This window comes from Rhodopirellula sp. MGV, from assembly GCF_002251265.1.
Lineage (GTDB): Bacteria > Planctomycetota > Planctomycetia > Pirellulales > Pirellulaceae > Stieleria > Stieleria baltica_A.
On record NZ_NPDI01000063.1, the window covers coordinates 57,672 to 115,342 of the forward strand.

The 57,671-nt window shown below is 54.3% G+C and carries 43 protein-coding genes and 1 pseudogene (2 of these 44 cut by a window edge); 23 read left to right on the forward strand and 21 right to left on the reverse strand.

Annotated elements, in window-relative coordinates:
• A protein-coding gene (locus CGZ80_RS21920) for a bis(5'-nucleosyl)-tetraphosphatase (protein ID WP_094417868.1) crosses the window boundary here: on the forward strand, positions 1-300 show its 3' portion. The gene continues 156 nt to the left of window position 1, outside the view; the window shows 300 of its 456 coding nt (coding positions 157-456); its start codon lies off the left edge, out of view; it ends in the stop codon at positions 298-300.
• 29 nt (positions 301-329) lie between these two features.
• Here CGZ80_RS21920 and CGZ80_RS21925 read toward each other — a convergent pair whose 3' ends face one another.
• Positions 330-2,027: a transglutaminase domain-containing protein gene (locus tag CGZ80_RS21925; RefSeq protein WP_158222807.1), complete on the reverse strand. Its 1,698-nt coding sequence runs from the start codon at positions 2,025-2,027 to the stop codon at positions 330-332.
• A gap of 351 nt (positions 2,028-2,378) precedes the next feature.
• On the opposite strand from CGZ80_RS21925, the gene CGZ80_RS21930 reads away from it, so the two are divergent.
• Both CGZ80_RS21930 and CGZ80_RS21935 read left to right on the forward strand, forming a co-directional pair.
• Positions 2,379-3,083 carry a hypothetical protein gene (locus tag CGZ80_RS21930; protein ID WP_094417822.1) on the forward strand — a complete coding sequence of 235 codons (705 nt, stop codon included), beginning with the start codon at positions 2,379-2,381 and terminating at the stop codon, positions 3,081-3,083.
• A 276-nt stretch (positions 3,084-3,359) separates the two neighbouring features.
• Positions 3,360-3,878, forward strand: coding sequence for an NADPH-dependent FMN reductase (locus CGZ80_RS21935; protein ID WP_094417823.1), 519 nt, complete (start codon positions 3,360-3,362; stop codon positions 3,876-3,878).
• Here CGZ80_RS21935 and nadD read toward each other — a convergent pair.
• On the reverse strand, positions 3,875-4,495 hold the full coding sequence (gene nadD, locus CGZ80_RS21940; RefSeq protein ID WP_094417824.1) for a nicotinate-nucleotide adenylyltransferase: 621 nt from the start codon (positions 4,493-4,495) through the stop codon (positions 3,875-3,877). The genes CGZ80_RS21935 and nadD overlap by 4 nt on opposite strands.
• A 147-nt stretch (positions 4,496-4,642) precedes the next feature.
• On the opposite strand from nadD, the gene priA reads away from it, so the two are divergent.
• From priA to CGZ80_RS28820, 3 genes and pseudogenes are all read left to right on the forward strand, one after another.
• Complete coding sequence (gene priA, locus CGZ80_RS21945; protein WP_233148585.1) at positions 4,643-7,225, forward strand: primosomal protein N'; 2,583 nt, start codon at positions 4,643-4,645, stop codon at positions 7,223-7,225.
• A gap of 483 nt (positions 7,226-7,708) precedes the next feature.
• Positions 7,709-7,786: pseudogene (locus tag CGZ80_RS29290) on the forward strand (pentapeptide repeat-containing protein); the annotation flags it as partial.
• A 94-nt stretch (positions 7,787-7,880) separates the two neighbouring features.
• Complete coding sequence (locus CGZ80_RS28820; RefSeq protein WP_233148586.1) at positions 7,881-9,164, forward strand: hypothetical protein; 1,284 nt, start codon at positions 7,881-7,883, stop codon at positions 9,162-9,164.
• Positions 9,165-9,241: 77 nt separating this feature from the next.
• Here CGZ80_RS28820 and CGZ80_RS21955 read toward each other — a convergent pair whose 3' ends face one another.
• Positions 9,242-10,249, reverse strand: coding sequence for a DUF4339 domain-containing protein (locus CGZ80_RS21955; protein WP_094417825.1), 1,008 nt, complete (start codon positions 10,247-10,249; stop codon positions 9,242-9,244).
• 164 nt (positions 10,250-10,413) lie between these two features.
• A complete protein-coding gene (locus tag CGZ80_RS21960; RefSeq protein WP_094417826.1) occupies positions 10,414-10,923 on the reverse strand; it encodes an SET domain-containing protein in 510 nt (169 codons plus the stop codon).
• A gap of 375 nt (positions 10,924-11,298) precedes the next feature.
• On the opposite strand from CGZ80_RS21960, the gene CGZ80_RS21965 reads away from it, so the two are divergent.
• From CGZ80_RS21965 to CGZ80_RS21980, 4 genes are all read left to right on the forward strand, one after another.
• Positions 11,299-12,264, forward strand: a complete 966-nt coding sequence (locus CGZ80_RS21965) for a PP2C family protein-serine/threonine phosphatase (protein ID WP_094417827.1) — start codon at positions 11,299-11,301, stop codon at positions 12,262-12,264.
• An 87-nt stretch (positions 12,265-12,351) separates the two neighbouring features.
• Positions 12,352-13,323, forward strand: coding sequence for a DMT family transporter (locus tag CGZ80_RS21970; RefSeq protein WP_094417828.1), 972 nt, complete (start codon positions 12,352-12,354; stop codon positions 13,321-13,323).
• A 237-nt stretch (positions 13,324-13,560) separates the two neighbouring features.
• Positions 13,561-14,088, forward strand: coding sequence for a hypothetical protein (locus tag CGZ80_RS21975; RefSeq protein ID WP_094417829.1), 528 nt, complete (start codon positions 13,561-13,563; stop codon positions 14,086-14,088).
• Positions 14,089-14,338: 250 nt separating this feature from the next.
• Complete coding sequence (locus CGZ80_RS21980) at positions 14,339-15,133, forward strand: hypothetical protein (RefSeq protein WP_103296633.1); 795 nt, start codon at positions 14,339-14,341, stop codon at positions 15,131-15,133.
• A 4-nt stretch (positions 15,134-15,137) separates the two neighbouring features.
• Here the strand turns inward: CGZ80_RS21980 and CGZ80_RS21985 are convergent, their stop codons facing one another.
• The 3 genes from CGZ80_RS21985 to CGZ80_RS21995 form a co-directional block, all read right to left on the reverse strand.
• A complete protein-coding gene (locus CGZ80_RS21985; RefSeq protein ID WP_094417831.1) occupies positions 15,138-16,340 on the reverse strand; it encodes a tetratricopeptide repeat protein in 1,203 nt (400 codons plus the stop codon).
• A 91-nt stretch (positions 16,341-16,431) separates the two neighbouring features.
• Positions 16,432-17,859 (reverse strand): serine/threonine-protein kinase, encoded by a 1,428-nt coding sequence (locus tag CGZ80_RS21990; RefSeq protein WP_094417832.1) that lies wholly within the window; start codon positions 17,857-17,859, stop codon positions 16,432-16,434.
• Positions 17,856-18,428 (reverse strand): sigma-70 family RNA polymerase sigma factor, encoded by a 573-nt coding sequence (locus CGZ80_RS21995; protein ID WP_158222808.1) that lies wholly within the window; start codon positions 18,426-18,428, stop codon positions 17,856-17,858. The genes CGZ80_RS21990 and CGZ80_RS21995 overlap by 4 nt, the downstream gene beginning before the upstream one ends.
• A gap of 535 nt (positions 18,429-18,963) precedes the next feature.
• Here CGZ80_RS21995 and CGZ80_RS22000 point away from each other — a divergent pair.
• Positions 18,964-20,250 (forward strand): vWA domain-containing protein, encoded by a 1,287-nt coding sequence (locus CGZ80_RS22000; RefSeq protein ID WP_158222809.1) that lies wholly within the window; start codon positions 18,964-18,966, stop codon positions 20,248-20,250.
• A gap of 10 nt (positions 20,251-20,260) precedes the next feature.
• On the opposite strand, the gene CGZ80_RS22005 is transcribed toward CGZ80_RS22000, so the two are convergent.
• The gene (locus tag CGZ80_RS22005) at positions 20,261-21,073 is read right to left on the reverse strand and encodes a TlpA disulfide reductase family protein (protein ID WP_094417835.1); all 813 of its coding nucleotides are present in this window, start codon (positions 21,071-21,073) and stop codon (positions 20,261-20,263) included.
• Positions 21,074-21,231: 158 nt separating this feature from the next.
• On the opposite strand from CGZ80_RS22005, the gene CGZ80_RS22010 reads away from it, so the two are divergent.
• The 4 genes from CGZ80_RS22010 to CGZ80_RS22025 all read left to right on the forward strand — a co-directional run bounded on the left by CGZ80_RS22010 (position 21,232) and on the right by CGZ80_RS22025 (position 28,491).
• Positions 21,232-21,870 (forward strand): sigma-70 family RNA polymerase sigma factor, encoded by a 639-nt coding sequence (locus CGZ80_RS22010; RefSeq protein ID WP_094417836.1) that lies wholly within the window; start codon positions 21,232-21,234, stop codon positions 21,868-21,870.
• 155 nt (positions 21,871-22,025) lie between these two features.
• Entirely contained in the window at positions 22,026-24,212 is a 2,187-nt protein-coding gene (locus CGZ80_RS22015) for a serine/threonine-protein kinase (protein ID WP_094417837.1), read from the forward strand.
• A 252-nt stretch (positions 24,213-24,464) separates the two neighbouring features.
• The gene (locus tag CGZ80_RS22020; protein WP_094417838.1) at positions 24,465-26,468 is read left to right on the forward strand and encodes an ATP-binding protein; all 2,004 of its coding nucleotides are present in this window, start codon (positions 24,465-24,467) and stop codon (positions 26,466-26,468) included.
• Positions 26,461-28,491, forward strand: coding sequence for an EAL domain-containing protein (locus tag CGZ80_RS22025; protein ID WP_094417839.1), 2,031 nt, complete (start codon positions 26,461-26,463; stop codon positions 28,489-28,491). The genes CGZ80_RS22020 and CGZ80_RS22025 overlap by 8 nt, the downstream gene beginning before the upstream one ends.
• Positions 28,492-28,508: 17 nt before the next feature.
• On the opposite strand, the gene CGZ80_RS22030 is transcribed toward CGZ80_RS22025, so the two are convergent.
• The 5 genes from CGZ80_RS22030 to CGZ80_RS27750 form a co-directional block, all read right to left on the reverse strand.
• A complete protein-coding gene (locus CGZ80_RS22030; protein ID WP_233148587.1) occupies positions 28,509-29,027 on the reverse strand; it encodes a hypothetical protein in 519 nt (172 codons plus the stop codon).
• A gap of 97 nt (positions 29,028-29,124) precedes the next feature.
• The gene (locus CGZ80_RS22035; protein WP_233148588.1) at positions 29,125-29,487 is read right to left on the reverse strand and encodes a hypothetical protein; all 363 of its coding nucleotides are present in this window, start codon (positions 29,485-29,487) and stop codon (positions 29,125-29,127) included.
• 46 nt (positions 29,488-29,533) lie between these two features.
• A complete protein-coding gene (locus CGZ80_RS22040; RefSeq protein ID WP_094417840.1) occupies positions 29,534-32,908 on the reverse strand; it encodes an efflux RND transporter permease subunit in 3,375 nt (1,124 codons plus the stop codon).
• Positions 32,909-33,049: 141 nt separating this feature from the next.
• Positions 33,050-34,642: an efflux RND transporter periplasmic adaptor subunit gene (locus CGZ80_RS22045; protein WP_094417841.1), complete on the reverse strand. Its 1,593-nt coding sequence runs from the start codon at positions 34,640-34,642 to the stop codon at positions 33,050-33,052.
• Between the two features lie 161 nt (positions 34,643-34,803).
• On the reverse strand, positions 34,804-35,328 hold the full coding sequence (locus CGZ80_RS27750) for a hypothetical protein (protein WP_143544090.1): 525 nt from the start codon (positions 35,326-35,328) through the stop codon (positions 34,804-34,806).
• Between the two features lie 225 nt (positions 35,329-35,553).
• On the opposite strand from CGZ80_RS27750, the gene CGZ80_RS22055 reads away from it, so the two are divergent.
• Positions 35,554-36,483, forward strand: a complete 930-nt coding sequence (locus tag CGZ80_RS22055; RefSeq protein WP_094417843.1) for a sugar phosphate isomerase/epimerase family protein — start codon at positions 35,554-35,556, stop codon at positions 36,481-36,483.
• Here CGZ80_RS22055 and CGZ80_RS22060 read toward each other — a convergent pair.
• The 3 genes from CGZ80_RS22060 to CGZ80_RS22070 all read right to left on the reverse strand — a co-directional run bounded on the left by CGZ80_RS22060 (position 36,460) and on the right by CGZ80_RS22070 (position 41,770).
• A complete protein-coding gene (locus CGZ80_RS22060) occupies positions 36,460-38,766 on the reverse strand; it encodes a hypothetical protein (RefSeq protein ID WP_094417844.1) in 2,307 nt (768 codons plus the stop codon). The genes CGZ80_RS22055 and CGZ80_RS22060 overlap by 24 nt on opposite strands.
• Positions 38,763-39,386 carry a hypothetical protein gene (locus tag CGZ80_RS22065; protein WP_094417845.1) on the reverse strand — a complete coding sequence of 208 codons (624 nt, stop codon included), beginning with the start codon at positions 39,384-39,386 and terminating at the stop codon, positions 38,763-38,765. Before CGZ80_RS22065 ends, CGZ80_RS22060 begins: the two co-directional genes overlap by 4 nt.
• Before the next feature lie 74 nt (positions 39,387-39,460).
• Positions 39,461-41,770 carry a hypothetical protein gene (locus CGZ80_RS22070; protein WP_143544091.1) on the reverse strand — a complete coding sequence of 770 codons (2,310 nt, stop codon included), beginning with the start codon at positions 41,768-41,770 and terminating at the stop codon, positions 39,461-39,463.
• Positions 41,771-42,001: 231 nt separating this feature from the next.
• Here CGZ80_RS22070 and CGZ80_RS22075 point away from each other — a divergent pair, with 231 nt between their 5' ends.
• Positions 42,002-43,153, forward strand: coding sequence for a sensor histidine kinase (locus CGZ80_RS22075; protein ID WP_143544092.1), 1,152 nt, complete (start codon positions 42,002-42,004; stop codon positions 43,151-43,153).
• Positions 43,150-44,256 carry a hybrid sensor histidine kinase/response regulator gene (locus CGZ80_RS22080; protein ID WP_094417848.1) on the forward strand — a complete coding sequence of 369 codons (1,107 nt, stop codon included), beginning with the start codon at positions 43,150-43,152 and terminating at the stop codon, positions 44,254-44,256. The genes CGZ80_RS22075 and CGZ80_RS22080 overlap by 4 nt, the downstream gene beginning before the upstream one ends.
• A gap of 7 nt (positions 44,257-44,263) precedes the next feature.
• Here CGZ80_RS22080 and CGZ80_RS22085 read toward each other — a convergent pair whose 3' ends face one another.
• From CGZ80_RS22085 to CGZ80_RS22095, 3 genes are read right to left on the reverse strand one after another with little or no spacing between them, the layout of a single operon-like run.
• Positions 44,264-45,403, reverse strand: a complete 1,140-nt coding sequence (locus CGZ80_RS22085) for a PepSY-associated TM helix domain-containing protein (RefSeq protein WP_094417849.1) — start codon at positions 45,401-45,403, stop codon at positions 44,264-44,266.
• A 9-nt stretch (positions 45,404-45,412) separates the two neighbouring features.
• On the reverse strand, positions 45,413-45,973 hold the full coding sequence (locus CGZ80_RS22090) for a hypothetical protein (RefSeq protein WP_094417850.1): 561 nt from the start codon (positions 45,971-45,973) through the stop codon (positions 45,413-45,415).
• Positions 45,973-46,917, reverse strand: a complete 945-nt coding sequence (locus CGZ80_RS22095; RefSeq protein WP_094417851.1) for a DUF1559 domain-containing protein — start codon at positions 46,915-46,917, stop codon at positions 45,973-45,975. Before CGZ80_RS22095 ends, CGZ80_RS22090 begins: the two co-directional genes overlap by 1 nt.
• Positions 46,918-47,369: 452 nt before the next feature.
• On the opposite strand from CGZ80_RS22095, the gene CGZ80_RS22100 reads away from it, so the two are divergent.
• From CGZ80_RS22100 to CGZ80_RS22115, 4 genes are all read left to right on the forward strand, one after another.
• Positions 47,370-48,218 (forward strand): DUF1206 domain-containing protein, encoded by an 849-nt coding sequence (locus tag CGZ80_RS22100; protein ID WP_094417852.1) that lies wholly within the window; start codon positions 47,370-47,372, stop codon positions 48,216-48,218.
• Between the two features lie 197 nt (positions 48,219-48,415).
• The gene (locus tag CGZ80_RS22105) at positions 48,416-51,241 is read left to right on the forward strand and encodes a serine/threonine-protein kinase (RefSeq protein ID WP_143544093.1); all 2,826 of its coding nucleotides are present in this window, start codon (positions 48,416-48,418) and stop codon (positions 51,239-51,241) included.
• A gap of 185 nt (positions 51,242-51,426) precedes the next feature.
• Complete coding sequence (locus tag CGZ80_RS22110; RefSeq protein WP_094417854.1) at positions 51,427-52,347, forward strand: GGDEF domain-containing protein; 921 nt, start codon at positions 51,427-51,429, stop codon at positions 52,345-52,347.
• Between the two features lie 119 nt (positions 52,348-52,466).
• Positions 52,467-54,785 carry a TonB-dependent receptor gene (locus CGZ80_RS22115; RefSeq protein WP_094417855.1) on the forward strand — a complete coding sequence of 773 codons (2,319 nt, stop codon included), beginning with the start codon at positions 52,467-52,469 and terminating at the stop codon, positions 54,783-54,785.
• A gap of 19 nt (positions 54,786-54,804) precedes the next feature.
• On the opposite strand, the gene CGZ80_RS22120 is transcribed toward CGZ80_RS22115, so the two are convergent.
• The gene (locus tag CGZ80_RS22120) at positions 54,805-56,121 is read right to left on the reverse strand and encodes a PQQ-binding-like beta-propeller repeat protein (protein ID WP_233148589.1); all 1,317 of its coding nucleotides are present in this window, start codon (positions 56,119-56,121) and stop codon (positions 54,805-54,807) included.
• A gap of 195 nt (positions 56,122-56,316) precedes the next feature.
• On the opposite strand from CGZ80_RS22120, the gene CGZ80_RS22125 reads away from it, so the two are divergent.
• Entirely contained in the window at positions 56,317-57,078 is a 762-nt protein-coding gene (locus tag CGZ80_RS22125; RefSeq protein WP_094417856.1) for a hypothetical protein, read from the forward strand.
• 55 nt (positions 57,079-57,133) lie between these two features.
• Here the strand turns inward: CGZ80_RS22125 and CGZ80_RS22130 are convergent, their stop codons facing one another.
• Positions 57,134-57,671, reverse strand: partial view of a glutamine synthetase beta-grasp domain-containing protein gene (locus CGZ80_RS22130; protein WP_094417857.1) — the 3' portion only. Its footprint extends 482 nt past the window's final position; 538 of the gene's 1,020 nt are visible here — the last part of the coding sequence; the start codon falls outside the window, past its right edge; it ends in the stop codon at positions 57,134-57,136.

Sequence of the window (57,671 nt, forward strand, 5' to 3'; positions counted from 1 at the left end):
GCCGAAACGGCACTTCGGGAAACCGAAGAAGAAACGGGTCTCGCCGCAACGTCAATCCAACTGGATCCCAATTTTCACTTTCAACTCGTCTATCCAGTCAAATACAAACGCGACGGGAAACCGGTCGAAAAGCGTGTGACCTACTTTATCGGCGAAGTCAACGAAGCCTTCACCCCGGAGTTAACCGAACACGAGGGTTTTCAATGGTTCGACTGGGCACCTCCGCACAAGATCCAATCCCAAACCATCGACCCGCTGCTGAGCGCCGTCGCCGAACACCTCGGTAAACGGCAAGCCTGAATTCGCTTGTCGGTTCGTCGGTTGGACGCTTACCGTGCGCCGCGGATCTGAATTTGGACGTCGCCCAGCAACGCGAACGTCTCTCGTAGCGCAGGCGAGATTTCAGAGGTGCCTTCAATCACGTTGACCGCCAAGTGGTCGGCCGGATTGACTCGCAGAGACAGAGGATCGATCGAAAACCATTGACCGTCAATCGAGACCAGCGTCCATCCGGTCAGTTTCATCAATGTCCGTGAAGAAGCGGATTGCTGAGTCATCGTCGGCACAAGTCCCAGCACAATTCGCGAGGGGACTTGGCGTGCACGCAGCAGTGCGGCCAACAGAATCGCTTGATCGATTTCGCCCCCCGCCCCTTTCCGCAGGGACGTGGAGGCTGATTGCAGCGGACCTTGTGGCGCGAGCGTCGTACGATTACTCGCCGCTCGGGCAAGCTCGACGATGAAATCCATCTCGATTTGACTTTGCCCACTGGCGGTTTGATTGGCCATCTTTGCCAACGCCGGATGATCGGATTCGATCAACTTCGTCGGTGCAAGGTCTTCGTCGGTTGGTTCTGGCTGCTCACGCTCAAAGCCTTCCAAGTCGTTGGGTTGGGTGGAAACGAGAACTTGCTGACCGTTCGCAATCGATTTGGTCGCTTGATTTCCGTAGTGGGGTACCAATCCATCTCGCGAATCGTGTTCGCCCGACAACGTCGTTACCACAAATCCGACACGCGTCAGTTGGCTGGTATCGATCGTCGTAGAGGAATCCGATTCGGCGGGATCGCGATCGCCCGCTGGCACCAACCGTCCTTCGGCACTAATCAAAACGGGCGTGATCGGGGCATCGAATTGCTCCATCGCCACTGCGCGTTCGACACGAAAGGATTCCAACCGAATCAACGGGCGAAGTGTTTTTTCGATGTGCCCGTCATCGGTCAGCCACAAAACCTGATCATCGGTTGCTCGCCCATTGATGAAAGTCGTCACCTCCACCTCATTCAATGTCACGTAAGTTCCGTCGAACATCGAAACCGATGCCAGACCTGTACAGCGAAGCTCAAAGACGGCGACTGCTCCCAAGGTCGAATTTAAACCTTCGATCCGCCGGGTTTCTCCCGATTGAAGCATCTGTCGGCGAAGCGATTGCTCGATGCCGAAGGGACCATGCATGCCATCTGCCCAGACAACGTCTTGTGTCGTCGGTTCTGCACCGCTGACCTGAAATCGAAACGCCAAACGATTGCTCCGACGTGCCGCCGAAGCGTTGTAGGTGGTAAACCCACTTAGCGATTCGGATCGCAATGACAACAGATTGGCCGCGGGGGATTCGGTGCTGCTCGTATTCGTGATCTGCAAATACTGCATCGCGTTGTTGCGAACGATCAAGTGATCTTCACGTTCGTATCGAATTTGCTTTTCACCTGATTGGATCGTCTGTTCGTCAATTACTTCTTCGCCAGACAAGGTGCTCATGCCAACGACTTGACGCCCCATTCGATGCAGATACCAGGCCTGCCAATTGCCTTCGAATTGATTCGCTTGATCCGTGTCGGTGTTCGATTCACTGGACGTCGCAAGCGAAGGATCCATCGAATCCGATTCTGGCGTGGTCGAGTCACTGCCGGAATCCTTCGGTTGACCGATTGGCGGCCGCGGCGGGATCAAGCGATCGCAACCGACCGACAGGCAGCCGACCAGCGCTGAAAGCACACACAACGATTGCAAAATTTTGACCCGACGCACCAATTTCACCTCGAAGGCAAGTCTCGAAAGGCAGCCCGCATTATACCGCCGCATGACGGTGGAGCGACATTTGACGCCTCACTGCTGCGATATGTCACCCGACATGTTGCGTCCGAGCAACATGCCACACTAACCGGATGGGGTGGGGTCGCATCGGTCGGGCCGAAGTTTACGAAAATGCCGTTCACGACTGATGGATTTCCTTTTGCGCCCCGGGCACGATTTCGAATGCGGTCGACGTGTCAATGACGTGACCTAGCGTTGGCTGTAGATCGGTCGACGGAAGTTCTCTTTCGTCACGGCTGACGCACAACAACCCCGTGACCCCACGATTTGATCGGACCGCCTGACATGGGCTTTTTGAAACGTATCCTCCGCAATAACACGGCCGAAGAAACTGGATCGGTCTTCACACCGGGAAGCTTTGAAGCGTTATCGGAAGAAGAACTGCAAACGCACATGGGCATCCATTCATACGGTGCCTTCGATTTGACCGATGCCATTCGTCCCAGTTACGACTTGCAAGTGATCCCGAAGCAGGGCTTCCGATTTGACGAATACATCGATGATGCAAGTCAGATCCGCACGCCAGTCATCATGGCGTCGGTTACCCGTCGGCAGATCATGGATTTGTTCCTGGAACAGATCGATCACCTTGGCCCCGTCGTCGACGTCGTGTTGGAAACCAGCCATCACCATAATTCGCACACCCAAGACCTGTATCGCGAACACATCGATATGCCGGTCTTGAAAAGCATCTTGCTCGACCATGAAGAATTGCTGCTCAACGACGGTTGTACCGGTGTTGCCGTGATCAACCCTTCGCGGCGACAAGAGGTCCAGCTCGATGAACATAAACTGATGATCGTCTACGGAAAACCGCTTGACCGTTTCGAGCAAACGTTTATCGATTGCGATGTTTACCCCGACGAAAAGCTGAAGTTCATCACCGAAGCGGAACACGTCCACAGCAGCAGCGAAACATTCTTCGACCAGTTCAACACCCTGAAGCACCGGTTAGGGATGGACACCGAAGATTTTTCTGGCTGCTGCTAGGTCAGCGACCCACCTGCGTTTTTGTCCGCGATCGAATTCTGCCCCCCGGAGTTCTCACGGCACCTTGTGCCAGCGCGGACGCCCACCCACGAACGCACCTCCACGCCTACCAAGCCCACTTTTTGCGAGCGGAACCCACCCCGGGACTCCACTCGCATTTTTCTTTGGGCATCCACTCCACACCGCTACACCATTTACCGGACCGGCAACGTGGCTTAGGATCGGCAACCAGACAACAGGTCACGCCCTCCGAAATCCGAGCAGCCCCCACCGATCATGATCCTGGTAATCAGCGCCAGCCTGAACCCCGGCAGCCGCAGCCGTATTCTGGCCAACAACGCCAAAGCTCTTCTCGAAGCCGCCCACCAAGAGGTCGCTTGGTTTGATTTGGCGCAAACCCCGCTGCCATTCTGCGACGGTGCGTCGGCCTACGGCGATGCCAATGTGATCGAGCTGGGAAAACTGATCGAAGCCGCCGACGCCATCCTGATCGCGTCACCGATCTACAACTACGACGTTAACGCCGCAATCAAAAACGCTGTCGAGTTAACCGGCAAAAAATGGACCGGTAAAGTCGTTGCGATGATGTTGGCTGCCGGTGGCGCGGGCAGCTACATGAGCGCCATGGGACTTGCCAACAGCCTGATGCTGGACTTCCGCTGCCTGATCGTCCCACGCTTTGTCTATGCGACAGGAGATGCTTTCGAAGGCAACGAGGTCACCGACGAAAACATCCAAACACGCGTCGAACAGATGGTCAACGAAACCATTCGGCTGGCCGAAGCACTGCGTTAATCGCTCACAGACGATTGATAGATCCCGCTGGCCCGGATGTACGCGGCAACGGCATTTGGGACGCGATACCGAATGCTTCTCCCCTGCCCTACCCTGCCCCGAATCTCGCGACTGGAAAGTTCGATCTGAGGCATCGCGATGACCTGCCCGCGGAACTGTTCAATCCGCTCCGGCGCGACCAGTCCCTCCAGCACTGAAAAATCGGTTTCCGGGTCCCCGCCGCGCTGAACCACCGCCAGCTGAACCTTCGACAACAAGTCACTTGGTTGGTGCCAGCGAGGCATCGAGGCCAACGAATCGCTGCCAATGATCATGAACAACTCCGCATCGGGATTTTCGTTCAGCAGTTCGTTTGCCGTGTCACTACTGTAGCTGACTCCCTCCCGACGGACTTCGCGCAGATCCAAGTGAAATCCTTCGCGTCCGCCGATTGCCAGCCGAAGCATCTCGGCTCGCTGGTCAGCACTCGCGACCGCACCGTCCGGTTTTAAAGGTTGTTGAGCAGTCGGTATCCAGTGCAATCGGTCCAGACACAACGACTCCATCGCCGCTTCGCCAATCCACAAGTGTCCCAGGTGAACCGGATCAAACGACCCACCAAACATTCCGATTCTCATCAACAGCCCCTCAATATCGAAATAGCAATTTGAACGTGATCGAACGCCCCCCTGACCGCTGAATCGCGAGCAGACCTACCGTGTCAAACCAATCGCAACGATTCCCGTGCCGAAGTTTCACTGATTCAATTGGTAACGGAATCCTTTATGCTGACCAGTGTCCACGCTACTACGCCATCCGCCAGCGGCCAACCCGACAGCCAGCTTGATATGTCGCCCCCGTTTCCGTCCGATCGATCGCCTCAGCGGCCTGCACCGAAGCAGCACCGGATTTCCCAGCCGCCTGCCCAAAAACCAAACTCGGACACCCCCAGCCGTCACAACGAACCAGATGGGGGACTGACCGCACCGGGTTTCGACGAACTCGAATCGGTTCCCTATGGCGAGCTGCAAAATTTTCACACGCCCGATCTGGAGGCGAAACCGCAGGACAACACCACCCAAGGCGAACTGTTTGACACCGACCCGCCGCCTTGGGAAATCGAAACCGACGACGATACCGCGATCGCCTGCGTCGTGTTTCGTGAAGCCCCCTATGGCCCATACGATTACCAAATTCCCGACCGCCTGCGAGACATCCTAAAACCCGGCATGCGTGTGCAAGTTCCGCTTGCGCGCCGAAAGCAACCGACCACAGGTTGGTGCATCGAAACCAAGGTTGGCAGCAGCGGCGGTCGATCCCTCAGTGAAGTCGCCGATGTGCTTGATGGCGAGCCACTTTGTGATCGCGCGCTCGTGCGTCTGGTGACTTGGATGAGTCACTATTACCAGTCGCCTGCCGGGCAGGTCTTCGACGCGTTGATCCCAAGCAGCGTCCGATCTCAAGCTGGCACCCGCGAACGAACGTATCTGGCCCCCGCACCGGCCACTAAAGACGACGCCGTTGTCGAAGCCTTGCCGCCGAAACAACAACGTGCGCTGCGATTGTTGATCGCGTCGGGCCGTCCGATGACCGAATCACAGTTGATGGTGCACGCCGACTGCACGGCCGCACCGATCCGGGCCTTGCGCAAAAAAGGCATGGTCACCGAATCGAAGCAGCGCGAAGTTTCTTCCGGCATGACCACCCGCTGGCAAGCCAGCGACGGCGAAGCGGTCGAAACGCACACGTTGACGGAGGAGCAATCGTCAGCTCTCGACAAAATCACCGCTGCGGTCGACTCGGCCGAACCGCGAACGTTGCTGCTGCACGGTGTCACCGGCAGCGGCAAGACCGAGGTCTATATCAAGGCCATTGAACACGTCGTGAAGTACGGCCGGGCCGCGATCGTACTGGTCCCCGAAATCAGTTTGACACCGCAAACCCGTGGGCGGTTCGAGCGGCGGTTCCCTTCCGTCGCGGTCCTTCACAGTCAGATGACTCCCGCCGAACGCCACTTCCAATGGCAACGCATTCGCAGCGGTGAAGTCCAAGTCGTCGTCGGACCACGCAGTGCGGTGTTTGCCCCGCTGCCGCGATTGGGATTGATCATCTTGGACGAAGAACACGACGGTTCGTTCAAGCAAGATAGCCAGCCACGCTATCACGCGCGCAAAGTCGCTTATGCCCGCGCCCGCTCGTTAAAAATCCCGCTGCTACTCGGCAGTGCGACGCCTTCGCTGGAATCCTGGCACGCCACCGAAACCGGTCACGCCGAACTGATCTCGATGCCGCACCGCGTTGGCAATCGCCCAATGCCAGACGTCCAATTGGTCGACTTGCGAATGAAAGACGAGCGGTCGGCAGGCGGCTCGATCAGTCGACGGCTTCACATGGCTGTCAACGAAACGTTGCAAGAGAAAGGCCAGATCATTCTGCTGCTCAACCGCCGAGGTTTTGCAACCACAATCCAGTGCCCGGCCTGCGGTCACGTCGTTGCCTGCCCCGAATGTGAAATGCCGCTGACGCACCACCGCGACGGCAGCAAAGCGGTTTGCCATTACTGCGATTACACGATCGCGACTCCGCCCTGGTGCCCCGAATGCCGCTTCGACGGAATCCGTTACAGCGGCCTGGGAACACAAAAGTTAGAGGTCGAAGTCAAAGCTCGATTCCCCAACGCACGTGTTGCCCGTATGGACAGCGACACGATGCGGCGTCCCGGAAGCCACCAAAAAGTCCTAGCCGCGTTTCGCAGTGGCGAGATCGATCTGCTGCTCGGCACGCAAATGATCGCCAAAGGTCTCGACTTCCCCAACGTGCTATTGGTCGGCGTCATCAATGCCGACGCCGCCCTGCACTTCCCTGATTTTCGTGCCGGCGAACGCACGTTCCAGTTGGTCACACAAGTCGCCGGACGCACCGGACGTGGCTCGCGCGGCGGACGCGTCATCGTGCAAACGTTTACCCCCGAACACATGGCGATCCAGGCCGCATCACGACACGACTACATTCAATTCGCCAAAGCCGAAATCGCCAACCGTCGCAAATTCAATTACCCGCCCTTGGGTTCGATCGCACGGATTATTATTCGCGGGACTGTCGAAGACGTCACCGAAGCGACCGCCTATTTATTGCTGCAGCGATTGGAATCTGCACGCGAGCGACTCGGTGCCGAAGTCCGCATTCTCGGCCCCGCGCCACCACCGATTGTCAAACTTCGTGGCAAGTATCGGTTTCACTTGCTGCTGCAATCCGTTGACCCGATCCAGCTCGGAGCGACGATCCGCATGGCGACCAAGTCGTTCAAAATCCCCGAAAAAGACGATGTGCAATATGTCGTCGACATCGACCCTCTCGACATGCTCTAATCACAAGACAACCTGGAAAAGAGAATCTACCAACGGTCTTTCACTATGCGATCTTGTTTGATTTAGACCAACCGTTCAGCAGAAAAGTATTGATGCTGCTAAGCTATTGAGCTCATCTGAAGTTCCCTGCGTTGTCTGGAACTCGCTTTGATTGTTTTTTGATACAGGTTGAGCAAGCCCAATGGTTGAAACAGATTGCGTCTGTGGGGCCTTCTTTCATGTTGAAAACAGCTGGGTTGGACGGAAGGTTCAATGTGGCCGCTGTGGCAATCAGTTTGTCATTTCAGAGCAACCGTCTGTTCCAGAATTGACGCCCCATCCGTCGACGATCAATCCATCAGACAATGATCACCGAATTCAATGGAAAACAATCGTTGTGTTCCTGGCAGCGGTAGGACTGCTGATGTTCGCTTCGAATTCCATCTTTTGGAAAGCCACTCGATCGGCCGTTCGTGAAGTGAAGCTTCCTAGCTCAGCAACGCAAAGCTCAGCAACGCAAAGCTCAGCAACGCAAAGCTCAGCAACGCAAAGCTCAGCAACGCAAAGCTCAGCAACGCAAAGCTCAGCAACGCAGAAGCCAGCGCAACTGAGCACGTCCAGTACGACGGCTCCCCAGACCTCGCGAAGTTCAACCCGCGAAAATCATTCGCCGAGCTTGCCCGCAGATCGTCCGGCAAGAGTTTATCGTTTCAAAATCAACATCGACCTGCCTGGCGGATACATTTTGGTACCCGACGACTTGCCAATCTCAGTCGGGGAACGGCTTGCCGGATGCTGGGCCAGACGCTGGATCGGCGTAGACGTTGTCGAAGCCCGTGAGGACGGAACCCTCACTGTCATTTGGGAGGGCGAATCCCGTCCATATCGAATGCAACGCTCAGATCTCGTCATCTGGAAAGTAAATGCATTGCCAGCCAACACGGCGCAGGAACAAATTCTCGAGGAGCAAAGGCATTCGCTTCGTGAGGCGATCGAACAGTTGCACGATTCGGACCGGATGACTAGAGAAGCAGGAATATGGGCCATCGGACAAGCAATCGCTGAATCCGATTTCAAAGAAGACAGCAAACTGCAAGACGATGTACTTCGAGCACTTGTCGAGTTGTCTTTAAATAACGATTTGCCCCTCAAAGATCGGACGGTTTTTGAGAAAATGATCACACCTGAAAACGCTGGGATTGTGATTGAAGAGATTGATCGACTCGCCAATTCGTCAGCAGGATCCAATGCCTCATCACTACTTGCCAAAGCCGTCGAAATCGATACGCCACAGCGAGCGTTGCCTCTCATCAGTCATAGCGATCTCCACCTTCGCCACTCGGCAATCGCAATCATCGAAAGGTCCGATGTCGATGATGATGCGATTGCAACGCAGTACCTCAGTGACTTGCGTCGCTACCTTTCCGAAGACGAGGCATTCAAGAAACGGACCCAACTCGACGCAACGCTGCAGTCCGTTCCCCAGTTGGAACTAAACGAAACGCAAGCCACTGAGTACGTTGAGCTTGCGATTCGGCTGCTTGTTGATCAACCTCGCAGTTTTTCCGCTAGCGAGACGGGCATCGAGAAACTTGGTGTAAAAGCGAGCCATCTATATGAGTTGATCGAATCCGTAGACGCAGTCAGTTCATACCGAACTCGTCAAATTTTGTTCCAATACATCGCACAAATTGGCAACGACAGGGCGATGGAACATCTTGCCAAACGCGTCGACAAACTCGATCCACACACCATCGAGTACGTAGGTGCAAGAATCGAGCGTTTTCTCTGGAAAAATCTGTCAGACGATGACCGCGATCGAGTGCTCGCCACGATCAACATCCTCGACAAGGTCGGGACTCGCCAAAGCATCGCTCCACTAGAAAAGCTTTTGTCGAAGACCGATTTGAAAAGTTTCGCCCGCAAGGCAATCAATCAAATTGAGCGGCGCGCCGAGTAAGAGGCTCCAAAACCAAACGCGCCGCGACGAACTTTCGTGACGTGACTCTTGCTCACAACAACACTGAAATCGTCAATTCAGCTCGGCGACTCTTCGTAGTATCGGGCCGAAAGGATCGAACGAAACGCCAACGCTGCGTAACCTCCATAAAGCAGTAGGAACACGAGCGAGAAAAGCATCGAGGACAACGCGAACCAATTGACCACATTCACAGCATCGGCGTTTTCTTTCATCGATCTTAATGGCCCCACTTCCGTCAATCGCCAAGTCTCAAACTGCGTCCAAATGGTCCACGCTTTCCACAAGGCGATTGCCGTCGAACAAGCCCCTGCGGCAAGCCCAAACCAACCTCCCCAGGCACGATTGCATGCCAATCCGATTCCCGATGCAAAGCAGCAAAACGCCAAAGCAATGTAGACGGAAGACATCAAAATGGAGATGACGGCCAACCCGGTCGCCCCGAAACCGATGCCGGCGGCAAAGAGTCCGCCACCCAATTTTCCGGCACCAGTCAGTGCAGCCAATCCGACAAACGGTGCCTTGAGGAGCCCAATCACTGAGATGATAGTGAGTGGCAAATGCAAAATGCCACAAATGAGGCTGGCGATTGCGAAGACGATCACGCTCCCGGTTTGCCGGAACCGCAACTGGGGCGAATCCTTTGACTGGCGTTTCCTGTTCCGGCTTGTTGGTGCTTTAACCGGTTGTATCTGAATCGAGCGCACCCCGACGGGCTGTAACACGGGAATTCCTGTGTCCGCGTTTGAAGCCGTCTCATTCGGTTCGAAAGTACCGGGGTTCGGTACCGTTGATACGGGAGCCGGAATCGGCGGAGGGGTGCTTCGAGTTACAGACTCGGGCGGCTGTTGTGTCGTGCCGCTCCAAAGCTGCGGCAAACGCTTCGCGGGGATCCACTCCTGAAGGCCTTCACGCCACAGCAAATCCGCCGGTGTGATTTGCTGCGTTTCGGCGAGATGCTTGAGCTGCTTTGGCGTTAACGGACCGACATGATTGTTCTCACGCAATAAAATCCATTGCTGCTTACGTGAAGGCGACCCGGGATTCGAAGTCGAGCGACCAGTCATAACGTGGTGTGTATCTCAGAGCAGTGCTAGTTGATTCGCATCAATAAAAAATATCGAATCAGTACCATAGCACACCAGATCTGGTGATGCGCAAACACACCGATGGCGTTTTCTGAAAACCTCGGAGAGGACGGCCAGACCACTCCGCTGAATTTGCAGGCCGCTTACTTGGCTTTACGCTTTTCGCGTTTGGCGATGCGGTTCATTTTTTTGACGTCGCCTTCGGCAACCACCCATCCACGGCAGTTTCGAGAGCCGCAACAGCACTTCGGAATCCACCACTGGGCTTCCCATTGATAGTCGAACGTGATCTCGGTTCCTGGCTCGATATTGCAGCGGGCGATCAACCCGTTGGACGTCTCGGTAACCTGGACCATGTCACAGTTGGGGTTACAGGAATGGTTGATGTAAGCCCCTGGAATCGTCGGTTCTAGATACCACTCGTCTTCCAGGTTCATCGCATACGTCGACCCCTCATATTGGTCAGCCGGGATGATTTGGCCTGTGATTTCGATTACCAATTCACCGGGCAAGAATTGCCGCGAAGCGATGACGCCTCGACCTTTTTCTTTCAGCTCGGCCACATACACGTCACGGTCTTCGTACGCACGATACCCGTAATCTTTGTCGACCAAGGCTTGCAGCTTGCGTCGTCGTTTCTTTGATAGTTCCATTCCCGACTGCTTCTTTCGATCCGTTAGTGTTCACCGCGAAAGGGAACCGCGGCGGGTTTCCCAAAAGATCATGCACACTACCTAGCATTTTTAAAAGGGTTTGCCCGATTTAAAAGAGTTTGACGGCGAAATTACGGCTGTTGCAAACCACCAGGGGCGATGTCAGCGAAGGGGCACCGTATCCTCCCAACGGTTTTGGATCGTTCGACGAAGGCATTGCCAGGGCAGGTGGCTGGGCAAGGTATCGACACCGCGAGCAATGTTGGACTACGCTTTCCCCAGCTAGCCAAGTGACAATTAGCCAAGTGACAATCGCCGCCGAACGGCACACCGGAAAAGCCGTCGGCCAGCAGCGACTTAGGTTGAGGCCTCGACATGCAAGATTCCGAGTTTGAATTCACTCAGTCAGAAACGTTTGGCTTAACCGATATTGGCCGGCACCGTGCGATCAACCAAGACCAATTTTTGATCGCGGAACTGAGCAAATCGATGCTGGTTTCGGCGTCGAGCCTGGACGAAATTCCCGCCGGGCGTTTTTATGGCCGCATGCAGGGTCAAGTCCTACTAGTGGCCGACGGGATGGGCGGGCATGCCGCCGGAGAAAAGGCGAGCAGCGTTGCGGCCCAGCACTTGATCACCCGGCTGCTCAACAGTGTCCATTGGTTTTTCCATTCCGATGCCGACAATGAAGACGACTTCGTAAACGCACTGCGTCAATTGCTGCGTGATGCCCATTCACGAGTCCTTGCCGAAGCACGCGACGATCTCGAGAACGCTGGGATGGGCACAACGCTTACGATGGCCTACATCAATTGGCCGACCATGTATGTGGTCCACGCCGGTGACAGCCGTTGCTACTTGATCCGCGATGGCAATGTCAAGCAACTGACGACCGACCACACGCTGGCACGCCAAATGGTCGAAGCCGGCGGAATGCGTCCCGAAGACGAAGCGACGAGCCGTTGGAGCAACGTGCTTTGGAACGTACTGGGCGGTCATGGCGAGCGTGAAATTCTCGCCGAAGTTCATCGGGTCGATCTGCATCCGCACGATTCCATCTTGCTCTGCAGCGATGGACTCTATCGCTATCTAGACAACCACAAACTCGGTCAATTGGTTAGCCAACAATCCGATGCGTCACTGCTTTGCCGAGAGTTGATCGACTTAGCGAACGACGCCGGCGGAGAGGACAACATTACAGTCGTTGTGGCTCACCCCAAACCCACCGATGGACACCGCAGGCTGGACAGTGGATTGACGATCGATAACTCTGTCGCGTCGACGGTCTCTGATCGTCCGACCGACGACCTTTCGAATTTAAAAAACGGTCTCGACGACTGATTTCCTCTCCCCAGATGCCGCAACCAAGCCATTCGCCGGGGTTCCGATGCGATTGATCCGATTCTTTCTCCGTGAATCTCGACAGCTTTGACCACCACCACGCCATCCTGGGTCGGACCTCTTTGCGGGCTCGCTTCGGCGGTCCTCTATACGCTTACCAACATCGCTTTGCGGCATTGCGTCGACCTAGATCCGTACTTGGTCTCGGCAGTCAAAGCGTTCCCAACGGTTCTCTTTCTGGGACCGTTGTTGCTTGGCGGAGAAATCGCGTTTCGCCGGTCAACTCGAAAGTCGAACGTTCCACCCGTGCGGTATCGCTTGAAAGGCAAACCATTGCTGCGATTCATTGCCGCGTCGTTCCTGGCCCAGTTCTTGGGTAACGCCGCATTCCAGAAAGCCTTGGGTGATATCGGTTTGGCAGCTTCGGTGCCGATCACGCTGGGTGTTCTGATTGTCGGCGGAGCGGTGTTGGGTGCGATACTGCTTGGCGAACCGGTCAGTCGACAAAAAGTCGCCGCGATGATCACGCTGATCGCCGCAGTCATCGTCCTAAGCCTGCCTCATGGAACCACCGAGACGGGCAATACTGCGATCGATGCGTCGGCGATTCTGCGTGGTTCATTGTGGGCAGCGATCAGCGGGCTCGCCTATTCGTTTTTTGGTGTCACGATGCGAATGACGATGCAGGTTGGCGCTAAACCGAGCGTGCTGATGTTTCTCAGCGGGCTGACGGGGACGGTCTCTCTTTGGGGTTATTGCGTTGCCACACTTGGCATGAGCGAGATTCTCAAGACAACGCTGCCTCAATGGGCCGCGATGCTATCAGCCGGCGTATTCAATTTCGCGGCCTTCGTCGCAATTACTGCCGCACTGCGGCTACTTCCCGTCGTCGCCGTCAACCTGATCAATGCCTCGCAAGTCGCAATGGCGGCCGTAGCGGGCGTCATCCTGTTCCATGAACCTCTCTCGGTGCGTTTGCTCGTTGGGATTGGCTTGACCGTCGTGGGGCTCGTCATTCTCACCCGGCGCACCCGGGCTTCGATCGTGATCACGGACTAACCAAACGTTTTTTGGAAAAGCGACTCGCTTTCAAGAAACTTGATGCACTCGCGATGGTTTCCCCATTGCTCCCTGATCTCGCCACCTGAGTTGATTCGCACCAGAATTTGTTGGGTCACGCAATTTCACGGAGTTCAGCCAGGTTAAACTATTCGCTTGGTGAGATCCGCTGCAATGCGTTATTCGTGGCGACTGATTTCGCCCCACTTCCCTGCCCTTCCCTATGTAGGTGCGTCGATGAAAAACAAGATCCTTGGTGTTGCAATTGCGTTGGTTTTGGCATCCCCACTGGCGGCAGCGGACGAAAAGCCAAATAAGAAGAAAGGCCAGCGCAACCAAGTTTCGGTGCAGATGATGAAGCAGCTTGAAAAGGCTGAACTCACCGAAGAACAACAAGCCAAGCTGAAGGAATTGGCCAAAAAGGCCAACGCCGAAATGCAAACGCTTCGCAAAGAAGCTGGCTTGACTCCGGAACTGATGAAAAAGCGTGCCGAGGCGCAAAAGGAAATCAAAGAAAGCGGCGAAGTAAAAAAGCCAGCTGAATTGTTTGCCGAAGCCAATAAGCAAGCCGGCCTGAACGAAAAGCAAGCGGCTGCATTGAAAAAGGCAAATGACGTCCGTGCTGAATTGCTAAAGAAAGCCGTCGCAATGCTAAGCGACGAGCAAAAATCGAAACTGCCCAAGCAATTGCTGCGTCGCGGTTCCGAGGGCGGAAACCGAGCCGACGGTGCGAAGAAAGGCAAAGCGAAGAAAGACGCCGCCTAACGGCCTGTTGGCTTTCAAACTTGTTCTGTGCTTATGTCGCCTTTTGCCACGCAAAAACAGCGGTAGAGAACGCTACTTTCGCGGGGCGAAAGGCGACACCCGAAAATCAACAGGATGCTCGTTGATTCAAATTTGCTTGGTGAGGATCGCCTCTCACCTAATCCATTTGCTTGACATGGGGCCCAGACCACCAAACAATAGACAGTACATCTATTTCGACCATTCGGCAACGTCTTGAAGGTGCCAACTGATGACAAAACTGTGCTCTACCCGATTGCTCATCGCAGTGTGCATCTTCCTTGGCACGACCACACTATTGAACGCACAAGAAAGCGATGCTGTCGATAGCAAACCGCTGAAGTTGAAAGATCAGTTTTCAGAAATCGTCGAACGGATCTCGCTTTCGATCGCCGATTCGCCGGTTGGCAAACCGGAACAACCAGTCCTTAGCTGGAGCAACCCCGAGCGAAATACGACAGCCGGCGCCTTGTACCTTTGGACACAGGAAGGACGGCCGTTGGCGGCGATGTGCCTTTATCCCTCTTTGGAACAAGTCCATGTCGAGTTCCAATCGCTCGGAAGCCAAGCCATTAGCGCTCGCGATCGTAGCCGAATGATTTGGGAACCCAACGACCCCGGCGTGACCTGGAAAGACGTCCATGATGGCGAATCGCCTCTCAAAACGCCGTTTCAAAGAATTCGCCAAATGAAGTCGATCGCCAATCGCTTCGCGGCAACACTCGTCCCACCGCAAAAGCCCTCGATCCCGCTCCGCATGCTCGAGCGACCGATCTATCGCTACCCCACGAAATTGTCTGGCGATGTGATCGACGGTGCAGTGTTTACCTTTGTGCAGGGCACAGACCCCGAAGTACTGATTCTGCTTGAAGCCTATCAATCGGGGTCCGAACAACACTACCGCTATGCATTGGCACGAATGTCGATCGTTCCAACCCAGGTCAAGATTGACAACACATTGGTTTGGGAGACCCAGTGGGCGACGCAACGTTCCTACACGCCCTACTGGGTTTATCAGACGAAGTAGCTTCCTACTCTTTGCCGTCGAGCTTTTGGTCTTCGAGTCCGGCGTTCGCCTCCGAGAGCAGTGATTTCATTTGCTCGTCGTCCGGCTTGCCTTTCAGATACCGCTCTGCCCATTGCTTCGCATGCTCATTGTCGCCTTGTGCGATCAATGTCTTTACCAAGCCAAACCATGCGGCGGTGACGCCACGTTTGATCGCCGTCTGCTCACCATGCTCTTCGATCATCACGTCGATTGCTTTTTGGAACTGCTTTTCGGCAGCATCAAGTTCGTTCTGTGCGAACAATGCTTGACCCACACCGTTTAGAGCTCCGCTATGGTGCGGGTTCTTCGCCAACAATTCCTGGAATTGTTTGATCGCATCAGTGTACTGCTGAGTCTGAATTTGGGCCCACCCCAAGCCATTGCGGGCTTGGTCCAAATCGGGATCAATTGCGAGTGCTTTCTTGAACTTTTCGAGCGCTTCACGTGATTGAACGTTCCGCCACGCTTGCCAACCTTCGCTCGCCAGCAACGCCGCCGATTCTGAATCAACCTTGTCGAGTGGCTCTCCGACAACAATTGCTTCGACATGGACGACTTGCGTATCCAACAACTCCTCGATTCTGGCAGCAACAATCTTGTCCGCGTTCGCTTTTCGTTTCTCGAGTTGATTCTTGACTCGTTTTAAGTTGATCTCGGCCTGGCGTACGCGAGCCTCTTGAAGTTCGGTTTGTAAATCAAATGCTTGGCGAACGAGTTGCTCGATTAATCCGCGCCGGTTGTCCGCTGGTAGGCCCTCAATTTTGATAACGTCGTCGGAAACGGTAACGTCTCGATCGATTGTTTTGCCGCCTTCGATGACTTTCCACCTCTTGATGTCCACATCAGCAGAGAGCGTCTCGGGACCGAGCGATTTCAGCTTTTCCATCAACTCCTTGAGCGCCAACTGCTTTGCAGCAAGAAGTGTTTTGTTACGTGCCACCAATTCCTTTTCTTTTTCCGACTCGGCAACCATCTGCTCCATTCGAACCTTCAACGCATTGATCTGATCGGCCGAATCGGTTTTGACTTCGTAAACCTCAACCGTCGCTTGTGGTTCGCGTTGTGCGACGTCTGGAGGCAGCAAGTCTTGGGGGACAGCAAGAACAGGTGTGGCAAGCAACACGCCAGCCCAAGCGGTGAACTTCAAACAACTCGTCTTTCCGCCAGGAATTCTTCGGTTTCGCATTCGATTACATCTCCCTCATCGACAAAGAAACATCAGTGGCCAACGCAACAACATTGGTCCGGTGAAATGGTGCACGGTCTTTCTAGGTTGCCTACTCGGTAGTGTCTTGCAGTAGCATGTCGAGCTCGTTTTCCAGCTCGATCAATTCATGATCGTCATACTCCCAACTCAAATCTGGATCGGGCGACATTGGATCGATTTGTTCTGTTGGCTGGGAATTCGATTCAGAAGTGTTGGATTCCGTATGATTCCAAAACGTCGAAGCGGCAAATGCAGTGAGGATGGCGATGCAGATTGCGATCGCGGCGATCTGCCGACGCTGCAAAACGAATTTGCGTCCACGCTTGAGTTCGATTCTTGGATGCTTTACGGATGCCGGTTGCCGCAGATGTGCCAAACCGTCTTCCAGCAAGGCGGCTGTCTGTGCCGCCGAAGCAAACCGTTGACCAGGCTGCTTCGCCAATAGACGATCGATCGTTGCGACATACCAATTCGGTAAATCAGGTCGCTGTTGCAGAAGCGACCGATGCGGTTGATCAATGATTTTCTTGAGCACGCCGTAGGGCGATTCACTTCGAAACGGTGGGTAACCGCAAGCCATCGCATACATCACGCCGCCGAGGCTAAACAGATCAGTGCGTCGATCGACGGCCTCACTCATTGCCTGTTCGGGTGACATGTACTGCGGCGTACCGGCCAAGATCCCACTTCGTGTCAAGCTCGCGTCATCGACCGTTCTTGCCAATCCGAAGTCAGTGATCAGGACACGTGAGACACCATTGAGCAACAGAATATTCGAGGGCTTGATATCGCGATGAATCACGCCTTGTCCATGCGCGGCCGCAAGTCCGCGCGCAATCTGCACAGCGATCTCGAGCATTTCTTCAAGTGGCAACGGGGCATGTCGATCGATCCGTTGTTGCAGCGACTCTCCTTTGATGTAGGGCATCACTAAATACGGCACACCGTTCCACTGGTCGACGCCATAGATTCCGATTACGTTTTCATGGACGACCGCTGCGGCAGACTTCGCTTCTCGCGCAAACCGCTTTCGCGATGCGGAAAGGCTGCTGTAACTGGGATCAAGAATTTTGATCGCGACCAACCGATCCAGTGACATGTCGCGAGCTTTCATGACGATGCCCATTCCGCCACGCCCGATGATGCCGCTGACTTCATACCCAGCAAATCGGCCTAACATATCGGGATGATCTGTCGGGTCTAACAGGCCGACCACTTCTCTGCCCTGCCCTACCCGCGGCACCACCGGTTCTCGAACTCCTGAATGCCGATCAGCAGACTGCAAGTCGATCGTTTGTGGATCGGTGATCTCGGTATCGCTCAAGAATTCCTTGGCATCATCCCAGAATGGAATCACCGCCGAACTTTCATCCAATTTGGCACGGCAGACTGCACAGGTTTCCAAGTGCTTTTCGAATGCCAGTAACTCTGGATCCGTCATTTGGTCCCCCAAAAACGAATCGATCCGATTGTCTGGACAGATTAGATGCTCGTTCATCGTGATTCCTGTTCGCTGGCAAGATCGAGTTCCTGCACCTTCTCGCGCAGCTTGCGAATCATTCGGCTGCGAGCCGTGTACACACTGCCTTCGCTACACCCCAACGACTCCGCGACTTCTTTGGCCGGACGTTGCTCGATCGCGGTTAGGTAAAAGGCATCCCACATCTGCTCGCGGACTTCGCGTCTGACCTCGGCGGCGGCAACATGGAATACCTGCCGACGGTATTGCCACTGCAACGTTTGTGTTTGCTCGGTTTGCTCGGGCTGGATATTTAACCAGTTCATTACCTCGCTTCCGCCAACGCCGATTACCTTTGGCGGACGCGTGATCGCGTTGATGATTGCACGACGAGCGATCGTTTTCAGCCAAGTCCGAAACTTCGCCTGCCCCTGATCATGATCGAACGTTTGGATCGCTCGCGAGATCGCAATCAAGACCTGCTGCGCCAAGTCTTCGGCGTCGGCCTGCTGCATCCCGTGATGTACCGCAAGCTGGCAAACGACGGGACGATACAAACGTGAAAACTCCGTCCAGGCTTCGCCATCTCGCTGATCGTGCAGTCGCATAAGCAAACTGACGCGGGTATCCGGAACAGACATAAAACCTCGGGGGCCTTCACAACAACGGGTTCAACTGAATTCTTGGCTAGGTCTGGCGGGAGGGCCATCGCGCGGTGTCAATCGCTCAGTCACCGACTTACTCACAAGTCATACGCGGGTCTGTCAGCGATTCGAAAAAAAGAAGCGAGAAATATGTTCAAGCCTCCAAGTGCAAATTGACAGCCCCGCCCAAATAGGGGAGGCTGGATAAAATCTTATCGCGTTTCTGCACGGACAAATTTGGATGATGCGGGATCCCAGGCAGCTTCGATCTTCGGCACCACCGGTTACGCCAATACCGCCGAAGCATTCGTCTCCCACACCCCCGCCTATCGAATTCGACGATTCCCCGCTCGATGAGCCGCCGCTGAAATCAACGGAGTTCTGGCTCTGGTCGATCATTCTACATTTGGTGGTCCTGATCATCATTGCCTGGATCACGATCCCTAAACGATCGGGCAGCCCACAGCACACCGTCAGTGTTGCCTTCGCCGAACCTTCAATGAGCCTTGAAAACCAAGCTCAAGAGTTTCAACTTGAGCAAGTTTCGGCGCCACAGACGACACTACAAGAAATTGAAACCCCAACCGTCGTCAGCTCTCAACCGACGGACCCGGTTGTGTTTCCCGAACAGATGCTGTCGCCGACTTCCATGTTGGCATCGGCACGTTCGCAGGCGTCCACGAACTTCGCATCAAACGCAACGCCGTCGGGACGGTTCTTTGGTGTTGATGCGAGTGGCGAATCCTTTGTGTACATCGTCGACCGCTCGGGAAGTATGCAGGGCGCGCGCTTCGACCGAGCACTGCGTGAACTCTCACGCTCAATCAACGGCCTGCATCCGTCCCAATCGTTCTTCGTCGTGTTTTTCTCGTCGAGTCCGGTTCTAATGTTTGACCGCCCAGTACACGACGCCGAATTGGTCGCCGCGACTTCTGGCACCAAACAACAATTCCAAGAGTGGCTGCAACGACTTGGTCCAAGCGGCAATACGATTCCCGACTCGTCGCTCCGGCTTGCGATTGACCTGGATCCAAGCGCGATTTTCTTTTTGTCCGATGGCGAATTTCAAAATGCCACATCGGCGATGAATATCGTCCAGAACTCTGGACGCCGCATCCCGATCCATACCATTGCTTTCGAAGACCGACGCAGTTGTCGCAACATGCTTCAAGTCGCCGAAGCGACCGGAGGCAGCTATCGGTTTATCGATTCAGTACGCCGCACTGAAACAGAATTGGATGAAGATGTTGCCTCACTTCTACAGACTCCTCTGACACCCGCACGGCAAGAGTCGCTTCAGGAGCTTGCCTACGCTTATGCTTCACCGATCGGGACCTATCAGGGTCGCAAACGATTCATCAAACGCATTACCAATGACTTTGAAAACGTCTACGGGCCGACAAAAACGTCGGAAGATAGCCCGTTCGGAATCGCTTCAATCAGGGTGACGGTAGTGACGCTTCAGTGTTTAGTGATTAACGATCCGAAACGAGCGTTTTCGGCCCGGCAACAAAACGAGTTGATTCAGCACTTAGCTTTTAAGATGGAAGCTTGCCATGACATCAAGCAAATCGAAACGACCTGCACCACCATTGTGGGCTGGCGTCCTGAACGCGCCACACGAATCGTCCTTGATCGAATCTCCGACCAGTTCTCGCGTTTGCAAGACGATGCCGTCGTGAACCGCTGCAGAGAAACTCTGCTGCGGTCCTACGGTCCCAACCATCGCGTCTTACGTGCACTCGAATCCGACCGTCAGGGCGCCGGCAATACTTCCGCCAGATGAAAATGCGACGCTAACCTTGCAACGTTTCCAAATAAGGGATCACGTGTGATTTGTACGTGAACCCCGCGGTTTCACCGACGTCAACGAACTGTTTTACCAGGTTCCCTTCTGCATCAAAAATCAGTACCGCAGGGATCGATGGCAGTCCGACCTTACTGAACACCTCATCGCTTGGGGTTTGGCAGATAAAGTTGTCGAAGTCAGCCCCCAGCGAAGTCAGCATTTCAGAAATCGCGGACTCGTACGATTCCGGAGGTTTGGATTTGCGACCGTCATAATCGACAGCGACACCGATACAAGCGACCTTCCCGTCCATCTCACGGTTCAGTTGCACCAACTCGGGAAACTCTTTGATACAGGGAATGCAGCTTGTTGACCAAAGATCAACGACGGTCACTTTACCGGTCGCTTGCGCGTGTTCCTTGATCGCGTCCCACTTGGCGTACTGCAGTTCTACTGCCGCGTCCGCCTGTGTTGTGGAATCGAGAGCTGGCATTTCAAGACCGCCTGGGGTTGGTCCTGAGCTTGCTTCTGATTCCGTTGAGTTCGCTGGCACCTCGGTCGCCGGGAGCTCTGCGTCAGGCAACTGCATCCCGGTTTCCATCGCGGGACCGCCGCCGACAGTCGCTGGTTGGTTTGGTGGTTCTGCGATAGTGTCCATTTCGACGCTGCTGGCGGGCGATTTGGCTTCGGATGCGGACTCCGGGGTCTCGGCCTTTTCAGCGTCCCCGCCGCAACCGATCACAAATGCCAACGTGGCGGAAATCCCCCACACAACGTGCCTTGCCGAACGCCAGCGATTGGTGGAAAGCAATACGGACATTAAATACGGTGCCCCATCGGAGTAGGTGACTGGTCATCCATTTTGCAGCGGCTCGCAAAAATCGCCGGGATGATCCAGCGAACGTTCTGCTAGTGGAGAGGTTTATTAGATACACTGGGCGTCTCACGCCCGAACCTAGATTGTCCAAGAACCGATCGATGACTGCAACAGATGGAGACATGTCGACGACCCAATTGGTGGTTGCTTCCAAACAAGGTGACAACTCCGCTTTTGGTCAGCTATTGGAGCAATACCGCGGCTACCTGATCATGCTGGCGCACCGGCACCTTTCCGATCAACTTCGTCGCCGTGTGGACCCGATTGACATTGTCCAAGTGACGTTCTTGGAAGCCAAACGTGACTTGGCAAGCTTTCGTGGTGAGAGCCCTGCCGAATTTGCGGCTTGGCTACGAGGCATGCTAAAAAACAATGTTGCAACCGCCGTAACCCGGCACGTGATGACCCAGAAACGCTCGGTCCGCCGTGAAGTCGCTGCGGATGTCCCGGGTGGCAACGATTCTGCCGGTGCTCCCTGGATCACCCAATTACCCGGCAGCACCACCAGTCCTTCTGGCATTGCAATCAAGGCCGAAACGGCGCTCGCACTTGTCGAAGCCTTGCATCAGCTTCCTGAAACGCAGGCCGAAGCGATTCGTTTGCGATACATGGAAGGCTTGCCACTGGCATTGATCGTCGAACGGATGGGTAAATCAGATACCGCCGTCGCAGGTTTGCTCAAACGTGGGTTGCAAAAGCTAAGATCGATCATCGACCCCAAGAACAATCCCTACATGTAGCGTCTCGCTAACGGCGGCACTGACCGCCCTACGGTTCCCCGCTGGTAGTTGGCACCTGCCAGAACCGATCCCGGGGCGCCTCGATCATGTCCGGATCGTGCCCAACTAACATTCATTTCTTCCGTACCGTTTCAACACGATTTAATCGACTGTCTATGTCATCGCCTCAGGATGCCGACGATCCGATTGACGAAGCATTCGCGGCCTATTTGCGTTCGGTCGATGAAGGTTCCGTGGGTACACGTGATGAATTCTTGGCAAAGTTTCCGAGCATGGCCCAAGAACTGAAAAGTCTGATGGAAGCGGCCGACGCAATCGACCGGTTCGCAATCAGCCAGTCCGGGGCTTCCGCCCCAGAGCCGATCCCACCGAGTGCCGAGACCGTGGACTCACGCATTTCTGATGCGGATCAATCAGGCGGTGACCCAGCCGAAACGCTTCCCGAAGCCGATCGCGAAAAAGGCGACCCGGGGCCCACATTGCCCTACGACCTCGGCGAATATGAGCTACAAAAAATTGTCGGTCGCGGCGGTATGGGCGTTGTCTATCAGGCACAGCAAAAGAATCTCAATCGCACCGTTGCGGTGAAGATGATCCGTGGCGGAATGCTCGCCTGCGAAAACGACGTACGCCGTTTCTATACCGAGGCGCAAGCCGCCGCTGGGCTGCACCACCCAGGCATCGTTCCGGTATACCAGTTCGGCCACCAAGCGGGGCACCACTTCTTTTCGATGGCATTGATCGAAGGGACCGACCTGCAAAAAAAGATCAATGAGGAAGAGGAACTTTCGATCGAATCGGCGGCGCGTTACGTCCGCGATGTGGCGCGTGCGATCGAACATGCTCACCAAAACGACGTTTTGCATCGCGACTTGAAACCGGCAAACATTCTGGTCGATCAAAAAGATCGGATTCACATTACTGATTTTGGGTTGGCCAAAAACCTCGGTACCGACAGTTCAGTCACCGGGAGCGGTGCCGCGGTGGGTACGCCGAACTACATGGCGCCCGAGCAAGCTGGCGGGCACAGCGACCGAGCGACCAAACAAAGCGACATCTATTCACTCGGCGCGATTCTGTTTGCCTGTATCACCGGCCGTCCGCCGTTAGTTGGCGACTCCATTGTCGATACCCTGATGCAGGTCGTTCATGAACCGGCGCCTCCCATGCGGACGCATCGTGCCGGCGTGCCCCATGACCTGGAAACGATCGTCGCAAAGTGTTTGGAAAAAAGCCCCAAGAAACGTTATCACTCTGCCGGTGCTTTGGCGGAAGACTTAGACGCATTTCTGGAAGGCCGCCCAATCCTCGCTCGTCCACGGGGCCGTTTGCTGCAGCTTTGGCACTGGTTCAGTGGTGTCCCTCTGGTCGGCGCGTTGATCGGGCGAAAAGTCGTTCGATCTTCACCAGGGCATCGTCGCTTCCAAGCGGCAATGTTATTGATGATCGCGATCAGTCCGTTTTTCTTCGTCGGACTGGCAATGCTTTACAGCCACCACATCCAATCGATGCCGGATCATGTCACACTGGCCGGTGGCCTTGACCAAGGCATGTACAACCAAATTTCAACCCGAATTGCTTCCAGACTTCGCGAAAGCCAAGGGATCGCGGTTGAAGTTGTTGGGACTGGCGGATCAATGGATAACCGTCAACGATTGCTCAATCGTGCGGTTCATTTGGCGCCAATGCAAGCGTCAGCGATCAATGACGACCGACTTTGTGTCGTCGCACCACTGTTCTATGAACTTGCGCACCTCTTGGTACGTGGGGCCGACTTCGATCGCAATTCGATCCACATTGCGCCCGAACAGTTGCTCGGTCGCGAAATCGCGATTGGACCTCCCGAAAGCGGCTCACAGGGAACCGCCAAGATGATTTTGGAGTCACTGGAAATTTCTCCCGATGTCTCGCCACGAATCGCAATCGGTTGGTCCGAACTCAACTCCGAACGTGCACCGAATATCGCGTTGATATGCGTGGGAAGCGGAAGCAAACTAATCGTTGATCTGCTGGCCGACGGATGGCAGCTCAAATCGATTCCGCAAAGCATCATGATCTCGATTCATCACCCGACGCTTCGGCCGATGACAATTGATTCATCGGTCTATCCAGGGTCCCCGATTCCGACGACAGGCCTGCCAACGATTGGGACAACCGCATTCTTAGCTTCACGGCGTGACGCTCCAGCTGAACTGGTCCAAGCGACCTTAGAACTTCTCTATCAAAAACCGCTGTTGTTCGCTGATTTGATTCCCCGATTTCGCGCTGCCGAATGGCAGGGATGGGACTTTCATCCGACCGCTCGGCAGTACTTTGCGACGTCGGCAAACGATCGCAAATAATTCGTGCCGCTGGCATAATCGCGATAACCGTCACAGCTTGAATTGCTCATTTACCCAAGCGATGTCTGATTTGCCTCGGACGCTGCACAGGCGGTCACAAGACCTAGTGTTGCGTGAAGCCACCACTTCACTTCACTAGAGAAGCAATTCCTTAGGCTGTCTTGGATGCGGGAAACTGGACATCGCCCGAGGAGATAATGCGCTGGAAGGAGGTGGGTTTTGGCAACCGTTTGCACGCCCCCCCTCGCTATCATGCTTCGGCAACGCCCCTACCCCACCGCGACAACTTCAGCAGACGTAGACCGCTCGACAATGCTCGAAGCGGCGGGTGCCGAACGTCAACACTCTCGATCACTGCGAAGCAAAATCGTCCTCGCCCTGGCACTGATGCTGGGGGTCGTCGTCGGCATCGAAGAATTTGTTCGGCGATACGTGATCGCGACCGAGTTCGCGGCACTCGAGCGAGTCACCGCACTAAAGGAAACCAATCGGGTTCTTTCGGCAATCAACACCGAAATCGATTATCTATCGGAAATGGCGTCTCGCGACATCAATTTCGGCGCCTACTTTCCCGGTGTCGGTTTTAACAATTCAGATGCGACGACACGGATGCAGTGGCGTGCCACCATTGACGACCACGGAAATTGGAACTGGCTGACGAACGATGATACCGACGCGCTCGGTCTCGAACGTATTACCGCACGACTGCAACAACACGGATGGGACGATAGCCCATCGGCAACTGGAATTTCGACCGACAACGACGGCAACTTGGTCCTGTTCGCCGGTTTGAAATTGCCCACGGTCTTGAACGCCGGACATGGGAATGAATTGTACTATGCCGTCGGGCGTCCCTTTGATGCGTTGCTGATCACTGAGCTGCAACGCCGGACCAGCGTCCCCTTTACGATCAACCGCCATCCGATAGACGAACCGCACGACGGCAAACTTTACGTTCAGCCCGTCAACCAATCAATGCTGGCCGTCCACTCACCGCTGCTGAACCCCAAGGGCGAAACGCTTGCCGAGCTTGTGGTGCATTTGCCACGCGACGTCATGATGCGAAGCAAACGCACCACGGCCATCGCTCGCTATCTTTCAATGTGTGGTGTTTGCGGATCGCTGTTGATGCTGTTTCTATTATTACAACGTTTGGTGATCGGACGGCTTGAAATGATTCGTCAACACACCGAACAGATCGCTCAGTCAGGCGTGATCGTTCAACATTCTGACTGCGAAGTCTTAGAGATTGCCGGCAACGACGAAATCGGCCAATTGGCAGAATCATTCGCTAGGATGCGAGACCGACTTGGCGATGCACAACGTCAACTCTCGGATGCGTCTCATGCAGCCGGAATGAGTTTGGTCGCAGACACAGTGATCCACAATGTCGGCAATGTGTTGACCAACGTGAACAGCTTGATGGAAACGGCAACCAAACGGGTCACCCACCTTCGTATCGAGCCACTCGAAAGACTCGCCAGCCGACTCGAATTCGACGACGCTGACGAAGCGTTCCGCAAGGCAACGCCAAAATACTTACATCGACTCAGCGAGACTCTCGAGGAAGACAAGCAAGACCTTGTCAGCTTATTGCATACATTGAACGACAACATTCAGCACATTCACCAAGTCATTGGCGACCAACGCAAGCACACCAACCAATCGGTCAATTGGAATCTCTTGTCGCTCAACCGATTGGTTGAAGAAGCGATCGCTTGTGTCGAAGCCAAGCTGCACGAAGACAACGTCGAAGTAGAACTAAAACTCGATTCAAACGTTCTGGTTTGGAGTGACCGATCAATGTTGCTCCAGGTGTTGATCAACATCATCGCCAATGCAGGCAACGCATCGTGCGGTCTCGAACCGGTTGGTCGTCGCCCGTTATTGCGAGTTGACATCATCACCACCAAATCGGCCGCGCGAGTTCGCTTCCGTGATAACGGATGCGGCATGGACAAGGCTACGCTCGAACGCGTCTTTGACGCTCACTTTACGACACGTGAAGCTGGCACCGGCTTGGGCCTGCACTTTTGCGCCAATACGTTGAAACGTCTTGGCGGATCGATCGAGGCATACAGCGAGGGCCCCAATTTAGGTGCGACCTTTATCGTGGAATTGCCACTAACGAAGCCGACCGCCAAACCACACGATGAAGGCAATCGTTCCTCCGAAGCGTTCCGCCCAACTCCAGATGACACGGTGAAATTGCACCCCGCGACATCATCCGGCGATAGCGGGGACAGCCATGACTGATTTTCAAACCGAACGCCGAATACTGATTATCGACGATCAGTCACAGATCCACGAAACGTTCACCCGCATTTTTCGTGACGACCGACGTCACGAAGACTTGGACGATTTCGAAGCACGGTTTCTAGACACTCAACCCGATTCGATGCCCGACGACGATCACTTCGCGTCAGATGCTCCCGTCTTTTCGCTCACCCATGCCTACAGCGGTGAAATTGGTGTCGAAACCGTCCGTAAATCTCTTGAGCACGACATGCCGTTCTCGGTCGCATTTGTCGATATGCGAATGCCGCAAGGGATTGACGGTTTGCAAACCATTCAAAAGATTTGGGAAATCGACAAGGAAATCCAAGTCGTCATCTGCACCGCATATAGCGATCACACTTGGGACGACATCGTCGACGCATTGGGTTACAACGACCGTTTGCTGCTGCTACGAAAACCGTTTGCACACGACGAAGCAAGACAACTTGCACTCGCGTTAAGCGAAAAATATCGTCTTGCGATCCGTCAAAAAGAAAAACTAACCACCCTCCGAAAAGAAGTCGACCGCCGACGAAAGGCCGAGTCAGAACTGCGTGATATCGCTCATCGTGATTCGCTGACCGATTTACCCAACCGACCCTACCTGATCGCGAAGCTTGAATCGGTACTCGCAGACCAAGGTCCGGATCGGGAAACCTATGACGCACTGCTGTTTCTCGACCTCGACAACTTTAAAATCATCAATGACTCACTCGGCCACGACGCCGGTGACGAATTGCTGAACCAAGTTGCGATGCGGCTTCAAGAATGCGTCCGCGAACACGACACGTCTTCACGGGCAACCGATTCGGCGCCTGAGTTCCGATTCGGCGACAACGACAAAACCGTGCGACTAGGCGGCGACGAATTCGTCGTGCTGCTGGAACGGATGATCCATCGCGACGACGCACTTCGCGTCGCACAGCGAATCGTCAAAAGGATTTGCGAACCGTTCCAAATCGGAAAGCGGCTGGTAACCGTGGGCACGAGCGTTGGCGTCGCCTTCCTAGACCACAACCTGTCTGATGCCCACGACGCGCTGCGAAACGCGGACACCGCGATGTACCAAGCGAAGAACTCGGGCAAAGGCCAAATCGCAGTGTTCGATCAGACGATGCACGACGCGATCGTCGCCCGCCACGAACTCGAAGACCAACTTCGAACAGCACTCAGGGACGAACATTTCGAATTGCGTTATCAACCGATCGTCAACCTAAAAGACGGACAAATCCAAGGCGTCGAAGTTCTTTCGCGTTGGCGCGGACAAGACGGTGCCTACGTCCCGCCGAGTAAGTTCATCCCGATCGCAGAAGAAATCGGCTTGATGAGCCACTTTGGCGAATGGGTGCTCGAACACTCGATGCGTGAATTCGGCAGACTGATGCGTTCCTTTTCGGAACCCGAACGTCCAAACGTCTACCTGGGCGTCAACGTGTCACGTCGCCAATTAGCCGATCCGTTTTTCGCGAACCGATTAAGCGCTATCATCGAACGCACCCAATTTCAATGGGATTTGAAATTGGAGATGTCCGAAAATAGCGACGCACGCCACAGCGAACGTTCGGTGCAGACAATGCACGAACTGTCGCGAATGGGAATCGGAATCCACATCGACGACTTCGGAAAAGGCAGCTCGTCATTGACCTGTTTCCAGGAATACCCTGTTGAAACAGTCAAGATCGACCGAACCTTCACCGCATCGATCGTCGTCGATCAAGGTCGCGCGATTATTGCCGAAGCGATCATGAAACTGGCTCATCACCTGTCTGCGAAAATCGTCTGCCAGGGTGTCGAATCGCCACTTCAGGTTAGCCTGCTGCAACAGTGGAAATGCGACAGCGCTCAAGGCTATCTGTTCGCACCGCCAATGACCTTGGACGGACTCCGCAGCATCTTGGTCGATCCGACAACCAGCCGTGGCATTCAATTGGTCCGATCGGGACAAATCATCCCGATTCAATTGCCAATTTCGCCGGGAATCCCCTTCGTCACGCGCGACTGATTACTCGGGCTCGGAAATCAATGATCGTGCTCGTCGTGATCATGCCCTTCGTGGCCATGATCGTGTGACAGGTTTCCGGTAAAAGATTTCCCGTCGATGTTGACCACGATCACACCCTCCGCACCTCGATCCATCCAGTCCGACAAGTCCGGGTCCGCCGACGCAAATGCAGACGCCTTTCCCGATTCTTCAGCAGGCGATGCCACTGCGGCAAGATCGAATGACTTGACCTTGCCTTCTAGCTTCAAACTGACCGTGAGCGTCTCTGCAGGAATCGAGACCGGTTCCGTCGCGGTTCCATCGAGCGTGTACATGGTAACGCCCGCATCGGAATGCACGAATTCAATGTGGTACGCCTCCTTGCCCAACTCGATCAACTCCCCACCGTGAGGTCCGTGTTCAGGATGCATTTCCATTTCTGGAGGCATCTCATCCATCACCACTGGAGTCTCACCACTTGCAGTCTCTTCTTTTTTATTGGAGCAGCCGCTGATCGCGACAGCTGCAATCAAGATCGAAAAATAGAATCGCTTCACCGAAATGTCCTCACTGTTTTGTTTGACCGGTGTGGGAAAGTCACGACTCACAGAGTGTGACTGCCCCGGTTTCCAGACGAAGTAAAACGACTCGCGTCTAATGTTCGTGCTTTGTCGCAAATCCGTATTGCTTGAGCCAAGCTTCCCATTGATGGGCTTCTTTGTGGCTCTTCAGCGACAACTGCTGCCACTTCACGCAGCGGTACTTCACGTCCTGGTGTCCTCCGTGGCTACTGACCGAGACTTCGCAGCGAAGCTTCTTCAGTGTTGCCACCAGTTGCTCACCTTTTTTGCCAGACTCGGCATGAGCCGTTTTCCAGTTTTCGAGTCGATAGTTGACCAACTCGCGTTGAGGTGAGTTCGCAACAGTACCAGCACCATCGCCCGCGCTGGCGACATCGCCATCCAAGGCAACCATCGAAACAACTGACAACACACCGAAGATCAATCCTTTTAGCATCTCGTTTCTCCTATCAATCAAAAGTTCAACCGACGTCAATCAACATTCATTCGGGGACGGTTGAAATTTCCCCAAATGCAAGTTCATCATCTTTGGCAACGATCTTTTTCCCGGCACCGACACCAACGGCCCAAAACAATGCCGGCCGTACAAAGAATTCGGCAATCGTACTGGTGATCAAGCCGCCAACGATCACCGTCGCAATCGGATATAGGATTTCTTTCCCTGGCTCACCTGCGGCCAAAGCTAGTGGCAGCAACCCGATCCCACTGGTCAACGCCGTCATTAAAACGGGTGCCATCCTTTCTTGGCCGGCGCGACGCACCATCGACTGCGTCCACGACTCGCCTTCTTCTTTCACCAAATGGATATAGTGATTCAGCAGTAAGATTCCATTGCGGCTGGCGATTCCACAGAGTGAAATGAAGCCGACCATCGCCGCGACGGTCAAATTCTGTTCGGTAATCGCGAGTGCCGCGACGGCCCCGACAAATGCGGTCGGCAGTGCGACAAGTACCTGCATCGCGAAATTCACATTACCAAACAGGGTGAACAACACCAAAAACATCCCGAGGAATGCGGCCGCACTTAATAGGGCGAGTCGCCGCGAGGCTGACCTTTGACTTTCAAACTGACCGCCATATTCAATGAAATACCCCGGCGGCAACTCAACGCTTGAAAGCCTGTCCTTGATATCGCTAACGACGTCAACGACGCCTCGATCCGCGACGTTAGCCTGCAAGACGATTCGTCGTCGAACCTGCTCACGTTTGATTGTGTTTGGGCCACCACTTTCATAGATTTTTGCGACTGTCTCCAACGGCAATCGCCCACCATTTGGAAGTGGCACCACCAATCGCCGAAGCTTTGACAGGTCTTCGCGATATGGCTCGTCCATTCGAACCAGCAAATTAAAGCTCCGTTGTCCCAATAACACTTGGCTGACCACGGTTCCGTTCATTGCCGTTTCAACCATTTCCATCACCTGTGCTGGGCGCAATCCGGCCTGTGTCAACGCGGGCCGATCGAGCTCAATGCGAAGCTGTGGAATATTGGTCTGCTGTTCGATCATCACGTCGGCCAGTCCAGGGATGTCGCTAATGACCGACTTCATCTCCTCCGCCTTTTTGCGAAGCAGATCTAAATCATCCCCATAGAGCTTGATACCGATTTGAGCTTTCACTCCAGAAATCATGTGGCTGATCAAGTGGGCGAGCGGTTGCTCGGTGCTGGAAACCACGCCGGGGATTTCGTCCATTGTTTGACGAATCTGCTGAATCGTCAGCTCACGATCCGCGTCTTCTTCGATCTCCAGAAACATCTCGGTGACATTCACGCCCTCGGCATGCTCATCAAGCTCTGCCCGCCCGGTTTTGCGTGCCACCGACCGAACTGCCGGAATCTTGATCAATGCCTCTTGCGCTGCCATGCCGATCTTGTTGCTAGTCGCCAGCGAAGATCCCGGCGGCAACAACGCATTGACCTGCACGCAACCTTCGTTGAAAGGCGGCAAAAAATCGTTTTCAAGCCGAAACAGTGTTGTTGCAGCGAACAGAACCATTAACGCTGTCACCACAAGCACGGGGGCCGCATTTCGAGTACTAAATCCGATTGCCGAATTCACCATACCGTGAAGCCCAACCAACAGTCTGCCCTCCTCTGCCTCTTCGCCACCGAGCAACCGTTCGGTCAAAACCACGCCGCCCCAAACCAACGGAGTCAAAAGCAGGCTATAGATCCACAGATGGTTGCCCCATTGATCACCCAGCCCAACCATGTGCAAGATTCGTGGGATTACCCAGCCAACCGACAGCACTGCGATCCCAAATGAAAACAGCGGTGTTACCCATCGCCAAGTTCGGTTCCCGACCAACAGCAACGACGACAAAGCGGGTGTCACGGTCAGCGAAACGACCAGTGACGCCAACAATGACACGACATAGCCCATCGCCATTGGCACGAACAGCTTGCCTTCCATTCCTTCGAGCGCAAAGAGCGGCAGGAAAACCAACACCACGATCGCTGTTCCGTACACGACGCTGCTGCGAACCTCGACGCTGGCACGGTACACCACACCGATCGCCTCCGTTGCATGAAGAATTGCTGATTGTTTCTCGGCACGCTTTTGCGAACGCCATTCTTTAAGACGTCGAAAGATGTTCTCCACATCAACGATCGCATCGTCGACAAGCTCGCCAATTGCGACCGCGATTCCGCCCAGCGTCATCGTGTTGATCGAAAGCCCCATCGCGGCAAATACGATCGCGGTCGTAACGATCGAAAGTGGAATCGCAGTCAGGGTGACGAACGTCGTACGGAAATTCAGCAAAAACAGGAACAAGATGACCAGCACCAAGACGCCACCGTCGGCGAGTGCTTCGATCACGTTGTCGATTGCCCGATCAATGAACGCTCGTTGCGAGTAAACCTTTTCGATACGAATATCGCCGGGCATCGTTAGCTTCAATTCGTCCAGCGCCGACCGAATCGCGTCATCAACCGCTCGGGTGTCAGCTCCAGGCTGCTTGTTGATGGTCAAAACAACTGACGGACCACCTTCAATCGAATCGTCGGGTTGGCGTATCAGCGCGGACGAATCACCGCGTTTGACCTGCGGGCCTTCAACAACCCTGGCAACATCAGCCAACGAGATCGGTCGGTTCCCACGCATCACCACGACAATTTGCCGCAAGTCGTCCAGGCCGGTGATCCGTCCAAGCCCGCGAACGAGTAATTCGTTGCTTCCACGTTCATCCAAGTAACCGCCCGTCGCATTCAGATTCGACTCATCAACCGCGGTATGAACATCAGCGATCGTGAGATCAAATTCGCGAAGCTTGTCGGGGTCAAGCAGCACTTGATATTGCATCCTGCCGCCACCCATTGTGAATACTTGCGAGACACCGGGAATGGTCAACAATCGTTGGCGCACGACCCAATCGGCGAGGGTACGAACTTCCATCGGCTGCGTTTCTTCGCCTTCGCTCCACATCGCATACATCAAGATCTGCCCCATGATCGATGAAATCGGTGCTAGGGTAGGCTTGATCCCACTGGGCAGAGTCTCTTGGGCGAGCTGCAAACGCTCGTTAACAATTTGACGGTCGTTATAGATGTCGGTCCCCCAGCCAAACTCCACGTAAATCACCGACAAGCCGATCCCACTGCTGCTACGCACGGCTTCAACGCCGCTGGCTCCGTTGAATGCGGTTTCGAGTGGAAACGTAATCAGTGCTTCGACCTCTTCCGGGGCCATCCCCGGGGCTTCGGTCATGACGACCACTCGTGGTCGGTTTAAGTTTGGGAAGACATCGATCGGCAAACTGAAGGCACGCCATGCGCCGCCGATCATCAAGATCACGGCGACTGCCAAAACGACGAGCCGGTTTTTCAGCGAAAAACGGATGATAGAATCAAGCATGGTGGCATTCCGCCCAATTGGTTGTGCGTGGACGCGGTAACAGTCGACGTCACAAGTTGGTGACACCGCGTCGTGTGAGACAGGTCGATGTCAGTCGCAATCAATTCCGATTGCGACTGACGCATAAACGGGCAGAGTTACCTAGTGGTTGTGCCCCGCATGTGGATCGATCTCACCACCACTTTTGTTCTTGATTGCCATCTGCAGTTGATGTGCGCCACTGACCGCGACCGTCTGGCCCGGCCAGAGTTGACCGTCATTGGCGATCGCAACGTTCATTGAGTCGCCCGCCAATACATGGACGGACACGCGGTCGAAATGATCATTGTTTTGGACAAAGACGAATCGTTCGGGCCCTTCTTCGGCAACCGCCTCTTTAGGAACCACAATCGCTTCCTCAAGCGTCTTCGTCGGTACCCGCACCGTCAATCGCTGCCCCGGCTTGTATCGCCAACTAACAAAACGCTCGTCGCCAACGAGGACACTGCGTTCGACTTCGTTCGATAGCGAAACATAAAACGGCAACGCTCGCGAAACGCGATCGACTTCGTTGCCCAAGTAAACGATCCTTAGACCGTCGATGATCGATTGATCTACCGCACCAAGATCCATGACCGCTTGCAGGTCTGCTTTCCGATTGGCAGCCTCGCGTAACGTCTCGCTATCCCGCTGAAATGCCGAACCTTCGATCAGAAGCTGGCTATAGTCCGATAGTTGGGCGAGGCTTTGCCCTGCCTGGACCGACTGTCCTCGGCTGACCATCAAATCGGTGATCAGAAACTCGGCATCGATGTGTTCTGGATGCGGTGGAGCTGGCTGAACAACGTTGGCGAATCGTGTCGTTGCCCATGAGGCGGCTTGCATTTGCGAAGCTCCATGAACGCCCGCGTGCCCCGAATCCTGGTGACGGTTCGATGCATCAAAGGGCATCCCCGGCGGCAAACTCGGCTCGCTAGAGTCATGATGAAGCGATCGATCAGAGTGCAAGATGGGCGCAAAGACGGTGACTTCGCGGACCAACTCTCGAGACTGTTCGATTTGATTGATCTGCTCAACTGTCAAGCCGTGAAGCAGCATCGATTGTCTCGCGGCCTGCAAACTGGCCAACAACCGGTCGCGTTCATACTCGCGTTCAATTCGTTTGCTCGCCGCAATTGCCCCGGAAGACGCGATCGATGTCAAACGCTGAATTTCACGGCGTTCGACATCAAGCTGTCCCAAGGAAGTCAAAAAAGCTTCTTGGGTGTTAACCAAATCCTGGTGTGTCAAACGCAGCGTAAACAGCGGAGTCCCACTGGCAACCATCTCCCCACGCGAAATACGGATCGAACTGATGACGCCAGTCAAGGGCGAAGTGATTTCGACGTGCGTGCGACCAGGCCACGGCATCACGACACCAGGAATTTCGACATACTCCTTGAAAGGCTGAACCGTCGCGACCCGTGTCGTAAGACGCAGATTTGCCCGCGCCTGAGCACTCAATTCGATCGAATCCGCCTCCGAATGACCGGCGTGATCATGATCGTGCCCGGCATGGTCATCATGCTGATCGTCGTGCCCTTCATCGCCATGATCATGGTCGTCGTGTGTTTCGATTGCTCCGGCGAGTGGCCAACCGTTGTCCGCGGGAATGTCAGTCCATAGATAAAGCCCGACAACAACCGCCAGGCCGATCGCGACCAACGTCGCCCGGGGACTGCGTAGCAAGTTGACTCGTTTTAGAGATTGATTCATGGAACGGAATCGTTAGTGTCGAATGAATTTCGAACGGTACCCAATGGTCGCGCAGCAATGCGTGCACGGCGTTTAGGACCGACGTCTATCAGATGCAATTTGCGTTTGTAGCGACACGTTGCCAAATCAGACAACGGACACGCTACATCGACGTCAAACGATCAAATCAACCACGTGCAGAGAGCTGCACATCGACATTGTGGGCGATCGTAAAAAGTGGCAAGAGTCCTGTGCTGGCCGATATACCGCACGACCTCTTTGGATACCGTTGGCGGTTCGACAAAGACGACGAGGGCAACCGCATCGTGAAACGACGCGGCGAGCAAGTTCTCGGTCGAAGGCACAAAACTGCAACGGACACTGCCATCGCCACACGGCCGACCATGACCATGTGGTGCCGATTCACAACACAGGCAATAGCTGGAGACGACTTCGTCACTGCGATGCTCACAATGATCGTGATGGGCACCGGTTGCTGGCGACGCGATCTCGCCATGACAGCACGATTCATGGCCGTCAGTAGAAAGTTCCTGCTGTCCGTGCGTATGCAAACAGCCCCTCTCCGCGTGAATCGCCTCGCCATCGACGTGGACATGCCCCTCACAAGCGCATGCTGCATGCAGTGAGCATCCGAATACCGAATGCACCAGCAAAGCAATGGCGGTGATGAAACGAAATGGGAACACGACGTTAAATCGATGAAAATCGAGTTAGTTCGGGCGAAGGAACGGAAACGTTTTCATTATCGGATTGCCGACGCTGTCCGTCCAGTTCGAAATGTCAGAACAGGCTAGACGTTGATCCTCCATGCCGAAAACCCCACTGCCACACCACTGCTGGCATCGACACACCTATCATGGTAACCCCGCCCTGTCCCGGCGATACCGCCCCCCCTCGCTCGAGAGAAGCCCGTGTCACAGCCCAACCGCCGCTCGATTCTCAAGCATTCCGCTTTCCTGGCACTCGCGACTGCAAGTGCCAACTCGGTGAAAGCCCTCACGCAAACGCAAGAATCACCCAAATGTCCCATCGGTTTTGGTAGCTACGGACTACCGAACACGACTGCGATTCAAGCGATCGAACGTGTCGCGGCAGTAGGTTTCGATTCCATTGAATTGGCAGCGATGCAGGGATATCACGCCGCGCCGGATGTGCTTCGGCCAAACGATCGCGATGCTCTGCGTTCTTGTCTGGCGAAACACGACCTACGATTAGGCGCACTAATGGGATTGCCCAATCCGGCGGCAAACCAACACGCTTCACAAAACGCCTGGGTGCAACGCTTGCTCGACTTGGCAATCGATCTCTGCCCCGAACAACCGCCACTGATCCAATCTGTTCTAGGTGGTGGAAACTGGGAAGACAAGAAAACCCTGTTTTGTGATGCGTTGGGAGCATGGTCCGAACTGGCTAATCAAGCCAACGTTCGCTTAGCGATCAAACCGCACCGGGGTCACGCGATGTCGTTGCCGGAACACGCGATCTGGCTGTTCGAACAACTCGGTAATCCAAGTTCGCTGTGTATGGTTTACGATCCAAGTCACTTCGCATTTCGCGGTCTGACGCTAAGTGATACCGTCGCCGAATCGCTTCCCTATACCGGCTACATCGTTCTGAAAGACGCCGTGCAAGAAAACGGCACAGTGCGGTTTGCATTGCCTGGTGAAGCTGGGACGATCCCACATGCCGCGATCATCAAACAGTTTCTTGAAGGCGGATACGACGGCGAAGTTTGCTGCGAAGTCAGTTCGCAACTCTGGCGTCAGGACAACTACAAACCTGATCAAGCAATCCAAGTTTGCTTTGACAACTTGACCTCAATCGTCAACGGTCCCAGCTAGCTCAGAATCCGCTTCTGACATTGCCGCTTGGCGTGCTTCCTTGTAAAGCCGCTTTGGGATTTCGGTCGTGTTCGGCGTGCCCCATCGCCTGCTGCCCGAGTCAAATCGCGGAACGACGCCAACCGCCTCGATCATCTTTTCATAAAGCTCCACATCCGAAACGCTTGCCCCGGTCGAACTAGCCACTTGCCGAGCTTCCCACACCCAAAGGTCGATGGGCAATCCCCATTCGACCACCGTATCGATGGCGGATTGCAATCGCCGCGGGTCGATTTGGCGTTTTTCTTGCATCGTGGGATTCGCATGATGAGAAAGACACACGCCGAGTAGCTTTGCATAGACTAAGTCTGAAAACCGACCGTCGTAGAGATCCGCATGCGCCCGCGCAAAACTGACCAACTCTCCTTCTTCTCCATACCACTGCGGCAATAACTTGAACGCGATGGCTTCGGCAACACCAATGCTTCCTGGATAGAGTTCGACACAACGACGTGCGAGGTCGTTCACGCCAACCAATGGCGAAGTACCCGGACGGTGGTCCATTTGCACATGAACGAGGGTTTCAAGGGCAAGCAATGGTGGCTCTTTAACTTCGGCACACACCTCACTCAATTCGTTGTAAGCGAGCTCGTTATGTTCGTTGAACGTTTCCCATGCTTTTGCCGAAACAGTGTTGCCCATCCCGTTTCCGCGGGCATCCCAAGCAATCCGATGATGCCTGAAACCGCTCACAGAACGAGCCAGCACTCCGCCTTGTTTGTGCCAAGATCGGATCTTTTCGAGAACTAACCGTTGTTCCTCGGGCAAGTCATCGCCTTGTTGCTCGAGATAGTTCCATCGATAGCTGACGCGAGAGAGCAAAAGCTGTTGCAGATCACTCGGTGCACCAAGAGCTGAATACCGGGTCTGCCTTCCCAATGCCTCGTAGAGTCGTTCGACTTCGTCGAGGGGATATTGATTGACAATGTAGTATCCGAGTTCACTGACCTGCCAATGGTCAGCGGTGTACCACACCGTGCGGCGGGAGACATTGATTCCTCGCTTGTCCAAGATCGCCACCACGCTACCGCCGTCGCTACAGAGAAGCCTCTGTGGTTTGTAATCCAATTCGATTGGGGCCGAATGCGTATAGTTGGCCGGTGCAAGATCGTAAATCACCCATTGCAATTTCCCACGAACCAAACGCTCGCCGGTCACCAAGAACGAGTACGAATCAGTAGACCACGAATACGAACAAGCCAAGTTCGGCGGCCAGTACGAATGTGCCATTGCTAGATGGTCAGCAACTTTCCCCTCTGCGTTTTCTTTTTTGGACAGTACTTCAATCGTCGGCCCATCGACCCAACAATGACTTTCGGATCCGGCAACGACATGCGGATGCTCCGTTTCGAATTCAAAGCCGACCTTCTGTTGCAACCAAACGTTCTGGTCGTTCCGATGGTAAAGCAGAGGGACCGACACATCAGCGATGATCGACTTGCCGTTGGAAAATAAATCCATGTCACGAACGTTGGTGCCATCGGAATTGATTTGCGACAACCCTTCAAGCGTCGCTTCTCCGCCCCAAAGTGTGCCTGATTCTGTCAGTAAAACGAGTACGTCACCACTCGGGCTGACTTTCCATTTTGCAATGGTCTCCCCCAGTCCTTTTATTTCATTTTGGACACTTCCGTCCCGACTGCTGATACGGCAGATTCTGTCATCGGAGGCAACCAAGAAGTCTCGGGTGTTCCCACAAAAACAAATCGCATGCGGCTGACGGGCCCATTCCCCTGGCAAAGCGAAACTGCCAAGGCGTTTCGCCGTTTCCAAGTTGTACAACTCGACATGGTCACTATTTAGCGTCACCAATCGCTTGCCATCCAACGATAAATCGAACGACCGGGGACCGTTGAACGCATCCATCGGAATGCTGACAACCGATTCCATCGACTCTGGTTTTTGTGAGTAGGCTTGTTCGATGAAACTCAGCGAATCTTCACTCAAGTTCAAATCCGTGCATTCAACGATCGGATCGTCAAACCGACTATCCATCGAAAACTTTTGCTCAAACGATTTCAGGTATGCCATTGGAACTGGCTTCCAGACCTGAAGCTCTCCAGATGCGATCGTCCAGTCGCTTCTCGCCGCCGGAACGGTCTCCGGCCATGCGACCACGGTCTGTTCCGCGTCGATCGAGACGGTGTGACTTATCACGCTGTCGCACCCACCAAGAAAAACCACCCCCAAAAAGCAAACACAAACCTGTCGCAATACCGCGGCGAAATCTTTGAATGCGTTCACAGCGATGTTCCTTCCAATTCGTCGTTCACTTCGTCGGCCTTCTGTTCCGTGCTTCTAGCGCCGCCAAAGAAGCTCTCCATCAGACCTCCAAACCCAGACCTATTCGATCCACCGCTTGACTCGGTCGGCTCACTCGAGACGTTTTTTGATTGACCGCCATATATTCCAAAGGCTGAAAAATCATCGACGTTAGTCAAGGTGATTGGGATTTGGACATTTGGGACTAAACCCATCGCGACTTGTCCGAATGTTGGCTGAGTGCTGTTGATCGATTGTTGCCATTGCTTCATTGCTTCGAACTCAACGAAATCGGAGCGATCCACGATGCGTTGTTCGGACATCAGAAACGCCGATACGCTCGGATCCAAATCACTGCCAATGGGATCCAAGACCAGCGATGTTTTTCGGCGCATCAATTCGACGACCTTTCGTGAGTTCAATTCGCAATCATTTAAGACCAAAAACTGCAGATCCCAGTCCGCGATCAAATCGAAAATTCCATTAGCCACCGTCGTCCCCGACAAATCCAACTCACGCAAACCGGTGGCAGGCGTTAGTTGCCGAAGCGTGTCAGGATCGATTCCGATATTTACGAGCGAAAGCACCTGCAACGTTGGCATCGTGCCAATTGATGCCAACTCGCTTGGTTTTATTTGACAGTTTCCCAGTCGAACACTTTGCAACGATTTAGACGCTAGCAGGTGTCCAAGCTGACGCCTGTAATCTGTGTTTGACTGAGGTCGAGCGATTCAAGCTGTGTCAAATCTCCCCAAGCTCGAACGACCTCGTCATCAACGTTGCAACCCGCCAAGCAAAGATGCTTCAGTGAAGCAACTGGAATCGACTTGAGCGATTCACTAGAGGCTGACGCATAGGCGAGCGTCAATGTCGCCAATCGCTCTGAATGGCTGATCGCTTCCACAATGGAATCATCGACACGGTCTCCACCCGCCGCGAAGTACTCAAGATTTTGCAAATCGGAAAGCTGAACCGTTGCCGGAAGTGGTGCCGCGAATGAAAGACCTCGGAGATTGGGTGCTCCTTGGATGTGAACATCATTTTCAACCCAAGCAAAATCGAAGGCCGAATTTAGACTGGGCATATTGCGGATCTGCACCGAGCGAAAGACGCCTTGCGACAATGATTCCGCCAACAGCGTCTTCAAATTTGGATGATCGCTCAGATGGAGGTCTTCTGTGGATTGCCGAAAAACGAAGGCTGCGTCTTGCGAATCTTCGAATTGGAGCGATTCGATGCTTGGAAACGCATCCAACAATCGCCCCAGCTTGGCGGGAGTAAAGACAGAACTGTCGACTTGCAACTTCATTAGCTGCGGCATTGGCGAAAGCTTTGTCAATTGCTCCAAGCCGATTCCTGTACCGACCAATCGCAATTCTGCCAACCGCGAGTTGGCTCGCAAGGGCGCGAGTTCCACGCCCGACAAATCGACTCCATTGAAGTCAATTATTTCCGGACCATCACTTGCTGCTAGCCCATCGACCAAAACCACCTTTGAACGCTGGGATATCGCATTTGAATGTCGATAGCCGGACGAATCGTATCGACTAACATCGACATAGGCACCCTTTAATTCAGGCAGCCTTGAGAGCCGAATCTGCTCGACTTCGGAAACATAAAAGCTGATCGAAGCCAGCTTCGGTAGCTGATCAATTTCAAAGCGCCTGACCCAAAGCGTGGAAGGATATTTTTCGCCGCGTGCCAGTCGGTTGGCAATGTTATCCTTTAGCAAAGTGATCTCGGGCAACACTGGCAACTGGGTCAGTTGCAAGGCATAGCACTGCAGTTGATCCAGCTTAAGTTCTTCCAGCTTCGGCAGATTGGCGAGCTTGATTTCGAGCAACCGTGAATTGACTTGAAGTTCCAAATCGTTCACTGTCAGCCGCCTCAATTCCGGCCAATTTTCGATTTCGATTTTGTCACTACGATCATAAGGACGAGGAAGCGAAAGCTCGACCACGTTTTTCGACCAGGGCGGCGTTCCCAATTCGGCAAGCGTCAGATCCGTCATTCGCAAATCCAACCGCCGTAGCTTGGGCAGTTCCAGCGATGAAATTGCCACCGCGGGAACGTTCGAACGAATCAAGTTGAGTGTTTCCAGACGTGGTAACGCGCCGATTACTCGAACGGTACCCTGATCGATCGATCGGCCTGCAATCCGCAGATCGTCCAGATGAATTCGACCACTTAACTGATCCAATAGACGCAAGTCATATCCATCACCGCCGATCCGAAAGGATGTCAAGTTGTCGGCTCGCAGCGTTTCATTCAACACCGCGTCACTCGGCGACTCCAGCCGTACACCACGGACACTGCAACACAGCCTTGCGTACGCCTGCGGAATGCAGTCCGCAATGACCTTGGGCAACCATGCCGAGATTGCGATTCCATGTCCTTGAGCCGCCATCGAACTTTGGTACTTCAGAAGCTTCGTTTGCTCCATCTCCAAATATTGATACCCACCGATTCCGACAGCAGTCAGAAAAGTTGCCACCAACAGATCGGAAATTGTCAAACTTGCACGCCCGCTGCGTTTTTGCTTGATTTTTTTCCGATAGAGATAAACGCCGACCACAGCGATTGATGCAACGAGTGAGACGAGGTTCAACATCAGCGCTGACCACGAAAACGCCTCAATGGGATGGTCGCCCGCATAGCGTATCGAGTACCGAAAGGGCATCCCCGCCATGATCGGTAACGCAGACATTTGGTTTTGAAAGTCAACGTCAATTGCGACACCGCCTGTGGCGTAGCGTTCGACGTATTGATAGGGAAGATTCAAGATGACAAACACTGACACCATCAGCGCCGACGCAAACAAGACAGCATTCCGAGCTCGAGTCGCCTTGTAATCAGAATCCGCATGACCTACTTCCGTCGTCGCTGTCGTAATTCCCTCTTCAAGTCTCTCTCCCTTTTCCTCCACAGCCAACTCGGCGTATTGATTTGAACTAGGTTCTGTGGATGAGATTTTTTCCGTAGCCATCAAAGTCCCGAATGAGCGAGCGATGTTCTTCGGGGGATATAATGAACCACCCCGCAGGGCCAATCAAGTTCTGTTCGCACTATCTGGAGCAGCAGGAAGTCGGAACCTGCACATCAGTGGATTCTTAGCTTTCCTCGGTTGAACGCTCTCCATCACGACGCCATCGCTGGGTATAAAAATTCGAAGCTTCGAAAGCGGATCCTATTTAACGTCAAACAAGACAACGGAAAAATGACAACGGCTCTCTCATTCTGGGTCTTTGATGCGGATGGGTTTCCGGCTCGCTGGCACTGTGGCTCTGGCTGGTCAGACGAACCCTACGTTGGTTGGATGCATGTCATTTCTGATGTCGTTACCTGGACTGCTTATCTAGCGATTCCGGTCATGCTGACGCTGTTTGTCCGCAAACGCAACGACGTTGTTTTTCCCAAGATTTTCTGGCTGTTCTGCGCGTTTATCGTTTCCTGTGGGACCGTTCACCTCATCGAAGCGATCATCTTCTGGTGGCCGGTCTACCGGCTTTCAGCAGTCATCAAGGTTTTCACCGCACTGGTTTCCTTTGCGACCGCCATCGCGATGATTCGAATTCTTCCGGTCGCGGTCACCCTGCCGGGGCTTGCTGCGGTTAATAAGCAGCTCAAACGCGAGATTCAAACGCGAAAGGAAACTGAAGCTGAACTCGCGAAGATGAATCAGGACCTCGAAAGTTTCGTCTCGATCGCTTCACATGATCTCCAAGAACCATTGCGGAACATCATCTCCTATGCGGACCTTTTGAAGCAGGACTTGGGCGATAACCTAAGCACCGATGCGCACCAAGACTTGGCGTTTATCACGTCTGCAACCGGGCGGATGCAACGACTGATCAACGACCTGCTGACGTTTTCCAGAACCAGTCGGCATGATGCAACGTTTTGTCCGACTCCACTTGACGAATGTGTCAATGAAGCTCTCGAAATCCTTCACCAACGCATCCAGGATTCCAATTGCACCATCGAGCGTACACCGCTTCCTGAGCTCGCGGTCGATGCGACGCTACTTGTTCAGCTCTATCAAAACCTCATCAGCAACGCGATCAAATTCACCGATCACGAAAATTCTGTCATTCAGATTACCGCGAAACAGGTCGATGGCGTTTGGGTGATGAGCGTCTGCGACAATGGGATAGGTATCAAAGAGGAATTTGCCGAGCAAATCTTTTCCCCCTTCAAACGACTTCACGGGATGTCAGAATATGAGGGTACCGGGATCGGGTTAGCCATCTGCCAAAAAGTTGTCGAACATCACGACGGCCGTATTTGGGTAACGTCCCAACCGGGGAAAGGCTCGCAGTTCCATTTCACTTTGACGCCCGACCTATCCGCCAGCACGACCGACGAATGAAAACGGATTCGAAATCAAGTCTGGGGTCTGTCATTTTGATGATCGACGACAACCCAGCCGATGCGCATTTGGTCAAGCGTTTACTGGCATCCGTTGATGGAACACCCTATAGCTTTCTACACGTCGACAACGCCCCCACCGGCCTGACGACGCTTAGCGGTCAAACGGTTGATTGCGTCGTGCTCGATTATCAACTCGGGGCCGTTAGCGGAATCGAAATCCTGACTCAGATTCGCGCGTCGGGGAATGATGTTCCTGTCATCGCCTTGACCGGTGAAGGTTCGGAATTCGTTGCGGTCGAGACGATGAAAGCCGGGGCTCAAGATTACTTGGTCAAAGGCCAGGTCACTGCGGACCGCTTGCATCGATCCATCGTCAACGCGACCAAAACCGTCGAGCTCGAACGACAGCTTGAGGAACAAAAATCAGAACTGCTGTCGTTCACCGGGATGGTCTCCCACGATCTAAGAACACCGCTGCGACACCTCTGCCAGTTTGCTGAATTGCTTTGCGGCGAAGTCGATCAGGACAACGAAGACTGCAAAGTCTACATCGAAGCCATTCGCAGCGCGGGCAAACGAATGACAACATTGATCGACAACCTTCTGGAATATGCCAAATACGGCCGCTCCTCCAAAGACCTCGTTCCGGTTGATCTCAACCTCGTTCTCGAAAACGTCGTCGCGGATTTGACAACGGAAATTCGCCGAGCCAACGTCGAACTGAACATTGCGACTCTTCCAGAAGTCTTCGGTGACCCCACGGCTCTCGGACAGCTGTTTCAAAACTTGATTGGCAACGGCATTAAATACAACGACTCGGCCAAAAAAGCGGTGTGGTTGACGTGCACCACTGACAGCGACCAGACAATTGTTTCCATTCGGGACAACGGGATCGGCATCGCAGAGGAATACCATCTCGAAGTGTTCCGCCCACTGCGACGCCTGCATGGCGCCAGCGAATACGACGGGACCGGGCTGGGTTTAGCGACCGCAGCCCGAATCGCTAAACAACATCAAGCGAGAATCTGGCTCGAGTCGGAAATCGGCACTGGCACCACCTTCCATATCGCCTTTCCGCGTGCCAACTCGCAAAAGCCCTAGCGACCTGTTAGGCCGCCAGCTTTTCATTCTCGCGTGACCGCTTAACGGGCTTCGATTTCCGTCGCTGAACCATAATGACTCCGGTGACGAACAAGGCTGTTGGCAACAGTCCGCTAACACAGACCAACCAACGTCCGAGCAATCCAAACGCTTCACCGTTGTGCAGCGGAAACTGCCAAGCAGCAAATGCGTCGCTGGACGTGAAATCGCTCGGCTGACGAACCTCGATAATCTGGCCCGAATACTGATCCAAAAACACCTGTGATCGACCGTACGATTGCTGGACTTCACCTGCCTGGCGGAAGGCAACTTCGTACACCCCGTTGTTGCCTTCGGGGGGATGCAAGTGATCAAACTTCGCATCCGGAAACTCGCGTGATGCGATTGCCAACGCTTCGTCAGCCGTCAGTGATTTAGCAGACGCTGCGACATTCGAATTCGTTGTCGAAACCAAACCCTCTGGGTGATCGGTCATTGGCGATGCCAGCTCGAGGATGCTCCGAAACACCATCGGGAACTCCATATAAATTCCCGTAAAGGTGAGCACAATCAGTAGCAACGAACTGACGATCCCAAAGGTTTTGTGGATGTCATAGTTCCGCTTGTTACGTCGGATGCTGAACGCAGCTCGCAAGCTGTTGCGCCAAAGTGGCCACCACAGATAGATCCCAGACAACAGCGAAACGATCACGAGAAGACCGACCAATCCAACGAACACTCCGCCAATCTCGCCACCGAGAAGTCGAAAATGCAGTCGGTAGAGGTACGTCATCAAGTATTCACCCCATACCCGACGCCCTTTTGCCTCGCCCGAATAAGGGTCAACCAAAACCTGGGCAAACTTCGGATCCTCCTCGCTTCCGGCCTGAAACCAAACTTCGAAGACGCCGTTATCAATGCGAGGTTTTGACAACGAAAGCGCGGGTTCACCGGTGTATCGCTCCGCCGACTCGATGATTTGCTGCAACGGCAATCGTGTTCCTGTCCCATCAGTCAGCAACAACTGCGGGTTCAGCCATTCGTCAATCGCATGATCAAACACCAAAACGCTGCCCGTCAAGCCGATCAACGAAAACACGAGACCGGCCGTCAGCCCCAGCCAGCGATGCACCGCTAGCCAAAGCTGACGCTTTCGGAATTTCGACATCGAATCGACCTATCGCCCGCGTACAGAAGACTGCGCCGACACCATCGGAGGCCCGGGCGGTGTCGGTTTCGATTTTTTGGCACCGCTCGCCTTGAGCTTCACACCGTCAAGCTCAATCGCCGGCAAGACGTTTTCACCTTCAACGATCTCGAACGACCATTCGGACCCACGCTTCGTCGTGTATTTACCGCCAAGCTGGTCTTCGAACGAAGGCTTCGTCACGTCTGGAGGCCAGCGTAAAGTGACGGCATAATTACCGACCGGTGCACCGTCGCCACTTTCATACGTCGACAGAACGTACGTTCCGTCGTTGCCGACGATTGCCCAGGGACGCGAATTTCGTTCGTCGGGTTGTTGGCCGACACTGACCAATTCGACGACCGCGCCGACTGCCGGATCGCCGTTCACCATCAACGTCCCCTGCGCCGGATGGGTTGCCGCCTTCCATTGTTCACCACCGCATCCAACACACAGCACGACAGCCGATGCGATCGTGATCACTTCCAAGACCGTGATCACTTCCAAGACACGGTGTGTTTGCGAAAAGGGCTTCTGTGTAAAAGCACGCATTACTCGAATCCCTCCATCACTTCGTGACCGTCGATCGATGTCAATGCATAGATGATGTCGACGTTGACATGCTCGGTCAGAAATCGGACCGAACCATCGCCAAGGCTGATATGAATCCCGCCCGGATGAAATGAGTAAGGCGCATTCCAGTTGTGCGTGTTGATGATCTGCGATCCGACAAACCAGTTCACGAGCGGCTCGCCGCCGGCCGGATCCATCGTGAACTGAGCCGTGTAAAACCAGTTCGCGTTGAAGTTTCCAGTCCACGCACGGTAGCTTCCGTCCCACCACGCAGGCGCGGTGGTGACGCGACCATGAACCCAAGACTCGGTGCGCCCGCCCGATTCGTATTGCATCATCGTGTTGGACAATCCGTCTAAGATGTCACGAAACTTGCGGAACGCATTCATCTCGAACATCGCGTGCTCGGCACCTTCGTGACTGTACCAATCCGACGCGCTGCGAACGTAGGTGTAATCCGATGTCAGAAAACCGTTCGGTCCGGGTGACCCGGCGCCGGGGGTCGAGGGGCATTGATACGAAGCAGGCATGCTGTTGGCCAAGTCTTCGTTGTTTTCATGACTCCAAGCGACGTTGTAGTCGTACTGGTCAGCAGCATTACCAGCTTCGATATAGGGCAGTACGGCGACGTTCACATGCGCAGACTTTGTCGTCGCTGGTGCCGAGTAGATGCCGTCCCAGTCAGCCCACCCCGGGGCCAAACTGCGGTACACGTCGTGGTAGTTATGCAGCGCCAATCCGATCTGTTTCATGTTGTTGGAGCACTGCATTCGTCGAGCAGCCTCGCGAGCCGCTTGGACGGCCGGCAATAGCAAGCCGACTAGGATTCCGATGATGGCTATCACCACCAACAGTTCCACCAAAGTAAAGCCGCCACGAGCTGAGCGTGGCCGAGTATCAGCCGAATACGAGCAACGTGTCATCAAGCCAGTCTCTTTCAAGGAAGGGGGAATCGAGAACCAAAGGCGTCGCCGATCGAACCATCAACCGACCAACAAGGTGGCGGGCGGAACGTTGGCATCGCTGCTCTGGTCGCTTCTCATTCCTGGCTGGCTAGTCGACAAGGACACTGACTTGCTTGGAACAGATAAAGCTATTGAAAATCATTCTCAACAGTGAATCAATTGCTTTATCGTCTGTCAAGGTTGTCGAGAACACCGAGTCCCGAACCAAAAATCGCTCCCATTCCGTGACAATAGCGGAGCATTCAGCTCCCTAGTCGCGAAATAGACGCTGACTCTCGCACACACGGATTCGCCACGGCAGACAAACCGTCCGCTGTTTTGCATCCTCTTTTGGGTGGTTGGCATGATCTTTGCCATGTGATCGAGCGCTATCTGATTTCGTTTCGCCACCCTCCACCCCACAGCACTCAATGTCCAATAATCCTGCTTCCAAGTTTTCATGGCACGGTTTTCAAGTCGCCCAGCTTCCGGAGGTTCCGACGTGGGTTGAGACGTTCGGACGTGCCGGACACATCGCGAAAGGAATCGTGTACTTCATCGTCGGAGTCCTTGCCTTTCGTGTTGCGATCGACGCCGGAGGTGAGATCGGTGGCGCACGAAATGCGATCGAAGAGATCGGTAAGCAGCCATTCGGGCAAACGCTGTTACTGCTCATTTCGATCGGTCTGGTGGGCTACACCGCTTGGCGATGGGTTCAAGCCATTCGAGACACCGAAGGCGCGGGCGATGACGCAAAAGGGGTCGCCAAGCGAGTGGGTTATGCGGCGAGCGGATTGTCGTATTTGGCGCTCGGACTTTATGCCGCCTCGTTGGTATTTGACTTTGGATTCTCCGGCGGCGGATCGGGACAGAAGGAATCCCTTTTACTTGGCAACAGCATCGGTCGCACGATTTTGGGGATTGTCGGTGGTGGCATCGCGATAGCCGGCGGGTACTTTGTTTATCAGGGTTGGAAAGCGAAATTCATGAGCCAGTACAACCTCGCCGAGATGTCCGAAACGTTCCGAAACACCGCCCTTCATGCAGGACGCATGGGCTTGATTACTCGAGGCATCGCGTTCGCAATCATCGGTTACTTTTTGTTGACATCGGCATGGCAAGGAACCGGTAACGAGATCGCGGGGATGGGTGATGCCTTGTCAGCCATCGCTGCGCAGCCCTACGGCAAATTTTTGTTGGGGACCGTTGGCTTTGGATTGATGGCCTACGCCGTTCATATGTGCCTGCTGGGATGGTACCGCCGATTCAATGTGCAGTGATTGAAAGTGCAATGGTTCAAATCGCAATGCCCTTTCCACGAAAAGCGATCCTGTTGAGAGAACTGTTTCTGGAGAATGATCGGTCAGCGACTCGCTCCGATCGGTGAGCTATTGTCTAGAAGACACCAGTGGGTTTGATCACGACCATTCGTGCGATCGTCACAAACCTAATCTTTCGCACAGATGTTCTTCAGACGATGACTCGACCGGACTCGACAAGTAATCCCGACACGCCGTTCGGCCAAAGTTCATTTGGAAGTTTTCGCCGCGAGTCGGAAAGCGACGTGTTCGGCGAAGCGACAATCGGTCCGGGCTCCAATGTACGTTCCAGCGCCGCATCGATGTCCGATAGGCAACCGGCAACGCGCGAAAACTCGCGGACCGTGTTGGATGCCCAACCGATGGCACCATCAACATCGTACCCCGGTGGATTGAAGTTCCAGGCGAGCGATGAACTCGGTCGGGGCGGATGGGGAATCGTTCAGCGTGCGCGAGACCAAACTCTTGATCGTGAGGTCGCGATCAAACGGATCATCGGCGAAACGCATGACCAAGAGTTGCGGGATCAATTTCTGCACGAAGCACAGATCACGGGACGGCTTCAACACCCGGGCGTGGTCCCTGTTCACGAACTGGGACAAGAACAGACCGGCGAGATGTTTTATGTGATGAAGCTGCTCGAAGGCGATACCTTGCGGGCGCACATCCGAGCAACTCACCAACACTGGTCGGGACTTCCCAGACGCAGTCAACCAATGCTCGACGAATTGCTCGCTCCATTGCTGGAACGATTCATCGACATATGCAACACCATCGCGTATGCGCATCAGAAAGGCGTCATCCACCGGGATCTAAAACCGGCCAACATTATGGTCGGCGAATTCGGCGAAACGATTGTGCTGGACTGGGGGCTCGCAAAAACGATTGATGACGCCCCCGAAGACTGCAGCGAAACGCTTCGGCATGGCTTTGGCGCATCCGAAACAACAAGTGATCAAGAAACGCGGCGCCGAAGCGAGCGGCATGGAGTCGTTATCGGTACTCCCGCCTACATGTCGCCCGAGCAAGCCCAAGGTCGTACGCCACAACTGGACCATCGCTCCGATATTTTTTCACTCGGTGTTATTCTGTACGAGATTTTGTCGGGACAACATCCGCACAAAGGATTAAAAACCGACGAAGTCCTGGAACGGGCGAAGGCTGCCGAGTTCGAATCGTTGAAACATTTCCGGCCGGGGTTATCGCCGGCAATGGTTGCCGTCGTCGAAAAATCGATGGCTTTGCAACCACGAGATCGCTATGACAGTGCTTTGGACTTGGCGAACGACGTCCGTCATTGGATGCTCGGTGAACCGGTCAGCGTCCACCCCGGCACCTTGCTCGAACGTTGCGGTCGTTGGGGACGGCGACACCGAACTCTCGCGGCGGCAATCTTATCTTCCGCGGCGATCCTGTTAGTCTCGGCATCTGCCTTTTCGCTGATCATTCACAAAGCTCATCGAGCCGAACGGAAAGCACGACAAGCGGCCGAGGTCGCCAATCGGTCTGCACTGAAACGTCTTATCGAAGCGCGAGACGCCACCGATACTTGGCTGCTGGACCTCAGCGGAACGTTGCAGTTTTACCCTGGGCTTCAATCCGAGCGAGATAAACTGATCCAAAAAGCGATCGATCAATATGCGACGTTGGCAGCTCAACAGTCCTTGCACCAAACGATGCGATCGACCGAGCCGCTTGAAAAAATCGAACGTGGAAAATGCTACCTGCGTTTGGGTGATCTTTATCGCTTAACAGGCAACGTTGACCTTGCCCGATCGAATTACGATGCGGCACATCAAGTCTTGATGTCGATCAATCTTGCCGAAGAACCGCCCCAACATTCGGAGCCACAGGTCAACCTCGTTTCGGCCAATTTTGGCGACGCGCGAATGGATGCAGAACCGGTCGACTTGCAACAACAAATTCAATTGGAACTGGCCCAGTGCGTCATCGGACGAATCCTCAGCGGCGGCAACTGGAGCAGCGACGCTTCGGCACGGCAACAACTTCTACATGCCAACCAGTCATTAGCAACGCTGCTGCCCCGCGTCACCTCGACGACAAATGCGACCACCATCCAAATGCGCGCCGCATCTGCAAAACTTCGCCTTGATCTAGCGATGGCGGGCCAGTCTGACCGTAGCGCGGCGGACAGGATCGAGTCTGCAAAATCAGCCGTCGACTGGGCCGCTTGGCTAGTGTCGCGGCGCGGAACCTCTCAAGACCAGACGTACCAAATCACTGCCTTCGAATCACTGGCAACGCTCTATGATGAAACCGGTGCGACCACGGAGTCACTCCGTGTCTGGTCCGAACTTTCTAACCTTTTGGATCAACAAAAGTCCGAGGACACCGTTCCATTGATCAATGTGCTGCAATCCTCCGCGCACGCGAAGATCCAATTCGCCAAACAGTCGCTCCGAATTGGCGATCGAGCATCCGCGATCACAGGGTACCGCCAAGCGATCGAAGACCTGAACGAGGCGTGGCAATCGGCGGACCCGGATGACTTTTACCGCACGAACTTGGCAACGGCAGAATTCAATCTCGCAGAAGTCTATGCCGCTGACCCGGAGCAAAAGGCGACGGCGCAGTCGCTGCTTCAACGATCATCCCAAACCTATCAAGAACTGCTTCGCCAACAGCCGACCGTCGATGTCCTTCATCGCTTAACCGAAGCCAACGCATCGCTAGCCGACATCACCCGCGGGACAGACGAAGAAGCGTCACACCTTGATGACGCAATCGCCGGATTCGAATTGCTTGACGATCATGCCGAGCTTACCCAACAGGAACGCTTGCGTTGGTTAAGTCTACTGGTCCGGCGATTAAACCTGAGGGCAAACGGACAGACGGCGGACAATCCGTACAAGCTGCTTCATCTGATTGGCGAGTTGACCGATACGCTTGGAAACCAGGCAATCCCCCAGGACTTGCAATCCGAAATCGAGGCACTGCAGAAAGAACCCGCACAGCCCCAATAACTGACACCTTATGAGTAACGTTCAGAACTGGCGATTCAACGCAACCCGAATTGTTAAAACTTGACGTTCAGGCAACGAATCGCCCCCGGACGCCAAAGCTTTAGGCTTTGTTTGAACACCATCCGATATCGAATTGACTTCGTCGTCACGCAATCCGAATAGACGCGCACCCCAATATCACGTCCATGCTTGCCGAACCCAATTGCCGACCGGCCTCCGCCATTCCTGAAGCAGAGAACACACTCGCACACAGTCGTGGCCGATTACGATCGAATGCGGGGAACGACAAAACCTGTTTGGTGCAGATCTATCCGCCAAACGTCGTCGACGGCATGCTACTTCTCGAACAACCGAAAATCTTGGTCGGCAGGGATACCAACGCTAACCTTGTACTCGCCGATCAAAGCGTTTCACGCAGTCATGCAGAACTGGAATGGACAGACGACGGTTACGTCCTCCGCGATTTGGGAAGTACCAACGGCACCCAAGTAAACGATGCCAGTGTGCAATCCCGCCTGTTACAGTCGGGTGACACGATTCACTTCGGAATCTTTATCTTTCGATTCTTAACCGCTGACAGCATCGAAACACAGTACCACGAGACGGTCTACAACGCGCTGGTGCGTGATGTTCTGACCGGAACGATGAATAAGCGGTATCTGCTGGAAGTGATGGAGCGAGAAATTGCTCGTGCGGTCCGTCAGCAATCACTACTGTCGGTAACGATGCTGGACATCGATCATTTCAAGAGCATCAACGACACCTATGGGCATCTCATCGGTGACGAAGTCTTGAAACAATTCGGCGGTCGCGTGGCAAACGTTTCGCGTTGTGACGATTTATTGGCTCGCTACGGCGGCGAAGAGTTCTGCTTGTTGATGGCCGGTACCGACTTGGCCGAGGCTTGTGAGATCGCCGAACGCTGCCGACAAGTCGTTGCCAACACACCGTTCCAAACGGAAGTTGGGCCGCTGGACATCTCGGCGAGTTTCGGGGTTGCATGTTTAGACCCGGTTCGAGCGATTAGCACACTCGATTTCTTACAACTCGCCGACCAGAAGTTGTACGACGCGAAATCGGCCGGACGGAACTGTGTCTGCAGTTAGACATTTCTCGTTTGTGAGTGGGCAAACCCCCTAACACAGACGATAAACATTTGAGAAGCAGTTTTCGCAGTTTGCTTCTTGAGCCGCTAACTTGACGACATTGTGGAAATGGATTTCCGATGCTCTTTCGCAACCTGAATGCCCGAACGATACAGCTCTACTGTGCGGCATCATTCATCTTGCATGCCACCCTCTGCATCGACAGTCACGTCGGCTGGGCGCAACAGCCCACCGGCGAAACCGTCTCTGCTGACGAGACCGCTGCTGAACCAACTTTGCAAGAGCCCGTCCGTCCGCCCAATGAGTCGTCGGCGTCGACGAAACAAAACACCAACACACGACTCAGTTCGGACGAGCGACTTCAAAGACTCTTTGGTGAAGTTGACCAGCTCGATCAACTCCCCGAGATACGACGACCGCACGCGAAGTCCCCCGCAGCGAATGCGGTCTTCTCCGCCGAAGCGGTCGGTCGACGCACGTCCGACGTTGGCAGCCTGCTGAAACAATCGAAAGGCGCTCAGGGTGTCACGATTCAGCATCGCACGCCAATCACGAGTGACACACGTGTCCGCGGTCAACGCGTGGGACAGATCTTGGCATCCGGTTCTTACTGGGCACCCGCTCGGATGGACTTGGACACCATGATGAGCAAGATCGATTCGCGATTGATCGAAGACTTGATCTTGATCAAAGGCCCCTATGCCGCGCGATACGGACCGAGTTTTCGTGTTGTCGACCTCGAGTTCGTACACTCGCCACGCTACGCAACCACTGAGATCCATGGCAGCACGAGTGCAACCTACAGCAGCAACGGTGACCACTGGTATGGACGTCAATCCGGCTGGGGTGGCGGCGAAGACTATGGCTTTTACCTAAGCTATGGACACCAGACTGCGAATGACTACGAAACCGGCAAAGACGATTTCGCGATGCCGTCGAGCTTCAAGTCACGCGACGTTTTCCTGGCATTCGGATATGACCTGTCCGATCACGAGACAATTGAGTTCAACTACTTGCGGCTTGACCAAACCGATGTCGAAATTCCGGGGTTGGTCTACGACATCAACTTCCTAGTCACCGATGGCTACGAAGTGACCTACACCAATCTTGCACCTTCATTCTTCGCCGACCAATTCAGCGCGGAGTTTTGGTACAACCGCACTCGATTCGAAGGCGACACGAGCCGTCCGGGAAAGAAAAAACAAATCCCATCGCTACTGACCGAACTTGAATCCCCAAGTGGCGCGGATGGCTTGGCGACCACCGATGTCGACGCGTTAAGCGCTGGCTATCGCTTGGAAAACATCTTGCTGACACAGAACGGTCAGTACGCCTATGGGACAGACATGATCGTCTTGAACCAACAGCTCAATGACATCGAGCCACTGGCCCCGCCCAACGATAACAACTTCCCGATCCCGCGTAGCCATTCGATCGACGTCGGCCTTTACGTTGAAGATGTCGAACAGATCACGGACCGGCTTTCGATGACGGCGGGTGGGCGTGTCGATGGAGTCTTTGCCGATGCTGCCGATCATGTCAAAGGCGTTCCGATCTTGTTGTCGGACCTTAAACAAGCGGACCTTGAGCAGGCGTTCTTTCTTGGCGCCGCCTACCTGACCGCTGACTACCAATTGAACAACCAATGGGACGTCAATTTGGGAATGGGTTTCGCTTCACGCGCCCCGACACTGACAGAGATGTATGCAGAAGCGTCGTTCATTGGCAGCTTGCAACGCGGCGTCACGTTCTTGCTTGGTGACCCGAAACTGAAACAAGAAAAGCTTTACCAACTCGATGCGGCGCTTCGCTACAGCGAGGGCAAGAATCGATTCGGTGTTCAAGGTCACTACGCGTGGATCGAAGACTTTATCACCTATGACTTACTCGATCCGCCTGGAACTTCCGACGGGTTTCAAAAAGGCGCCGCGTTTACCAACACCGATCTGGCCGTACTCAGCGGCGTGGAACTGTACGGTCAACGACGCCTGTGTGATTACCTGACACTGTTCGGAACTGCGACGTATACCGAGGGGACTGACCTAACCCGTAACACCCCATCGCGGCTGTCACCGTACCTTGACCGGAGTGCGCGAGGAGGTAGCGAAAAAGAAGCTTTGCCAGGCATCAACCCGCTGGAATCACGTCTCGGAATCGTGTTTGAAGACCCCAATCCCAAGCCGACCTGGGGCATCGAGCTGATGGCACGTGTCGTGGACAACCAGTCACGAGTCGCGCGCACCTTGGAAGAACAACCGACACCGGGCTTCACGACATACGATGTGCGTGGGTATCGCGCGATCAACCAATGGCTGTTCACCGCGGGTATCGAAAACTTCACCAACAAGTTCTACCAAGAACATATCGACTATCGATCTGGACGCGGCGTTTACCGTCCCGGGATCTCGGCCTATTTCGGAACCGAAGTCACCTATTGATCGATTCAGTGACTTGGGATCAACGTAGCGGTGCGGCGATCAGCTCGTCATCGTTGCGAGCGTAAATGACCCCATCGGCGATCGCGGGATGCGACCAAACGACACCATCGCGTCGCTTGAGTTGCTGAAGCGTCGGCGCGATCAATTGTGAGCGTGAATGAGTTTCGACCCCCTGAGGTGTGAGCGTGACGATTAACAGTTCGCCTTGATCATTTAAAATGATTTCGTCATCACCGTTTCGGATCGTGTGAATGGTTGCCCAACGTGCTTGGGGGACGACACTAAGATCCTCCCAGACTCGGTCGCCGTTTTTTAAATCCAGGCATCGCAGTTCGCCATAGCTGTCGGCGCCATAGATGTGCTCACCTTTGATGATCGGGTTCGAGATCATCGCGTGCAGCGCATCGGTGTTGCGTTCATCAATCCCAATCCGCCGCCATTCAGTTTTTGCGGTCGGTTGCTGACGATCAAACCGTATCAACAACGAACCGTCATAGAACGATGACACGAACAGCAAGTCATCTTGAACGACAGGCGTCGGCACCCCGATCGGCATATTGCGAGGCTTCATTTCGATTGCCCAAAACACTTTGCCGGTCAACGGATCAAGACCACTGACGCTATCGCCAGTCCAGCAGGCAACGACGTCTTGGTCGCCTTGGCGAATGATGATCGGTGCGCTGTAGCCGCCGCGTTCATTCAAAGCACGCCAACGTTCCTGCCCACTCGCTAAATCCAAAGCGACCACACAAGCACCCGATTTGCCTGAGGTCATCTGAATGATCAGGTCGTCATACACCAGTGGTGCGGCTGTAATTCCCCAGATCGGCATCTCGATTTGAAAGTCAGCTTGCAAGTCACGAGTCCAGACTAATGATCCAGACTCAGCATCGAAGCAGTTCATCCGGCCCATCGCACCGACCGCGATTGCTCGGCCTTCGTGAATCGTGACAGAGGCGCGCGGCCCGGACGCTTGGTAGCCTATCGAATACTCGACGGGGTCACGATGCTCCCAGATCGGTTTGCCGGTTTTGGCATCGAAGCACAGCACTCGTTCCATTGCGTCTGGAGATTCGCCTTGACGGTCGGTCAGGTAGACACGTCCATTTGCGATCGTCGGACCACTGTACCCCGGCCCAACCGGCGTCGACCAAGATCGCGGGATTTGGCCATCAGGCAATTGCCGGCCAATCGCTGGATCGTCGATCTTTGCATCACGATTTACACCGCGCCATTGTGGCCAATCGTCCGCAATCGTCTTGCCTGCGTTTGTCATCACGATCGATAGCGTGAACACAGCAATGCTTGATCGAGAGAATAGCTTGATTCGGTTCATGGGTCGGTTTGGCGTTCAGCGTGGATAGTGAGGTCGATGGCTCGTGCGAATTATAGCTTTCGCTCATGTGGCCGCCATGACGCCTTGCCGGCACTGACAGCGGATTGGCACATGGTGTGCACAACCTGTCAAAAAGACACACAGAAATGCCGATCAGGCGAGTTTTGGAACGATTTGAACAGGGTGGAACCGGGGATGAGCGAAACCGATGTGATTGATGCGAGCGCGTTGGCTGAGTTGAAGAAAGAACGGTCAACAACGCTCGTGCCCGAAATGCACCAATGGATTTTGTCAGGGGTCGTTGCCGCCGCGGCACGCTTCATCCCTGTTCCTTTTGTAGACGACTTTGTGAAATCGAAATGCCGAAAGCATGTGGTGACTTCGGCGTTGTCTGGCATCGACCGCTCTAAACTGAGGACCGATTTTTCAACAATGTACAGCGAACCGGGCGGGATCCTGTCTGGGACCGCGGCGATGGCTGCAAAGATCCCAATCAAGCTGTTGCTGTTTCCCGTTCGAAAGATCGTCGCCGTGATGACTTCGGTTCGTGGGGTTCCACTGGAAGTGATTCGTTGTGTGTTGTTGGGGCGGACGGTGCAGCGATTTGCGGAGAAAACGTCTCAGCCTGGTGGAGTTGCCGTGGACGGAAACTCGCTTCGTCAGGCATTTGACAGTGCGTTTTCGAGGATGGACTTCCGTGTCGTGCGGGCGGTCGTTGGTGACGCATTATCCGGAATTGAGCGCTGGTCCGATGCGGCGATCGAAATGGCAAAATCGATTGCCACACAACAATCCGATGCGCCACTGGAACAACAGGACAAACCGGCGGTGGAGGCGAGCGTCCAGAGGATCGAGCAGAGCTTGAATCAACCAAAGGTCATGCAGTTGTTTAGCGACTTTGACTCCAAACTGGACGCAAAACTGCTGGCGATCGAGGCAAAAAATAACCGGCGGTGAAATTCACCGCCGGTTATCGAATCAGCTGAGCGAGTCAGGTGACGCAGAGGCAACCTTATGCAGGCAGCGCGGCGCGTTTGACAGTCGCGATGATTGCGCTAGCAACCATGTAAGGGTCTGCGTTCGACGCAGGACGGCGGTCTTCCAACCAACCTTTCCAACCGTTTTCGACGGTACCGATTGGAATACGGATCGATGCACCACGGTCCGAAACGCCGTAGCTGAATTTGTCGATCGATTGGGTTTCGTGAAGACCGGTCAAACGCTGATCGTTGTCCGCACCGTAAACATCGATGTGTTCTTTGATGCGTGGCTCGAAGGCTTGGCAGATCGCTTCGTAGGTCTCTTGGCTGCCGCAGTTACGCAGCGTTTCGTTGGAGAAGTTGGCGTGCATGCCGCTTCCGTTCCAGTCGCCCTTGACTGGCTTGCAGTGCCAGTTGATCGACAGGCCGTGAGCTTCGGCAACACGTTCGAGCAAGTAGCGAGCCAACCAGATTTGGTCGCCAGCTTCTTTCGCACCCTTCGAGAAGATTTGGAATTCCCATTGGCCCATCATCACTTCGGCGTTGATGCCTTCGACGTTCAGGCCAGCT

Bases quoted from the DNA above. Each gene is read 5' to 3' on its own strand.
- priA (WP_233148585.1), top strand. From the start codon at position 4,643: ATGCTGACCAGTGTCCACGCTACTACGCCATCCGCCAGCGGCCAACCC.
- CGZ80_RS21955 (WP_094417825.1), bottom strand. From the start codon at position 10,249: ATGACTGGTCGCTCGACTTCGAATCCCGGGTCGCCTTCACGTAAGCAG.
- CGZ80_RS22100 (WP_094417852.1), top strand. From the start codon at position 47,370: ATGTCCAATAATCCTGCTTCCAAGTTTTCATGGCACGGTTTTCAAGTC.
- CGZ80_RS22040 (WP_094417840.1), bottom strand. From the start codon at position 32,908: ATGCTTGATTCTATCATCCGTTTTTCGCTGAAAAACCGGCTCGTCGTT.
- CGZ80_RS22000 (WP_158222809.1), top strand. From the start codon at position 18,964: ATGAGCCTTGAAAACCAAGCTCAAGAGTTTCAACTTGAGCAAGTTTCG.
- CGZ80_RS22025 (WP_094417839.1), top strand. From the start codon at position 26,461: ATGACTGATTTTCAAACCGAACGCCGAATACTGATTATCGACGATCAG.
- CGZ80_RS22080 (WP_094417848.1), top strand. From the start codon at position 43,150: ATGAAAACGGATTCGAAATCAAGTCTGGGGTCTGTCATTTTGATGATC.
- CGZ80_RS22045 (WP_094417841.1), bottom strand. From the start codon at position 34,642: ATGAATCAATCTCTAAAACGAGTCAACTTGCTACGCAGTCCCCGGGCG.
- CGZ80_RS22005 (WP_094417835.1), bottom strand. From the start codon at position 21,073: ATGTCCGTATTGCTTTCCACCAATCGCTGGCGTTCGGCAAGGCACGTT.
- CGZ80_RS21975 (WP_094417829.1), top strand. From the start codon at position 13,561: ATGAAAAACAAGATCCTTGGTGTTGCAATTGCGTTGGTTTTGGCATCC.
- CGZ80_RS22020 (WP_094417838.1), top strand. From the start codon at position 24,465: ATGCTTCGGCAACGCCCCTACCCCACCGCGACAACTTCAGCAGACGTA.
- CGZ80_RS22125 (WP_094417856.1), top strand. From the start codon at position 56,317: ATGAGCGAAACCGATGTGATTGATGCGAGCGCGTTGGCTGAGTTGAAG.
- CGZ80_RS22035 (WP_233148588.1), bottom strand. From the start codon at position 29,487: ATGCTAAAAGGATTGATCTTCGGTGTGTTGTCAGTTGTTTCGATGGTT.
- CGZ80_RS22090 (WP_094417850.1), bottom strand. From the start codon at position 45,973: ATGCGTGCTTTTACACAGAAGCCCTTTTCGCAAACACACCGTGTCTTG.
- CGZ80_RS22115 (WP_094417855.1), top strand. From the start codon at position 52,467: ATGCTCTTTCGCAACCTGAATGCCCGAACGATACAGCTCTACTGTGCG.
- CGZ80_RS21995 (WP_158222808.1), bottom strand. From the start codon at position 18,428: ATGCGACTGCACGATCAGCGAGATGGCGAAGCCTGGACGGAGTTTTCA.
- CGZ80_RS21965 (WP_094417827.1), top strand. From the start codon at position 11,299: ATGCAAGATTCCGAGTTTGAATTCACTCAGTCAGAAACGTTTGGCTTA.
- CGZ80_RS21985 (WP_094417831.1), bottom strand. From the start codon at position 16,340: ATGCGAAACCGAAGAATTCCTGGCGGAAAGACGAGTTGTTTGAAGTTC.
- CGZ80_RS21960 (WP_094417826.1), bottom strand. From the start codon at position 10,923: ATGGAACTATCAAAGAAACGACGACGCAAGCTGCAAGCCTTGGTCGAC.
- CGZ80_RS22120 (WP_233148589.1), bottom strand. From the start codon at position 56,121: ATGAACCGAATCAAGCTATTCTCTCGATCAAGCATTGCTGTGTTCACG.
- CGZ80_RS22065 (WP_094417845.1), bottom strand. From the start codon at position 39,386: ATGCCAACGTTGCAGGTGCTTTCGCTCGTAAATATCGGAATCGATCCT.
- CGZ80_RS21935 (WP_094417823.1), top strand. From the start codon at position 3,360: ATGATCCTGGTAATCAGCGCCAGCCTGAACCCCGGCAGCCGCAGCCGT.
- CGZ80_RS22110 (WP_094417854.1), top strand. From the start codon at position 51,427: ATGCTTGCCGAACCCAATTGCCGACCGGCCTCCGCCATTCCTGAAGCA.
- nadD (WP_094417824.1), bottom strand. From the start codon at position 4,495: ATGAGAATCGGAATGTTTGGTGGGTCGTTTGATCCGGTTCACCTGGGA.
- CGZ80_RS22105 (WP_143544093.1), top strand. From the start codon at position 48,416: ATGACTCGACCGGACTCGACAAGTAATCCCGACACGCCGTTCGGCCAA.
- CGZ80_RS21990 (WP_094417832.1), bottom strand. From the start codon at position 17,859: ATGAACGAGCATCTAATCTGTCCAGACAATCGGATCGATTCGTTTTTG.
- CGZ80_RS22085 (WP_094417849.1), bottom strand. From the start codon at position 45,403: ATGTCGAAATTCCGAAAGCGTCAGCTTTGGCTAGCGGTGCATCGCTGG.
- CGZ80_RS22075 (WP_143544092.1), top strand. From the start codon at position 42,002: ATGACAACGGCTCTCTCATTCTGGGTCTTTGATGCGGATGGGTTTCCG.
- CGZ80_RS21980 (WP_103296633.1), top strand. From the start codon at position 14,339: ATGACAAAACTGTGCTCTACCCGATTGCTCATCGCAGTGTGCATCTTC.
- CGZ80_RS22010 (WP_094417836.1), top strand. From the start codon at position 21,232: ATGACTGCAACAGATGGAGACATGTCGACGACCCAATTGGTGGTTGCT.
- CGZ80_RS21930 (WP_094417822.1), top strand. From the start codon at position 2,379: ATGGGCTTTTTGAAACGTATCCTCCGCAATAACACGGCCGAAGAAACT.
- CGZ80_RS22070 (WP_143544091.1), bottom strand. From the start codon at position 41,770: ATGGCTACGGAAAAAATCTCATCCACAGAACCTAGTTCAAATCAATAC.
- CGZ80_RS22095 (WP_094417851.1), bottom strand. From the start codon at position 46,917: ATGACACGTTGCTCGTATTCGGCTGATACTCGGCCACGCTCAGCTCGT.
- CGZ80_RS22015 (WP_094417837.1), top strand. From the start codon at position 22,026: ATGTCATCGCCTCAGGATGCCGACGATCCGATTGACGAAGCATTCGCG.